The organism is Pseudomonas costantinii (assembly GCF_001870435.1).
Lineage (GTDB): Bacteria > Pseudomonadota > Gammaproteobacteria > Pseudomonadales > Pseudomonadaceae > Aquipseudomonas > Aquipseudomonas costantinii.
The window spans coordinates 1-57671 of record NZ_MDDR01000033.1 but is presented as its reverse complement, the minus strand read 5'-3'; the positions used below and the strand labels follow the sequence as shown (position 1 = coordinate 57671).

Here is a 57671-nt window from a genome sequence, read left to right as displayed (position 1 = left end):
CAACGGTTATGTAGTGATTTTTTTTGATCACTACATAAATCGTCGTGGGGACGGGAGAATGCAGAAAAACGTGACTTGGGCGTCATTTTTTGGAAATGCTAGTCGAGATGAAAAGTGCATTTGTGGCAAGCCCGCTCGCCACAATCGGTCTGCATTCCAGTGGTGAATTCAGCGTTATCCCAAGCGCTCGACTAGCAGGGGCAACAACTGCTCGCACGACGCCTCGATTTTCACCTGCAATAGCTCATCCCCCCGGGTCTTGCCCAGGTTGATGGCAATCACCGGCTTGCCTTGCTCGACCATCGCCTTGCACAGGCGAAACGCCGAATAGGCCATCAGCGATGAACCCACTACCAGCAGCCCTTCGGCCTGTTCCACCGCAGCCATCGCCTTGGCCGCTGTTGCCTGGGCAACGTTCTCGCCGAAAAACACCACATCGGGTTTCAGCCGTTGGCCGTTGCAATGGGGGCAGTGGGGGGTATGGAAGCGTTCTTCAAAGGCAGGGTCGAGCAAGGTGTCACCGTCGGGTGCTTGCACAGCATCGACACCTGCCAGGTAGGGGTTCTCATCTTCCATCACGCGTTGAATCAGATCGCGCTCGCTACGCTGCTGACAATCCAGACACAGCACTCGATGCAAGCTGCCATGCAGCTCGATCACATCATGGCTACCGGCCTGATCATGCAGGGTGTCGACGTTTTGCGTGATCAGCCCGCTGATGCGCTGGCGTTGTTGCAATGTCGCCAGCGCGATATGGGCCTTGTTCGGCTGCGCAATGCGCACCCGTGGCCAACCCAGCATCGCCCGTGCCCAATAACGGCGCCGCGCTTGCGGGGTGGCCAGGAACTCCTGGAACATCATCGGCGCCTTGCCTCGGCGTACGCCTTCGCTGTCGCGATAATCGGGAATCCCCGACGACGTGCTGATCCCCGCACCGGTCAACACCAGAAAGCGCCGTTCAGCCATGGCGTGGTGCAGGGTGTCGAGGTGGTCCTCTTGATGTTCCAGCGTGCTCGGCATGGGTTCCCCTATTCGCCGCGTATGTACTGCTCCAACTGTTTAATCAGGTCAGCCTGCTCGGCAATGGCCTCTTTCACAAGGTCGCCGATGGACAGCAGGCCGATCAGCTTGCCACCTTCAACCACGGGGAGGTGGCGCAGGTGACCATCCGTCATGATGTTCATGCACTTTTCGACACTCTGGTGGGTGTCGACGGTAATGACCGGCGAACTCATGATTTCGCTTACGGCAGTGGTCGCTGAAGAGCGCCCCTTGAGGATCAGTTTGCGCGCATAGTCACGTTCGCTGATCACCCCCACCACCTTGCCATCATCCACGACCGGCAAGGCGCCGACGTTTTTGGCTGCCATCTGGATCAATGCCTCCATCACTGTCTGGTGCGACTTGATGGTGTGGACGTCCTGGTTTTTCTGGTCCTTGGCTTTGAGCACTTGTGCAACGGTTTTCATGGCGGCCACTCCGGTGTTGTTGTTAGGTAGTCAAGGTCTCCTACAGAATCCTAGACGGCCCACGACGGGGCAAGGTCCAAAGCGGCGTTAATCCCGTCGAAAAACGTCATTCGCCGGATTTTTTCGACGTTTATCCGGGATTTGTCGGTTTTTTGGCGCGCTTGGGGCTGGCGGCAGCCTTGCGCGGGGTGCTCTTGCGTTTGTTTTTCCACGGTGTGGCGCCTCGGCCTGCCGGGCTGGCGGGGCCAGTGATGGTCATGCGCATGCCGTTGCAGCGCGCCACTTGTTTGCTCATCCAGGCCGCTTGTTTGGCGACGAACTCTTCGAGGCTCATTTCGCCGCTTTGCACCATGTCCAGCGCCTGTTCCCAGATCGCGGTGGTGCCAGGGTCGGCGATGGCGCGGGGCACTGCGTCGATCAGACTGAACGCCGCCGGGGTGGCCGATAAGGCTTTACCGTTTTTCACCAGGTAACCACGGTCCAACAACCCCTGGATAATGCCGGCGCGGGTGGCTTCAGTACCGATGCCGGTGGTGTCCTTGAGCTTTTGCTTGAGCAGCGGATCTTGCACCAGCTTGGCGACGTTTTTCATCGCCTTGATCAGGTCGCCTTCGGTAAAGGGCTTGGGCGGTTGGGTCCACAGGTCCTTGAGGTTGACCTTGGCCACCGCGTAATCCTGGCCTTGCACTAACGTTGGCAAGGCCTGCGGTGCAGGCGCTTCACGGCCCTTGGCCGGTGCCAGCGCTTCGGGCAAGGCGCGTTTCCAGCCTGGCTCGATGACGACTTTGCCCACTGCACGCAAGGCTTGCCCGGCGCAGTCGAAATCCGCCTGGGTGCGATCGTATTCATGGTTGGGCAGGAACTGCGCCAGGTAACGCGCGCGAATAAGCGTATAGACCGCGCGATGCTTGCCGGTGAGTTGGCTGGCATCCTTGCCTGCACCCGTCGGAATGATGCCATGGTGCGCGCTGACCTTGGCATCGTTCCACGCCCGCGAACGGCGCTGTGGATCGATGTGCGGCATCAGTTCGTTGACCGCCGCATCCGCACGGCCCAGCGCGGCGAGAATCTTCGGCGCGTCACTGTGCTGGCTCAGGGGCAGGTAACCGCAATCGCTGCGCGGGTAGGTGATGGCTTTGTGGGTTTCGTAGAGTGACTGGGCGATATCCAGGGTTTCCTGGGCGCCCAGGCCGAGCTTCTTCGAGCAGATTTCCTGCAAGGTGCCGAGGTCAAAGGGCAGGGGCGCCACCTCGCGCATGCGCTCGGTACGCAGCTTCACCAGCCGCGCGGTGGCGGCGTTGTTCATGGCGTCGGCCGCGTCGCGAGCCAGTTGCGGGTTGAGGCAGCGGCCCTGGTCGTCACAGGCGTCATCAACGGCGCGCCATTGGGCAGTGAAGGTCATGCGCTCGTGGCGCAGGTCTACATCGATGGCCCAGTAAGCCACCGGCACAAAGTCGGCGATGCTGCGGTCGCGGTCTACCACCAGTCGCAAGGTTGGCGTTTGCACCCGGCCCACCGGCAATACGCCTTGATACCCGGATTGGCGCCCAAGCAGGGTAAATAAACGGCTCATGTTCATGCCGATTAACCAGTCGGCCCGGGAGCGGCCCAGGGCCGAGTGATACAGGCTGAACGTTTCGGCACCTGGTTTGAGCGCCGCCAAGGCCTTGCGAATAGAAGCGTCATCCAGCGCCGACAGCCACAAGCGTTGGATCGGCCCGCGATAACGGCAATGCTCCACCAGCTCACGGGCGATCATCTCGCCCTCACGGTCGGCGTCGGTGGCGATCACCAACTCCTGGGCCTCTCCCAGCAAACGCTTGACCGCCTTGTACTGGCTGGCGGTCTTGGGCTTGACCAACATCTTCCATTTTTCCGGAACGATCGGCAGGTCTGCCAGCACCCAGCGCTTGTATTTGGCGTCGTAGGCGTCGGGCGGGGCGGTTTCCAGCAGGTGGCCGATACACCAGGTGACTGTGACGCCATTACCCAGCCAGCAACCGTCGCCTCGGCGACTGGCGCCGAGCACGGCCGCAATATCCTTGGCCTGGGAGGGTTTTTCACAGAGGTACAGCCGCATGGTCATCACATTCGTTACGCAGTTGAATGGAGAGCAGGATGGGCAAAAGAAGGGATTTGATCAACCATTATCTGGATGGATATACAGCAATTTGTATGTGCCCCCACCTGGCAAAGGTGGGGGCACCGCTGATCAGTTGTTATCGATATCCACATGCCGTGTTTCTTTGAGGCAGAACAACCCGACAATCAGGCTCACTCCGGTCACCACCACCGGGTACCACAGGCCATAGAAAATATCGCCGGTGTACACCACCAAAGCGAACGACACGGTCGGCAGGAACCCGCCAAACCAGCCGTTACCGATGTGGTAGGGCAGGGACATCGAGGTGTAGCGGATGCGCGTCGGGAACAGCTCCACCATCAGCGCCGCCAGCGGGCCGTAGCACATGGCTGCGATCAGGATCAGCGCCACGATCAGCACCACCACCATCACTTTGTTGACCTGGGCCACGTCCGCCGAAGTCGGATAGCCCGCCAGGGTCACCGCGCCACGCAACGCCGCTTCATCAAAGCCATCGATACGCACGTCACCCACGCTCACCTGCACCGGGCTGCCCGCAGGGGCGGCGGCGCTGCTGTAGGGCAGGCCTTGTTTGACCAGGAAGGTCTTGACCTTGTCGCAGGGGCTGTCAAAACGCGCCTTGCCCACCGGGTCGAACTGGAAGGTGCAAGTGGCCGGGTCGGCCAGCACGGTGATTGGTGCCTGGTGGCTGGCCTGGTCCATCGCCGGGTTGGTGTAGTGCGCCAGGCTTTTGAAGATCGGGAAGTACAGGACGGTCGCTAGCAGCAGGCCAAGCATCAGCACGGGTTTGCGCCCGACCTTGTCCGACAGCCAGCCGAAAAACACGAAGAACGGCGCGCCAATCACCACGCTGATGATCAGCAGTACGTTGGCCAGGGCTGGGTCCATTTTCAGGAATTGGGTGAGGAAGAACAGCACATAGAACTGCGCCGCGTAGAAGGTCACTGCTTGCCCGCCGTTGATGCTGAACAGCGCAATCAGCACCACCTTGAGGTTCTCCCATTTACCAAAGGAGTCACGGATTGGCGATTTGCTGGCCTTGCCTTCCTCTTTCATTTTCAGGAAAGCCGGCGACTCATGCAGGCTCAGGCGAATCCAGGTGGAAATGCCCAGCAGCACAATCGAGAACAGAAACGGAATACGCCAGCCCCACACTTCGAACTGGTCACCGGTGAAGTAACGACAGGCCAGCACCACCAGCAACGACAGCAGCAGGCCAAGGGTCGCGGTGGATTGAATCCAGCTGGTGTGAAAACCGCGCTTGCCGGCCGGCGCGTGCTCGGCCACGTAGGTGGCCGCGCCGCCGTATTCACCGCCCAGCGCCAGGCCTTGCAGCATGCGCAGCACGATCAGGATGACCGGCGCCGCAATACCGATGCTGGCGTAGGTCGGCAACAGCCCGACACAGAACGTCGCCACACCCATCAGAATGATGGTCACCAGGAAGGTATATTTGCGCCCGATCATGTCCCCCAGGCGCCCAAACACCAGGGCGCCGAACGGCCGCACCACAAAGCCGGCGGCAAAGGCCATCAAGGCAAAGATAAACGCCGTGGTGTCGTTGACCCCGGCAAAGAACTGCTTGCTGATCACCGCCGCCAGGGCGCCGTAGAGGAAAAAGTCATACCACTCGAACACCGTCCCGAGGGACGAGGCGAAGATGACTTTCTTTGAGTCGTTACTGGTGCTCGCGTCTATCGCCGAGCCCAGGGGTTGAGCATGTTCTGACATCGGGTATCCCTCACAGTGATTATTTATTGTTGTTCCACTGTCGGCGCCGGGTACGGCGCCGCTATTCAGATTGCATGAACCAGTTCTTTCTCCGGGGCGAGGCTCCTTGTGTTCGGCGAAAGGATCAATTGCGCAGCTTTCTCCGCGATCATCAGCGTCGGTGAGCAGGTGTTGCCGGACGTGATGCGCGGCATGATTGAGGCATCGGCGATGCGCAGGCCGGGTACGCCATGTACACGCAGTTGCGCGTCGACTACGGCGTCTTTGTCATCGCCCATGCGGCAGGTGCCCACCGGATGGAAGATCGTCGTGCCGATGCGCGCGGCGGCTTCGTGCAGTTGCTCTTCTGTTTGCAGCGAATCGCCGGGCAGGTATTCCACCGGTTTGAACGGGTTCAAAGCCGGTGCGGCAACAATCCGTCGGGTCAGGCGGATCGCATCGGCGGCCACCCGCAAGTCTTCCGGATGGCTGAGGTAGTTGGGCCGGATCAGCGGTGCATCTGCCGGGTTGGCCGAGCGAATATCGATACGGCCGCGGCTTTGCGGGCGCAGGTCGCAGACCGATGCGGTAAACGCCGGGAACGCGTGCAACGGCTCGCCAAAACGCTCAAGGGAAAGGGGCTGCACATGGTATTCAAGGTTGGCCGAGGTCTGTTCCGGGCCGGAGCGGGCAAACGCCCCGAGCTGGCTGGGCGCCATCGAGAGCGGGCCACTGCGGTTATACAAATACTGCAGGCCCATGCCCATCTTGCCCCACACCGAGCCTGCGATCTGGTTCAGGGTGCGCGCGTTTTCCAGTTTGTAGATCAGCCGCAGTTGCAGGTGATCCTGCAGGTTACCGCCGACGCCTGGCAGCTCATGCACCACGTCGATGCCCAACGGCTTGAGCACGTTGGAGGGGCCGATCCCCGAACGTTGCAGGATGCCCGGCGAGCCCACGGAACCGGCGCACAGCACGATTTCCCGGCGTGCTTTCCAACTCACCTGTTGGCCGTTCTGACGCCCGAGCACGGCTGATGCGCGACCGTTTTCCAGCAGCACGCGGTCGACTTCGACTTCGGTCAGCACGGTGAGATTGGCCCGCTGGCGGATCGGCTTGAGAAACGCCTTGGCTGCATTCCAGCGCACCCCGGCCTTCTGGTTGACCTGGAAGTAGCCGCAGCCTTCGTTATCGCCCTGATTAAAGTCGTTGATCGGCGCGATGCCACTTTGCGCCGCCGCGTCACGAAAGGCGTCCAGGATTGACCAATGCAGGCGTTGCTGCTCAACGCGCCACTCGCCGCCGTCACTGTGAAATTCCGAACCACCGGCAAAATGGTTTTCGCTCTGCTTGAACAGTGGCAGCACATCTTTCCAGGCCCAGCCCGGGTTGCCTTGCGCCGCCCAGCCGTCGTAATCCTGGGCCTGGCCACGCATGTAGATCATGCCGTTGATGGACGAGCAGCCGCCCAGCACCTTGCCGCGTGGGTAACTCAGGGCGCGGCCTTGCAGACCTTCCTGGGCTTCGGTCTTGAAACACCAGTCGGTACGCGGGTTACCAATGCAGAAGAGGTAGCCGACGGGGATGTGGATCCAAGGGTAGTTGTCGCGACCACCGGCTTCGAGCAGCAGCACGCGGTGGGCAGGGTTGGCGGACAGTCGATTGGCCAGCAGGCAGCCTGCGGGGCCGGCGCCTACTACCACGTAATCGTATTCAGCAGCTGCAAGGGGCATCTGAGGTCTCGCTTGTTTTTCTTATTGGTTCCATCCTAGTTGTTAGTTTTCGTCTTAAAAATGTTAGTTTTTACCCAGCTGCTGTGCGTTTTTAAACAGCGCGGCCCAGGCTCACGCAACGGAGGCGACATGTTCGACTGGAATGACCTGCGGTTTTTTCTCGAGTTGCAGCGCAGCGGCCGTCTGCTCACCGCCGCGCAACGTCTCAAAACCACCCACGCCACGGTCGCCCGGCACATCGAGGCCATCGAGAAAAGCCTCGGCACCGCGTTGTTTGTGCAGCATGCCCAAGGCTACGAACTGACCCCCTCCGGCGAAGCGCTGCTCAAACACGCCGAAGCCATGGAAAACGTCGCGCTGCTGGCCGAAGACGAACTGACCCATTCCGCCGCGCCCCTGGGCAAGATTCGCCTCGGTGTGGCCGAAGGTTTAGGCGTGATGTTCCTCGCCAGCCGCATGGGTGGGCTGTTCGAGCGTTATCCGGGATTGGAAGTGGAACTGGTGGCTGTGCCGCGTTTTGTGAGCATCCTCAACCGCGAAGCGGAAATCAGCATCCACCTCGAACGGCCCAGCGTCGACCAACTGGTTACGCGCAAACTCACCGACTATCGCCTGGCGCTCTACGCCAGTCGCGCCTACCTCGAGCGCAATCCGCCCATTGAGAAACGCGAAGACCTCGCGGCCCATGCGTGGATCGATTACGTGGATGACCTGCTGTTCAGCCAGGAACTGAAGTTCCTCAGTAGCTTTTGCCGTAATCCCAGGGTGGTGTTCCACAGCACCAGTGTGATTGCCCAGCACCAGGCGGCGCGTTCGGGGTTGGGGATCGCGGTGTTGCCGTGTTTCATGGCGGCGGGCGATCCGGACTTGGTGCCGTTGCTGCCGGGGGAGGGGATTCAGCGCAGTTATTGGATCAGCTCGCGAAGGGAGTTGCACAAGTCGGTGCGGCTGCGGGTGTTATGGGATTACGTGGTGGAGTTGTGCGCGCGGGAGCAGAGTTTGCTGCTAGGCGGACCCAACTGAAGAACCCGGATCAAACTGTGGGGCTTGCCTGCTCCCACAGTTTGACTGTGCTGCATCAGGACGGGTTTAGAGCTTCACCACCTGATGCACCTGCTCCGCACATGCCCGTGCGTCGTCAATCATTTTGCCAAATGCCTCACTGGCAATTTCATCATGGGTCAGCCAGCGCTTCTTCTGGCTCAGGCGGTAGTGATATTTCAACTCGCCGTCGCTGCGCTTGCCTTCCAGATCCAGGTCATACCACGGTGAACGCACCTGGCAACCGGGGATCGCTTTCTCCATCTGCCCGCCAGTCAACGTGATGGTGTAGTCGGTGGTCTCGGGATTGCCCAGGTACAGGTCGGCCTGTTGCCCATGGCGGCGGTAGTTGATGAAACCGTCCCATTGCTCCTTCAAGGATGGGTCGGTGTAGACGTAGTCATTCGCCAGTTTTTCCAGGGCGCGTTGGTCGTTCATTTGGGCGGTGACGGTGTAGCCGTCGTGCACGACAAAGGCGGTGGGTTGGCGGGTGATGTGGCAGTCACTGATTTCGTTGCCGAAGTTGGCGCAGATGTTCTGGTCGGTAGCGGTGGTGCCTTGTTGGCGGTCGGCAACGCTCAGACGCATCAGCGGCAGGCGGCTGAAGGTGATGCTGGCCTGGGTGGTGCCGTTGCCCTGTTTGTCGTAGTGCACCTGTTTGTCGAGGCGCAGAGTGGTTTCAGGGCGTTCCAGCGGGATGTGTTCTTCGCGTACTTGACCTTGAGCGTCATTGACCAGCACCCAGCGGTCCTGGATGTCGGGCATAACCTGGCCTGGGGCGAACACCGGGTTGGTCGGGTCGAGCCACCAGACCTGGCCGTTTACTTCGGCACGGACGATGGCATGGTTCGGCGCGTTGGTGCCGGGGATCAGCAGCGATTCGACCACGTCGCCACGGCTTACCCACGCCGTCTCGGCCTTGATGCCACTGGCCTTGAGCATGGCGGTCAGCAGGATCGCCAAGTCTTTGCAGTCGCCATAACCGTGTTGCTCGATTTCCGCGAGATTGAACGGCACGTAGCCACGCTCGCTGGCGCGCCAGTCGCCCAAGTAGCGATAGTGATCGTTGATGTGCTGCATCAGGGCGGCGACTTGTTCAGCCGGCGGCAAGCTGCGCGCGGCGACCACGGCCGCTGCACTTTGTGGCGGCAGGTTGGCCCCAAGGATCTGGTTGTAGCGCTGGGCGAAATCACCGAAATACGCCTGGCGCTCCAGAGCGCTGCCCACTTCAAGACGCGGGATGAGTAGCAGGGCGGCGATGGAGGATTCATTGATGTAATTGACGTAGGTCGGTTTTTTTTGCACCACGTCCAGGGTCTTGCCATTGGCCGATGGGGTCACCTTGAAACCGTCGAACAGTTCGCTGCGCCACTGGATCGGCCGCTCGGCGGTAAAACGCGCCTTGAAGCGGTCGCGGCGGGCAGGGCTGGGGCCGAACGAGAGGGCGTAGTGGAACTGGGTCATCAGCGGCTTGGCGGGGCGACGCTCGCGCACGGTGTAGCGAATCTGTGTGCCGACGCGCAGGTTCGGAAAGGCCAATGAGGTTTGTTTGTTGCGGCTGAAGCCCTGGTCCGGGTTGGGCGCTGTGCGAGTGTCGATTTGCGCTGCACCCAGGGCGACCGGCTTGGCGCCTGGCTGGGTGGATTGCGCGCTGATCACTTCGAAGGTGTCGCCTTCGGAGTAATCGAAGTCGATGCGCGAGAGCATTTCGCGGCCGTTTGGCTTAAGGATCGTGTAGTGGAAGGTGGTGGTGCAGTCGGTGCTGGCGTCGCGGTTGAAGTGGCAGTGCAACTCGGTGTCGCTGGCCAGCGGGGCTTCGGCCATGGGTTGCAACGCTGCAGAAACGGAATGGGTAACAAGCCCCAGACTGATGGCAATCAAAGGGCGGTGAAACGAAAAACGGTACATGGGCGCCTCGGGTGACACATTGAAACAACTACCCGACGGGTAGTGAGAAGGCGACGGATGATAATAGATCGCAACTGAGAAAGCCAGGATTGTTCGACAATCTATTTGTCTGAGAGGCCCGTGCTAGAGCCTTTTCTTTGATTTTTGTCAGGGTTTCAGCAGTTCGAACTCGGCACTGGCGAGCTTCTCACCGTTGATCAGTACATGCACTGCATGCTTGCCGGGGTAGTGCTTGCGCGTGGTCAGTTCGCGAATATGTTGCTCGCGGCGAATGCTGTGATGCTCGCCCACGCCGAGGGTAAATGCCTTGAGCTTGAATACCTTGGCCGCGCTGTGGCCGGCGCTTTTTACGTAGTCGATGGTGTAGTCCACCACCAGCTTTTGCGAGGTGGTGGCGGTGGATTCGAGACTGAACGAAAGGTTGATGCGCTCGCCCAGCGTGATCACCGCCGGAGTGACTTTCAGGTGGTGAATTTTCACCTCGGCTTTGGCGCCTGCGCCCATGATCGTCAGCGCGCGGGTGTTGCCTTGCTTGATCAGGCTGCGCAGGGCGTGGCGGGCAATCCAGGCGGTGTGCGGGTTATCCAGTGACCAGCCTTCGATCAGGCTGAGCACCCAGTCCGGATAATCCTTGGTGATGTCGTTGAGGTGGTTGGCCACCGATTTGCGCACATACAGGCTGCTGTCGGCCTTGAGATTATCCAGGATCGACGCGCACAGCTCGGGGTTGGCTTGCACTTCGGCCAGTCGAAACGACCACGGCAGGCGAGGGCGCGAGCCTTCGCTGGCGAGGCGGCGTACGTGTTCGTTGTCATCCAGCGACCACGCCTGCATCACCGCCAAGGTGCGCTTGAAGTCGTGCAGCAAGAAGTGGCGAATGGCGAATTCGGCGGAGCCAAACGTGGTGAAGTATTTGAGCGCGGCCATGGAGCGCTTGAAATCACCCAGGCCGTAACTCGCGACGTAGTGCGCCAGGAACAGACTGACAAAGGTACTGTTCAGGCGCGGGGCGAGGGCGTAAAGCAGCTTGAGGGTTTGCGGGTAATCCAGCGGAATCACTGCATGCAGGCTTTCACTGACGCGGGCCATGCGCTGCATCACCGACAACTCAGCCAGCCCGGCCTTGGCGTGCTTGAGGAAGCCCTTGGCGTCGAACGCCGGGTACACCGCCGTCATCTCGGTGGCGATATGGTGCAGGCGTTCGACGTTGAAGATTTCCTTGAGCGCCGGGGCGCTTTGCTCGGTCATTGGTGAGTCCATGGATGAGTTAGAGAAACCAGCGGTATTCCCGCGCATGGATCTCTTGCTGGAAGGCCAAGTGATCCTGGCGTTTGTTCTCGCAATACACGTCGACAAATTCGCCGCCCAGCTTATCGCGCAATACCGGCTGATGCTGCATGGCACGTACGGCGTCGAGCATTTCCAGGGGGAAGTCGGTGCCGCTGCTGCGGTCCTCGTTCAATGGCGTGATGGGTTCACGTTTTGCCTCAAGCCCGTGTTCAAGCCCCACCAATATCGCCGCCAGCACCAGGTACGGGTTGGCGTCGGCGCTGGCCAGGCGGTGTTCGATACGCAGGTTACGCGGGTCGGACTCGGGGATGCGCACGCAGGCGTCGCGGTCCTCAAAGCCCCAGCTGGCGCGGGTGGCGGCGTTGACCGTGCCACCCAGGCGGCGGAAGGCGTTGTGGTTGGGCGAGAAGATCGGCATGCAATGTGGCAGCAATTCCAGGCAACCGGCCACGGCATGGCGCAGCGGCTGCTGCTGATGGGCCGCCAGCAAATTATTGCCCGCACCGTCATACAGGCTGACATGCACATGCATGCCGCTGCCGGGAAATTGCAGATAAGGCTTGGCCATGAAACTGGCGCGGTAGCCGTGCTTGAGTGCCACGCCACGGGTGCTGCGGCAAAACAGGGCGGCCCAGTCGGCGGCGCGCAAACCGTCGTCCAAGTGGCCGAAATTGATCTCAAACTGGCCGGGGCCGATCTCGGCGGTGATCACCGTGATATCGATGCCCTGGTCCTTGGCCGTTTGCGCCATATCGTCCAGCACTTCGCTGAAGCGCGACAATCGCTCGATATGCAGGTTGGGCTGGTCATCGGCGTCATCGCTCAGCGGGTCGCGGGCGAATTGCGGAAGGCCGTTTTCGAGCTTTTTGTCGAACAGATAAAACTCCAGCTCAAAGGCTACCACCGGGTGAATACCCTTGTGGTGCAGGCGCTCCAGCACCTTGGCCAGCACTTCGCGGGGTTCGAATTCGATGGGTGCTTCAGTGCCGTCCGAGGTGATCAACATTTGGCCCAATGGCTGCGATTCCCAGCTCACCGGTTTGAGCGTGCCCGGTACCAAGCGGCGGTTGGCATCCGGGTCGCCGTCGTTGAAGCAATAGTCACCAATCTTGAATAGCCCGCCCTGGACCCCCAGCAGTACGGCGTTTTGCGGCAGCTTCAGCGGGCTGCCGTCGGCGACCTTTTCGAGCATCTCCACCGGGTAGCGCTTGCCGTAGAAATGCCCTGGGATATCCAGGGCAATCAGGTCAACGTAACGCACGTCGGGGTGGTTCTGGCGAAAGGTCCGTACTTCGGCCAGCAACGTTGTGGAATGGCTTTTCACGGGTGTTGCTCCTAGTTGTAAACCCACAGCACGCGGGCGGGCAGATCGGTCAGGTTGGCGTAGCGACAATGGGCGAAACTGGCCAGGTGGAAGCTGTCGCCCGGGCCTAGGGTGACCGAACCGGCCTCACCCTCCACCCATAGCGTCAACTCGCCTTCCAGCACAAAACCGGCCTGTTCGGCACGGTCGCTCATGGTTTGTTCACCGCTGTTGGCGCCCGGGGCTAACAGGCTGTCGAGCATCGAGAAGGCGCCGTTCATGCTGGGCGATACCAGGATGTCGGTGATGCCGTTGGCGTAATACACCGTGCGCCGCTCGTTGGGGCGGGTGACCCAGTCCACCGCCTTGGGTTTGGGCAGGCTGTAGAAGTAGGTGGTGGGCACGTCGAGGGCGTGGCTGATGGCGGTCAAATCCGCCACGGTCGGGCGCGACAGGCCGCGTTCGACCTGGGACAGGAAGCCCACCGACCGCTCGATCTTTTGCGCGAGTTGGGCGAGGGTGAGTTTCTTGTGTTTGCGCAGGTCGTGGATCAGGACGGCCAGGGCGTCGAGTTCTTCTTGTTGGTTCATGAAATTTATGTCGAATAATTTCATGAAAAATTACATGATTTATTTCATGTGGGCAATGGAGTTAATGGGCAGGGTATTGATCGTCGGTTGAATAATTACGCGTGCCTCCTCCAGCGGCACCCTTCTACAGATCACTCCCGTCAAGAAATGACCTGCCTTTTTTCATCGCCCTTGCGTTAAGGTAACCGGCCGTAAAGGCCGTGTTACCGTCAGAAAAAGAGAGCAGGATGCTTGCCACAATAAGAAACTACCCCCGCGCCGTTAACCTGTTGCTGTCCGCCACGTTGTTGCTCACGTTGGCCAAGGCGATCACCTTCCCGTACCTCGTTATTTACCTCACCAGCCACTTCGCCCTTGATATCAGCCAGGTCGGTCTGGTCATCGGCAGTTCGTTGATCGTCGGCTCGCTGCTCAGCGTCTATGGCGGTTTTCTGGTCGATCGCATCAACAGTTATCGCCTGCTGCTCGGCCTGAGTGTGGTGTTTGTACTGGGGTTTATCGGCACGGTACTCGCGCAGAATATCTGGGCGTTCTACAGCTGCCTGATCCTGATCAACCTCGCCTACGCGGTCATTGATATCGCGGTGAAGGCCGGGTTTGCCAGTCTGCTGCCGGAAGACGCGCGCAGCGAAGTGTTTTCCATCAAGTACACCCTGACCAATATTGGCTATGCGGTCGGGCCGTTTTTTGGGGCGATGATCGCCAAGCTGGATATCAGCTTGCCGTTTATTCTCTCGGCACTGTTGGGGGTGGGGTTTTTCCTGCTGTACTGGCGCTGGGGTGACCGCACGCTCACCACCGTGGATGCCACGCAAAAACCGGTGTCGTTTATCGCAGTAGGCCGCGTGCTGCTGCGGGACCATCGTCTGGTGTGCTTCACGATTGGCGGCCTGCTGAGTGCCGTCGTGTTCGGCCAGTTCACGGCGTACCTGTCCCAATACCTGGTGACCACCACGACCACCGAATACACCTACACCGTGATCAATGCCGTGCTCACCACCAACGCCGTGCTGGTGATTGCCTTGCAGTACGTGATTGGCCGGCGCATTTCCCACCGATACTTGAGCCAGTGGCTAATCTTCGGCCTGGGCATGTTCATGCTGGGGGTGATCGGTTTTGCCCTGGCGAGCAATGTGTGGTGGTGGATGCTGGCGATGGCGATTTTCACCGTGGGTGAAATCGTAGTGTTCCCAGCCGAGTACATGTTTATCGACCGGATTGCCCCGGACCACCTGCGAGGTATGTATTACGGGGCGCAGAACCTGTCCAACCTGGGCGCTGCCCTGGGGCCGGTGCTGTGTGGGCTTGTGTTGGCCAGCCTGCCGGCGCACTACATGTTCTACATGCTCGGGGCGTTTATTGTGGGCGGCGGGGTGTTCTATTTCATTGGGGCATCGATAAAGGCAAATCATCCAGCGTGAGCTTGCCCACGTTGTTGCTTTGCAGTTCGTAGCGCAGCTCTTCCACCATAGTTGCTACTTCTTGCGGGGTCTGCAGCCGGTTGGTGCTGATCCCGGTGACCACTAGGTCAACCCGACCGGTCTCGGCATCAAACACCTTGAGGGTCAGGGACGCATCCCGGCACAGGGTGAATTCGCAGGTCAGCGGCGACAGGCCTTCTTCGATGCAATTTCGCAGTTGAGAGAGGGTAAACATGCTGGTTCCTTCAGGGCATCAGTTCGATGCCTTGAAGGTTATTGATTGCACCGCTTCGCAATAAGGCGAATTCGCACTATCCGCACTAGTGCATTTGCACTGCTACGGCTTGTTTTTGAGGCGCAGCTCACCGGCAAACAGCCCGCGCTCACGGGCCCAAACGATGGCTGCGCTGCGGCTGTGCACCCCCAACTTGGAGTACACCGTGGCCACATGGTTACGCACGGTGTTGGGCGCCAGTTTCAAGCGCGAGGCGATCTCCTTATCGGCCAGGCCTTCGCAGATCAAACCCAACACATCGCGCTCGCGGGCCGTGAGGTCGGTGAAAGCCACGTTCGGCAGGTTGGGGCTGTTGACGCTTTTGGCGTTGGCCAGTTTCTCGATCAGGGTCTGGCTGAACCAGGACGCGTCCTGCATCACTTCCTCGATGGCCGCCACCAGTTCCAGCTCCGAGCGTTTGCGTTCGGTGATGTTCATCATCACCAGCAGGTAGCAGGGCACGTCCTGGATGATCACGGTGTCGGCGGATACCACGCAGTCGATCACCTCATTGCCTTTCTTGCGCACCTTGAGGTCCTGGCCGTCGAGATTGCCGGTTTTTTCCAGGTTGGCGAACAACTGTGCGCCTGCCTGGCGGCTGTCGATGAAGTCGATGTCTTCGATGGATTTGCCGATCAGTTCTTCGCTGATGTAACCGGTGATGCTCATGAACGCTTCGTTGATATCCACCACCTGCCGGTTGGCGGCGCTGCACACCAGGGTCGGCACCGGCGTCAGGCGGAAGGATTTGACGAAGCGCTCTTCACTCTGGCGCAGGGCAATTTCCGCCTTGCGCCGAGGTTCCAGGTCCATGAACGAAAACAACATGCAGTCTTCCTCGTTCATGTCCAACGGCTGGCCAGCGACGATCACCAGTTTGCTGCCGCCTTCGGGCAGTTTCAGTTCGGCCTGCATCTGCGGGATGGTTGCGCCTTCGCCCAGACGCTGGATGGCCAGGTCTTTGCGCTCGGCCTGTTCCAGCACGTCTAATTCATACACCGAACGGCCGATGACCTGGTCGCGGTTGTAGCCGGTCATCTCCAGAAAGCCCTGGTTGACCTTGATGTAACGCAGGTCACTGAGACGGCAGATCACCGCGGGCGCCGGATTGGCATTGAAGGTTTTTTCGAAGCGCTGCTCGGCGCTGGCCCATTCGGTGGCATCGCTGAGGATCAGCACCAGTAACTCAGGCTCGCCACGGGCGTCGGTGATCACCAGGCTGCGCAAACGGTGGACCCAGGTCTGGGCCTCGTCGGTCGTCGGGGTGACTTCCACCACCACATCGCTGAACTCTTCGCCCGCCGCGATGCGGGCGAGGGGGTAGTTCTCGAGCAACACAGGATGGTTATTGCGATAGCGCAGGGCGAAACGGTCGGCGTATTCCCGGGTATTGGCCCCCAGCGCCTTGACCGTCTCCACGCCATGCATGGTCAGCGCGGCTTCGTTGGCCCAGAGGATGGTTTGGTCGACCTCGGACAAGATCACTCCGTCGGACAGCCCGGAGATGATCTGTTGCAGTTGGCGGCGGGTAGTTTCTTTGGCGAGGACGTCCTGGCTCATGGTTTCTCCGGGGTTTGGGCGCATGGGAGTTACGACACCCGGGCTTCAGGATAGTGCAGAGCCATTCCTCGGCGCGGGGTGCGAATGCACCAGATCAACTGGTGCATTTGAGCGGGGACGGCCTGCGAGTGGCTCGCCAGACTGACACGGTCAAATACTCTCAAAGGATCGATCATGACCACTGTCTATGAAACCCACCGTTCGCTGTTTCGCGTGTCCTGGAGTTCTGTCCTGGCCGGTAGTGCAATTGCCCTGGTGACTTACCTGGTGCTCAGCGTGCTGGGTACTGCCATCGGTGCCAGCGCCGTTGACCCGATGAAAGCGGGTAACCCGCTCAGCGGTTTCGGCACAGGCGCGGGGATCTGGTTGTTTGTCTCAACCCTGGTGGCGATCGGCGTCGGTGCTTTTGTCGCCGGGCGTACCGCGCCGGATCGCGGCGGCTTGCACGGCGTGCTGACCTGGACCCTCACCACCTTGCTCACCACTTGGTTGCTGGCGGGGCTGGCTGCCAGTGTGGTGGGCACGGCGGGCAACGTTGTCGGCAAAGGACTGTCTGCCGCCGGTAGCGGCATTGCCGCCGCAGCGCCGGGTATCAGCGACAGCGTCAAGCAGCAGTTGAACGAGCAGGGCATCCAGTTGGATTGGAACAGCCTGCAAGGCCAGCTCGACACGTTGCTCAAGCAGAGCGGCAAGCCTGAACTGGACCCGACCAGCGTCGAGCAAAAGGCTGACCAGGCTGCCGTCGATGGCAAACAATCGGCCACGGATGCAGCGACCAACCCGGCTCAGGCTGGCGATCAGTTGAAGCAGTGGTTTGAGCGGGTAAAAGCCTCCGGCGAACCGGCATTGAACGCGGCGGACAAAGACGCGCTGGTTAACATCGTTGCGGCTCGTACCGGCAAGAGCAAGGCTGAGGCCACGCAAATCGTCGACAACTACGCCCAGGCTTATCAGCAAGCCATGCAAAAAGTCGATGAGCTGAAACAGCAGGCTGAACAAAAGGCCCGTGAAGCCGGTGAAGTTGCGGCCAAGCAACTGTCTCGCGCGGCGTGGGGCACCCTGGCGATGTTGCTGTTGGGCGCGGCCTTGAGCTTCTTCGTCGGTCGCATGGCGTTGACGACGCGTCGTGTGCCGTTGGCTTAATCGCACTTGCGGCAAGGACGCCGCCGTGATGAACGCGTAAAATGCCGGCTTTTTACGCGTATCACACAAAGGTGCACTTTGAGCGCAGGCAAAGCCGTCGGACTGTTATTACTCACCTCTATGCTGGCGGCGTGCGGCACCTCGCCGCCACGCACGCCCAATGATATTTGCGGCATCTTTCGCGAAAAGGATGACTGGTACGACGCCGCCAAAGTCACGCAAAAGCGTTGGGGCGTGCCGATCCAAGTGCCGTTCGCCATCATGTACCAGGAGTCCGGTTTTCGTCAGGACGCCAAGACCCCGCGTAAATACCTGTTATGGATCATCCCCTGGGGCCGCGTCTCCACCGCATCCGGCTACGCCCAGGCCAAGGATGAAGTGTGGAACGACTACCGCAAAAGCACCGGCCGCAGCGGCGCCAGCCGCCAGGACTTCGACGACGCCATCGACTTTGTCGGCTGGTACATGGACAAGACCTACACCATCAACGGCGTGTACAAATACGACGCCTACGGCCAATACCTGAACTACCACGAAGGTTGGGGCGGCTACCGCCAGCGCACCTACGCCAGCAAAGCCTGGCTGCCGCCGGTGGCCAGCAAAGTGCAGGCGCGCTCGCAGATGTATGCGGCGCAATATGCCGGGTGTAAGAATGATTTGGGGCGGGGGTTCTGGAGTCGGTTTTGGCATTGGTTGTGACTGTGCGGCAAGCAGCCAAGTCCCCTGCTGCGATGTGCTTGGCGCGGCTGCCTGCCCTCCAACGACCGGTCGACCATCACACTTGCCAAACCCACCCAATTCTGGGAAAACCCCAGCCTTTGCGCCTACAACGAGAACACCCATGAGCAGCGACGAACTCCAGGTCACCGACATCCGCCCCGGCACCGGCAAAGCCGTGGTCAAAGGCGCGCTGATCACCACCCAATACACCGGCACTTTGGAAGACGGCACGGTGTTCGATTCGTCCTGGGAGCGGGGCAAGCCGTTCCAGTGTGTGATCGGCACCGGGCGGGTGATCAAGGGGTGGGACCAGGGTTTGATGGGTATGCAAGTAGGCGGCGTGCGCACGCTGTTTGTGCCGGCGCACCTGGCGTATGGCGAGCGTTCGATGGGCGCGCATATCAAGCCCAACAGCAATTTGCGCTTTGAGATTGAGTTGTTGGAAGTGCTGACACGGGACGATTGAGGGCAGGTGAACATGGACGTTGAATGGCAGGGGTTACCTGGCTGCTCGATTGAGGGCATTCAGGTGGGCGAACTGCACGTTGGCGATGAAGCCGAATTGCAGCGGTTTTTCGAACAGGCGCCGGATTATTTCATTGCGGTCAACGGCGAGCCCGCTACGTCGAGCGAAGCGCGGGAAGAGTTGCAGGGCTATTTGCCCGAAGGTTGGAGCTGCAGCCGCATGTACTGGCTGGGCTATCGCGATGCCGAGGGGCAACTGGTTGCAGTGGTCAATATCGCAGCTGACTTGTTGGCAGCCGGGATTTGGCATATCGGGCTGTTGCTGGTGCATACACGCTTGCATGGCACCGGGCTTGCGCAGCGATTGCATGTGGACCTAGAGGCATGGGCGGCTGAGAAAGGCGCCCAATGGCTACGGCTGACGGTGGTCGTGGGTAACACCAAGGCCGAGCGCTTCTGGCCCAAGCTTGGGTATGTGCAAGTGCGTACGCGGGAGGGGATCACGATGGGACGCCAGGTGAACACGGTGTCGATTCAGGTCAAGGCGCTGGCGGGTGGGCAGGTTGATGAGTACCTGGCACTGGTGGAGAGAGATCGGCCAGGCGCGCGCTAGCCGCGAATGTACGCTGCCGCCTCACTGTGGGAACTGCGGTGATTTCAAGAAATTGCTTCCTGAACTTACCCTGAAGAATCTTCCTAATCCATGCGGGTAAATTTTCTTACGGTTTACTCGCACATCATCGGAGCGTAAGCTTCGCGCGTTTTCATCAATAGCGGAGACCCTCAGTGGGTACTTGTTCGAGTGACAGTAGTCGGCCGGTTTCGGTAACCGGCACATACTTGGCAAGGTAACGCGCATTCTTCCGATGCCGTTGTCTCGCCTCAAAAAGCGAGAAGCGGCATCCCGGCAGCGGCCAGTCCTGGCACCTGCCCGAATCCCTCTCATCGACGCTGACCAGCACCTGACTTACTTCAGGATGCTACGGACGCGCCTGCCTTTTACGGTGGGCGGGCCAAGCTGACTGTGCCTTTTAAACCGGCGCGGTGCAGACGGTCGTACCTGCACGAAGGTTTCCTCGCGCAGGAGTTACATCATGAAACTCACTCTGTTGAAAGAGTTCTTCGCCGGCTTCCTGCGGACCCGGCATATCGCTCGGCACTTCCGCCGCCTGGCGATGCTCGAGACCGTGACCGACGCCAGCGTCAGCCGCGAAGTTCCGCCGACCCTGGCGCAAACCCTGGTGGTCGCAGCCAACAGCAGTGCAGTGCAATTGTTGGGCAAGTTGGGCAGTCATTCCGAAGGGTTGAGCACTCAGGACTCCGACGCCTTACGCGTGCAGTTCGGCCTCAACGAAGTCGAACACGAGCAGCCGCTGCGGTGGTGGGTACATCTGTGGCACTGCTACAAAAATCCGTTCAACTTGCTGTTGACCTTGCTCGCGTTGATCTCCTTGTTGACCGACGACATGAAGGCCGCCACGGTGATTTTTTCCATGGTGGTGCTGTCGACGCTGCTGCGCTTTTGGCAGGAAGCCAAGTCGAACAAGGCGGCGGACGCCTTGAAAGCTATGGTCAGCAACACCGCGACGGTGCTGCGTCGGGATCAGGCCAAGCGTCTTGAACTGCCGATCAAGCAACTGGTGCCGGGCGACCTGATCGTACTGTCGGCGGGTGACATGATTCCCGCAGACTGTCGTGTGCTCAGTGCCAAGGACTTGTTCGTCAGCCAGGCGGCGATGACCGGTGAGTCGATGCCGGTGGAGAAGTTCGCCCAGCAGCAGGACAGCCATACCCGCAACCCACTGGATCTGGAAAATATCCTGTTCATGGGCACTAACGTGGTGTCCGGTGCGGCGACGGCGATAATCCTGGCCACCGGCAACAGCACCTATTTCGGCGCGCTGGCGCAACGCGTGACTGCCACCGACCGTGCGACCACTTCGTTCCAGCATGGCGTCAACAAAGTCAGCTGGCTGCTGATCCGTTTTATGTTTGTGATGGCGCCGTTGGTGCTGTTCATCAATGGTTTCACCAAGGGCGACTGGACCGAAGCGCTGCTGTTCGCGCTGTCGATTGCGGTGGGCCTGACCCCGGAAATGCTGCCGATGATTGTCACCTCGACCCTGGCCAAGGGCGCGGTGTTCCTGTCGCGCAAGAAGGTCATCGTCAAGCGTCTGGACGCGATCCAGAACTTCGGCGCCATGGACGTGCTGTGCACCGACAAGACCGGCACCCTGACCCAGGACAAGATTTTCCTGGCACGACATGTGGACGTGTGGGGCGCAGAGTCTGATGACGTGCTGGAAATGGCCTACCTCAACAGCTACTACCAGACCGGCCTGAAAAACCTGCTGGATGTGGCGGTGCTTGAGCACGTGGAAATCTATCGCGAGCTGAAGGTCGGCACTGCGTTCCAGAAGGTCGACGAGATTCCGTTCGACTTCAACCGCCGTCGCATGTCGGTGGTGGTGGCCGAGCAGGACCAGCCGCACCTGTTGATCTGCAAAGGCGCGGTGGAAGAGATTTTGTCGGTGTGCAATACCGTGCGCCATGGTGAGGTCAACGAAGCGCTGACCGATGATCTGCTGGCGCGTATCCGCCAGGTCACTGCGGCGTTCAACGAAGAAGGCCTGCGGGTGGTGGCGGTGGCGGCCCAACCCATGCCGGCCGGCCGTGACACTTACAGCCTGGCGGACGAAAAAAACCTCACGCTGATCGGCTACGTCGCGTTCCTCGACCCGCCCAAGGAAAGCACCGCCCCTGCACTCAAGGCCCTGAAAGCCCACGGCGTGGCGGTAAAGGTACTGACCGGCGACAACGAACGGGTGACCGCCAAGATCTGCCGCGAAGTGGGCCTGGAGCAACAGGGCTTGCTGATGGGCAACGATATTGAAGACATGACTGACGCCGAGCTGGCAGAGGCAGTGGAAACCACCAATGTGTTCGCCAAGCTGACGCCATCGCACAAGGAGCGCATCGTGCGCCTGCTCAAGGCTAACGGGCATGTGGTGGGCTTTATGGGCGATGGCATTAATGACGCGCCGGCGCTGCGCACGGCGGATATCGGTATTTCGGTGGACAGTGCGGTGGACATCGCCAAGGAAGCGGCCGACATCATTCTGCTGGAAAAGAGCCTGATGATTCTGGAGGAGGGCGTGCTGGAAGGCCGACGCACCTTCGCCAATATGCTCAAGTACATCAAGATGACCGCCAGCTCCAATTTCGGCAACGTGTTCTCGGTGCTGGTGGCGAGTGCGTTTATCCCGTTCCTGCCGATGCTGCCGATGCACCTGCTGGTGCAAAACCTGCTGTATGACATTTCGCAGATCGCGATTCCGTTCGATAACGTCGACGATGAAATGCTCGCCAAGCCGCAACGCTGGCAGCCGGGTGATGTGGGGCGGTTCATGCTGTTTTTCGGGCCGATCAGCTCGATCTTTGACATCACCACGTTCGCACTCATGTGGTATGTGTTTGATGCCAATACGCCTGACCACCAGACCCTGTTTCAGTCGGGCTGGTTCGTGGTGGGGCTGCTGACCCAGACGCTGATCGTACACATGATCCGCACCCCGAAAGTCCCATTCCTGCAAAGCCGCGCGGCGATGCCGTTGATGGTGATGACGGGCGTGATCATGGCCGTGGGGATTTTCCTGCCGATGGGGCCGCTGGCGCACTACTTCAAATTGCAGGCGCTGCCGTCGCTGTACTTTGTATTTTTGCCGGTGATTCTGCTGGCGTACATGGCGCTTACCCAAGCGGTGAAGGGCTTCTATATCCGTAAGTTTGGCTGGCAATGAACAGGGAAGACTCCTTATGCAAGCAATCAACAACATCAACCTCACCACCCTGGTCGATACCTTGGTCAGCCTCACCGCGGCGTTTATCCTCGGTGGTTTGATCGGCTTCGAACGTCAATACCGTCAACGCACGGCGGGCTTGCGCACCAACGTGCTGGTGGCCGTGGGCGCGGCGATTTTTGTCGACATGGCCAACCGCCTGGGCGGCGCGGAAGGCGCGGTACGGGTGGTCGCGTACGTGGTCTCGGGCATCGGCTTTTTGGGGGCCGGTGTGATCATGCGTGAAGAAGGCAACGTGCGCGGGCTTAACACTGCCGCCACCCTCTGGGCTTCGGCGGCGGTGGGAGCCTGTGCCGGCGCCGACCTGATCCTCGAAGCGCTATTGGGCACCCTGTTTGTGCTGGCGGCCAACACCTTGCTGCGGCCGATCGTCAATAACATCAACCGTCAGCCGTTGGATGTGGTGTCGGCAGAGGTCACCAACATTCTCTATGTCATCGCGCGGCGTAGTCAGCAACAGGCGGTGATGGTGTTGCTGGAAGCCGAGCTGGCGCGCTGTAACTACCCGGCCAGTGACGTCGACGTGCGGCCGTTCGGCAGCGAAGAAGTGGAAATCGAGGCTACCCTGGCTGCGACTTCCGTAGACGGCGATGAGCTGGATGCGCTGGTGACACGTATTTCCACCTCGACCCTGGTGGTGCAGGCTTTCTGGAGCCCGAGTACCACTGACTAGCCTGCTCACGCAAAGCGTGGTCAAGCGCCCGATTGACTACGTTTTGCTAGGATAAGTCCTACACAATATCGGGATTATCCCTTCGGTTGAAACGTCATTTCGTTGCTAAGGTTGCGCGCTTCCAGCTAGCCGGCGGCAAAGGTTTGGCTGTACGTGTTTGACATGTTTTTCAATCGAAGGGACCAGGCACAGCCTGACTATAGTCCTGAGTGGGGCAGTGCCGCTCGTCGGAACTGTCATTTCTCACAGGTACCTGTGTCCCATGTGATGTGCAAGGGTATCTGTCCTCTCAGGGGAGTTTTATGAGTAAAGAGTTATCTGCGTTAATAGTCGATGATCACTCGTTTATCCGAGCTACCGTACGGCATTTGCTGAAGCTGGAAGGCTTCACTGATATCGATGAAGCGGCGAATGGTGCCGATGCTGTGCAGAAAGCTAGAGAGGGTCGTCCGGCCTTGATCATTCTTGACCTTGCAATCCCGAAGCTGGGCGGGCTGGAGGTCATCAGCCGAGTCAACGCTTTGGGCCTGCCGTGTAAGGTTTTGGTATTGACGGGGGCACTTCCGGAGGTTTTTTCCGCACGCTGTATGCGTGCGGGTGCCAAGGGGTTTGTGACCAAGACGGCGGAGTTGGACGAGCTGCAAAAGGCGATCAAGGCTGTCATGTCCAACTACAGTTGCTTTCCCAGCTTGCCAAGCAGTTCGGTGCGCCGTGATGACTTGCAGGTCACGGAACTTCAGTTGACGGAGTCGCTTTCGGATCGTGAGATAGAGGTGTTGCGGATGCTGGCCCTGGGGCGGAGCAATAACGAAATTGCAGAGCTGATGTTACTGAGTCACAAGACCATCAGCACCTATAAGACGCGGCTCAAAGAGAAGCTGAACATTGTTTCCGTGGTGCATTTGGCCAAGTTCGCCCAGCGTAATGGTCTGATCTGATTCGAAATGACCACAGCTCAGATTCGACGGCTCATCATTACCCTGCTGATGGGCTTGCTCCCGATGGTGGCGACGGCCCTTGATGAGCCCCACACCCTACGTTTGTTGGGGCACTCCAGCATTAATGGCAAAACCGCAGTGCTGGAGGAGGCTGACTGGCACTGGCTGCGTGAGCGACGCACGTTGCGGCTGGGGTTTTCCCTTCCTGATTACGCCCCCTTCGAACAGACCAATAACAATGGCGAAATTGAAGGTATAACGCCCGATTATGCGCGAATGATTGCGCAGGCGTTGAACATCGACATCGAAGTTTGGCGCTACGATACCCGTGATGAGGTGATTGAGGCGCTAAAGAGCGGCGCAATTGACTTCCTGGGGTCGGCCAACGGTTTTGAAGCGGACGACCCGCAATTAATCCTGTCCCGATCCTACGCCAATGATCAACCGGTCCTGGTAACCCGCACAGGCGACACCCAGGCATTGAGTGTCGATCTGGCAGGTAAACGCGTGGCGATGCTGTATCACTACATGCCACCCAAGGTCGTTGAGGCCTTCTACCCCGATGCCCATCTGGTGCTGTTTGCCTCTATTTTCGAAGCCATCGGCGCCGTGGCATTTGGCCGCGCCGATGTCTATCTCGGAGACGCTATCACCGCCAACTATCAGATCAACCGCAATCACCTCAACAATGTGCGGATAGCCGATTTTTCCACATTGGAGGCCAATCCCTTCGCCTTCGCATTTTCTCGGGATAACACTCGGCTACGGCGCATCGTCAATAATGCGTTAAAGGTTATTCCAGCTAATGAACAGATGGAGATACTGCGCCGTTGGAGTGGAGGTAATCTCGGCTTTCTCGGTGCCGAGCGGTTGCACTTGAGTGCGGGCGAGCAGCGTTGGCTGGAGAAACACCCTCGGGTCAAGGTTGCGGCATCCGACCAGATGCTGCCTTTGTCATCCTTTAATGCACAAGGGCAACAAGAAGGTCTGAGTGCCGACGTCTTGTCGCGCATCAGCCTGCGTACTGGATTGAAGTTCGACCTTGTTCCGGCAGGATCGATGCCTCAGCAGATTGACGCGGTCAGTGCGGGCAGGGCGGATATGATGGCCGTGGTGACCCCCAGCATCGAGGGCTCCGACCAGGTGCGCTTTACCCGACCGTATCTGAGCACTCCGTTTGTGCTGGTCACCCGTGTCGACGATCCCGGTACGATGACGTTGGAGGACATGGTGGGTAAGCGCCTTGCGGTGAACAGCGGCAGTGCGTTGCGTGAGGTGATCAATCGTGACTACCCTGGAATCAACTTTGTAGAGGCTAACAACCCTGTGCAAGTCATGGCGTTGGTAGCCAATGGCGACGCTGATGGGGCCGTCAATTCGTTGATCAATGCGCGTTACCTGATCGCTCTTCAGTACCGTGATCGTCTACGAGTGAGCAGCACCGTCGGTTCTGAACCCGCACGCATGACGTTCGGGGTCAACCGTGGTCAGTTGGAGTTGTATTCGATACTGGACAAGGCGTTGCTGAGTATTCCACCCCAGGAAATGGATGAGTTGATCAGCCCATGGCGCACTGATGTGGTCACCGAAGACCATTGGCTACGCCATCGCAGTGCAATTATTCAAGGGTTTGGCTTAGCGGCACTATTGCTGCTGATTACCCTGGCTTGGGCTATTTACCTGCGCAGGCTGATACGCAAACGTGCCGAGGCCGAACGGGCCTTGAGCGACCAGATGAGTTTTATGAGCGCATTGATCAACGGTACGCCCCATCCGATTTACGTGCGTAATCGCCAGGGGCGGCTGATGGCCTGCAACAGCGCTTACCTGGATGTGTTTGGCTTTAAACTTGAGGACGTGATTGGCAAGACAGTGGTAGAAACCGATACCGGCAACACCCCGCAGGCCCGGTCCTTCCATAATGATTACATGCAGCTGATGGCCAGTGATGAGCCGCTGATTCATGACCGGGTACTCAAGGTGCCCAGCGGCAAGGTATATATCATTTACCACTGGGCACTGCCGTACCGTAATGGCAATGAAACGGTCGTGGGCCTGATTGGTGGCTGGGTGGACGTGAGCGAACGCCAGCAGTTATTGGGGCAATTGCAGGAAGCCAAGGAGGAAGCCGACGCCGCCAACCGCGCCAAGACTACGTTTCTGGCGACCATGAGTCACGAAATCCGCACGCCTATGAATGCGGTGATCGGCATGATTGAACTGGCCCTTGCAAATGCCGAACAGGGGCGCCCCGATCGCGATGCCTTGGAGGTTGCTTCGGTGGCGTCCCACGGCATGCTGGAGTTGATTGGCGATATTCTTGATATTGCCCGGATCGAGTCCGGCCACCTGTCCCTGGCCCTTGAATCGGCCAACCTGTATGAGCTGCTGATGTCGGTGGCGCGGGTGTTTGAGGGGTTGGCGCGAGCCAAGGGCCTGGTGCTGCAGGTAGAACTTGATCCGCAGTTTGATTGCCCGGTGTTGATTGACCCGTTGCGGCTCAAACAGGTGGTTTCCAACTTGCTGAGCAATGCCATCAAGTTCACAACCAGAGGTCAGGTGCGGTTGATCGGGGAGGGGGCATCAGACACAGGGCAGCTGAACATCAAGTTAAGGGTGGAAGACACCGGCGTGGGCATTAGCGCTGAAGACCAGCAGCGCCTGTTCAACCCGTTTATTCAGGGCAGTAATACCGAGCAGTCGGCGCGTAGCGGGTCGGGGTTAGGGTTGGTGATCAGCCGCAATCTGTGTGAAATGATGGGAGGCAATCTGCATTTGAGCAGCGTGCTCGGGCAGGGGACGCGGGTAGATGTGACGTTGACCCTGGCCAAGGTGGCTGCGTTGCCGGTCGAGGTTTCATTACCGGTCTCATCTGTTCAGCCGTCCCGTGTATTGGAGATCCTGGTGGTGGATGACTACCCGGCCAACCGCTTGCTGCTGGCCCGGCAATTGAGCTTTCTGGGGCACCGTATCACCACTGCCGAAGAGGGTGTCCAGGGGCTTGAACTCTGGAAAACCGGGTATCCTGATGTGGTGATCACCGATTGCAACATGCCCCTCAAGGATGGCTATGCCTTGGCGCGTGATATCCGGGCGCAAGAGCGTGAAAGAGGTTTGGTACCGTGCTTGCTACTGGGGTTTACCGCCAATGCGCAGCCGGAAGAAACCGAACGCTGTCGACAAGCGGGCATGGATGGCTGCCTGTTCAAACCTGCCGGGCTTGATGACTTGCGGTCGGCCTTGGCTTCGCTCACGGCCAGTTTCGCTGTATCTGAAGTTGAGGTGGCGTTTGATTTGAGTGCGCTAATTGCGCTGACCGGGGACGATCATGCCGCGCTCAAGGAGCTTTTGATACCCCTGCTCGACAGTCTGGAAGCTGATCGTGCGCTTCTTTCGTCGCTGCAACATCAGGTCAATTTTTACGCGCTGTATGACCTCGCCCACCGAGCCAAAGGCGGGGCGCGAATGGTCAAGGCCGAGGCGCTGATAGCCTGTTGCGAAATACTGGAGGGTGTCTGTCAAGGGCAGGAGCGCAATGCCTTGGGCATGGCGGTTGAAGCGCTAGGCAAGGCGATTGACGACCTGCATTCCGGACTGAGTGTTTATTGCAATCAGCCTTGATTGTGGTTGATGGCCATTCGGCGGATTTGGGAGAGTTCCTACATGAAGGGGGAACAAGCCTGATTTTGTCTTCGGGGTATGTCTGGAGAATGGGCCACGCTCACTGACGAGCACAGCCTGCCCAGGGATTTGCCATGCCGAATAAAGCACTGACCATCCTGATTGCCGATGAACAGCACCTTCAGCGTTTGTACATCGAAAAAATGCTCAACCAGTTGGGGTATCACCGGATTGTGCCGGTGCAAACGTTCGAAGAAGTGCAGATTCTCACCGCCATCCCGGCCGAGCCATTTGATGTGCTGATCATCAATGCGGGGCTGTCAGCCGATGCCAGCGGGTTGCTGCCCCAAGTGCGCCATGTGCTGGTATACGACCACCTGGACCTGGGCGCACCTGCCGGTGCAATGCCGACGGTGCTGGTGCGTTTGCCCGGCGTACCGGACAACGTCAACCTCGAACATTTCATGGACATCATCGACCCACCCGAGGCCTCCCGTGGCCTGCGGGTGTTACCGTGGCTGCGGGAGTTATCCCGCACGCCTATGGCCGGGGGTTAGTCCCATTTCGGCGCGATGCCCTTGGGGCTGGTCAAGCGATGGCCGCGTTCCAGGCTGGCAATCTGCGCCATGTCGGCAGCGCTCAAGGTCAGTTGCAGGGCATTGAGGTTGCTCTCCAGGTTGGCGCGTTTGGTCGACGAGGGGATTACCGCATAGCCCAGTTGCATGGCCCAGGCCAGCGTGACTTGTGCCGGGGTGGCCTGGTGGCGTTCGGCGATCTGCAGGATCACCGGGTCTTTCAATACTTCACCGTAGGCCAGTGTCATGTACGAGGTGATCTGGATGCCGTTGGCGGTGGCGAAATCCACGACTTTCTGGTTTTGCAGGTAAGGGTGCAGTTCGATCTGGTTGGTCGCAATGTTCTCCGCGCCCACCGCTGCAATGGCCTGCTTCATCAGGGCGAGGGTGAAGTTGGAGATGCCGATCTGACGTGTCAGCCCCAGGCGCTTGGCTTCCAGTAACTGCCCCATGAACTCGGCGACAGGTACTTGATCTTCCGGCGATGGCCAGTGGATCAGCGTCAGGTCCAGGTAGTCGGTCTGCAGTTTGCGCAGGCTTTCACGCAGGCTTGGAATCAACTGACCTTCGGCGAAGTTGGCGATCCAGATTTTGCTGGTGATGAACAGCTCATCGCGCGGCACACCGCTGTCGGCAATGGCCTGGCCGACGTCGGCTTCGTTCTCATAGATCTGCGCGGTGTCTATGACGCGGTAACCCAGTTCCAGGCCAGTGCTCACGGAGTCGATCACCACCTGGCCTTGCAGGCGAAAGGTGCCGAGGCCGAAGGCGGGGATGTTTTGGGTAGGGATAGACATCAGTAACTCCGGAAGGGGATGAACAATGGCGTTGAGTATCCACCCGTCGTTCTTTCGGAAAAACCGTCGAACCCGAAAAGGACTTTTTACCGCAAGTCACGAATGGCGCAGTCAGCGGCTTAAAACGTCGGCGGCGTAATCACCCAAATCACCACCGTTTCCACTTTGCCCGGGTTGCCATACCGATGCGGTTCACTGCTGGCAAAGCTGAAACTATCGCCTTCATCCAGTAGAAAATGCCGCTCACCTACCCACAACTCAAACTGGCCACGCAACACGTATCCCGCTTCTTCGCCTTCATGGCTATAGCTTTGCTGGCTGTAGGTGCCGGGCGGAAAGCTGGATTGCAGCATTTCCAGTTGGTGGTTGGGCAGTGGTGTCAGCAGTTGATCGACGATGCCGTCTTCATAGCGGATGCTTTGGCGATTACCCTTGCGCACGATGTAGCCTTCATCCTCGGGCGCAGGGACGCTCTCGCTGGCGAAGAACCACTGGAGAGTTACCCCCAGGCTGCGGGCGATATTGAACAGTGCCGGAATCGACGGGTACGCCAGGTTTCGCTCCAACTGGCTGAGATAGCCGGCGGTCAACTCACTCATCTGCGCCAGGTCAGTCAGGGTCATGCCGCGCGCTTTACGCAAACCGCGGATACGCGTGCCGAGAAACAGTTGCTGGGGTTGGTCTGTCAAAGATTCCACGCTACCTTGAGTCCTTCGTAAATCGCCTCTTCGGCGGTGCGCGGGGCCAGGCAGTCGCCGATGCGATCAAAAGGCACCAGCCCCTGCAACTCCGCGCCCAGAGTGTCTACCGGCTGGTGCCCTTGGCACAACACCAGGCTGTCGACATTTTCCAGCAATATCGGCTCGCCACTGGCGGTGTGTTGCAGGTAGACCGCGGTGTCATCGCAGCCGTAGAGGCGGGCATAGGGAATGATCGGGATGCCCAGCCGGTGCAGCTCGCCGGCCAGTTGGTCGCGCACATACATCGGCAGGTTTTCACCACAGTGGGTGCCGTTGACCGCCAACTGAACTGGGTGACCCGCACGCACCAACCGTTCGGCAATGCCTGGACCGATCCAGTCGCAACGCCAGTCGACGACGACCACTGAACGCCCAAGCGTGACTTGATCACGCAACACCTGCCAGGCGTCCACCACTTGCAGCTCACCGCCTCGTTCGAAAGCTGGCCAGTAGGGCTCGGCGCCGGTGGCGATGATGACGTGATCCGGTTGCGCCTGTTCCACGAGGGCACGGTCGACTCGGGTGTTGCACACCACACGAACCCCAGCCAGTTCCATCTCGCGCTGCAGGTTGGTACTGGCGCCGCCGAACTCGCTGCGCCGTGGCAGCAATTGCGCCAACAACACTTGCCCACCCAATTGCCCGCTGGCCTCGTACAGCGTCACCTGATGCCCACGTTGCGCGGCCACAGCCGCGGCTTTCATACCGGCCGGGCCACCGCCGACCACCATGATTCGCCGCCGCTTTAATGCCGATTGCACGTGGCCGAAGGTCAATTCGCGACCGGTCTCGGGATGCTGAATGCAGGAGATCGGCAACCCCTTATGAAAATGCCCGATGCACGCCTGGTTGCAGGCAATGCACGCCCGTACATCTTCGGCGCGGCCACCAAGGGTTTTGGCGGGCATCAGCGGGTCGCAAATCAGGGCGCGGGTCATGCCGCACACGTCGGCCTGGCCCCTTTCCAGGATAAGCTCGGCCTCCTGAGGCTGGTTTATCCGACCCGTGACAAATAGCGGAATCGACAGGCTGGCCTTGAACGTAGCCGCCTCATCCGCGAGGTACGCCGCCGCGATCGCCATGGGCGGCACGATATGGATCGCGCCCCCCAAAGACGCTGATGTACCGGCGACTATGTGCACATAGTCCAGCTGTGTTTGCAGGTTTTTTACGGCTTCCAGGGACTCGCTTTCGGTGAGACCCTCGGCATCGCGCTCATCGGCAGAAATGCGCAGGCCGATGATGAAGTGTTCATCGGTTGCGACCCTGACCGCCGCGATGATTTCCCTTAGAAAACGCAGGCGCTGCTCAAGCTCGCCGTTATACCCATCGGTACGCCGATTGACCCGCGGATTGAGAAACTGCGCCGGCAGATACCCATGGCTGGCAACCACTTCCACCCCGTCAATCCCGGCCTGATGCAGGCGTCTGGCCGCCCCCGCGTAACCCGTAACGATCTCATCGATCATCGCTTGATCAAGCGCCCGAGGCATCACCCGAAACCGCTCGTTCGGTACTCCCGAAGCCGAGTACGCCACCGCCAGCAAACCGTCTGCCGACTCCATGATTTCCCGCCCCGGATGAAAGATCTGTGACAGCACCACGGTGCCGTGGGCATGGCAGGTTTCAGCCAATTCGCGGTAGCCGTCGATGCAGGCATCGTCGGTGGCCATCAGCACATGGGAGGTGTACCGCGCGCTGTCATGCACCCCGGCAACCTGCAGCACAATCAGCCCCACACCGCCTTCAGCCCGCGCACGGTGATAGGCGATCAACTGTGGGTTGACCCGGTTGTCGGTGGGCATCGAGGTGTCATGCCCGCTGGACATGATGCGGTTTTTCAGGCGTTTTCCCCGCAGTTGCAGGGGCTCGAACAGATGGGGGAAGGCAGGGTGCGGCATGGTGCGGATACTCCAGGCGCTGTTATTGTTATTTTTCTATAGGAGGCGAGCGCCAGTAAAAAATCAACTTGTTTTTTTACTGGTGCCTGGATTAGCGTCGCCTTCACCGACCCGTGCCTGGAGAGTAAAAATGACTCGCTCCACTGAACAGCAACTGCGTGAAGAGCTTGCGGCGTGCTATCGATTGATTGCCCATTTCCGCATGAGTGACCTGATTTTTACCCATATCTCGGTGCGCATTCCTGGGCCGGAACATCACTTCCTGATCAATCCCTACGGGCTGATGTTCGATGAAATCACTGCTTCCAGTCTGGTCAAAATCGGCCTGGATGGGCGTGCGGTAGAAGCTTCGCCTTATGCGGTTAACCCGGCGGGTTTTGTCATCCACAGTGCGATCCACGGTGCGCGTGAAGATGCCCAGTGCGTGCTGCACACCCACACCCGTGCGGGGTGCGCGGTCGCGGCGCTGGAGTGCGGCCTGTTGCCGGTCAACCAGATCTCGATGGAGTTCTACGGCAAGGTTGCTTACCACGATTACGAAGGCGTGGCCCTGGACATGGATGAGCAGCGCCGGTTGGTGAGCGACCTGGGCGACAAGCCTGTGCTGATGCTGCGCAACCACGGATTACTGACGGTGGGTGAGACGGTCAGCCAGGCGTTCCTGCGCATGTATTACCTGGAAAAAGCTTGCGACATCCAGATCGCCGCCCAGGCCTGCGGCAAACTGGTGTTGCCGTCTGCTGAGGTCTGCACCTACACCGAACAACAATTCAACAACCCTGGCCGACCGTTGGAGGAGGGCGAGTTGGTTGACCTGGATGCCATGCAGTTGGCATGGGCGGCATTGCTGCGGATGCTGGATCGAGTGTCGCCGGGTTACCGCGACTGATGTAGAGTCGGGCTGCCGACTCAATCGCAGGAAATCGCCGTATGACCCAGGAATCCCGTTTTTCTCGGATGGAACCGGAATTGCGTAAGGCCAATCTGGTCAAGGCGACACTCACCTGCCTCAAGCGTGACGGCTTTCAGGGTGCGTCGATTCGCAAGATCAGCGCCGAGGCCGGGGTGTCGGTAGGGCTGATCAGTCATCACTATTCGGGCAAGGATGAACTGGTGGCCGAGGCTTATCGCTCGATCACCGGTCAGGTCATGCGCCTGTTGCGCGAGACCATGGCCAAGGCACCTCCGGATCCTCGGGAGCGGTTGTCGGCGTTGTTCCGTGGCTCGTTTTCTGCCGAATTGCTCGACCCGCAACTGCTGGACGCCTGGCTGGTGTTCTGGGGTGCGGTCAAGACCGCGCCCGCAATCAACCTGGCCCACGAGCACTCCTATGGCGAGTACCGCACCATCATGCGCTCGGCTCTGACGGACATGGCCAAGGAGGAGGGCTGGAAGCAGTTCGACGCTGACCTTGCGGCCATTGGCTTGAGCGCCTTGCTTGACGGGCTGTGGTTGGAGTCGGGGCTCAACCCCGGCACCTTCACGCCGGAACAGGGCATTCAGATTTGCGAAGCCTGGGTCGATGGCCTGCAGGGCGGCGGTCGCCAGCGTTACCTGCTCAAACCCTGAGCCTTTTCTCGCCGCCTGAGCGCAATGTTCAGGTCGGCATTCCCTTCTGAAAATATTTGCAGTTTGCCGATTGCCTCCTTGCTGAACACTCGTTTAGTATCTCGCCATGTCGCACCCCTCAAGCCAATTAAAATAATTCGAGGAAGCCATGACTACCGATTCGCCCGTGCTCACTCAAGTGCAAGCAGGCGTTGCCTGGATCACCCTTAACCGTGGTCCGCAACGCAATGCACTGGACATCCCGACCCTCAAGCATTTGCATACGTTGCTCGACGCTTTCAACGTCGATCCCGCCGTGCGCGTGGTGGTGTTGACCGGCAGTGGTCGCAGCTTTTGCTCGGGTGCCGACCTTGCCGAATGGGCCGATGCTGAAGCGCGCGGCGCCTTGGAAACTTATGGCTGGACCGAAACCGCCCACGCCTTGATGACCCGCCTGCACACACTCGACAAACCCACGATTGCCGCAATCAACGGCACCGCCGTCGGCGCCGGCATGGACCTGACCTTGTGTTGCGACCTGCGAATCGCCGCCCAATCAGCGCGCTTCAAGGCCGGTTACACCAGCATGGCCTACTCGCCGGACGCCGGTGCCAGTTGGCACTTGCCGCGTTTGATCGGCAGTGAGCAAGCCAAGCGTTTGCTGTTCCTCGACGAGTTGTGGAGTGCCGACCGAGCATTGGCTGCCGGGCTTGTCGGCGAAGTGATCAGCGACGAGCAACTGCACGCCCATACCCATGAGTTGGCCGCGCGTCTGGCCAATGGCCCGACCTTCGCCTTCGCCCAGACCAAAACCCTGATCCGTGAAGGCGCCGCGCGCAGCCTGCCCGAACAACTGCAGGCCGAGCTGGCCGCTGGGCTGTTGTGTGGACGCAGTGCCGACGGTGCTGAAGCGTTGCGCGCGGCCATGGAAAAACGCCTTCCGAACTTCTGCGGCAAATAACAAAAAAACCTCCGAACAGGTAGCGCCATGAATTTCCAACTCAGCCAAGAACAAGACATGTTGGTGGACGCGGTACGCAGTTTTGTTGCCAAGGAATTGTTGCCTCACGAGGAGGCGGTGGACCGCGCGGATGAGGTCTCGCCGCAGCTTGCTGCGCAGATTCGTGACAAGGCGATCGCCGCCGGTTTCTATGCCTTCAACATGCCGGAAGAGGTCGGTGGCGGCGGCCTGGATTACCTGTCCCAGGCGCTGATCGAGCGGGAGTTGTCCAAGGTCTCGTGGGCGTTGCATGTGTTTGTCGCACGGCCGTCAAAAATCCTGATGGCCTGCACTGGGGCGCAGATTGAGGACTACTTGTTGCCCTGTATCCAGGGCCGGAAAATCGACTGTTTTGCCCTGACCGAACCGGGCGCCGGTTCCGACGCAAACGCGATCAAGACCCGCGCTGTGCGCAGCGGCGATGACTTCGTGATCAACGGCAGCAAGCACTTTATCAGCCATGCCGGGCACGCTGATTTCGCCATCGTGTTTGCCGTCACCGACACCTATGAACACAACGGCCGGCAGCGCAATGCGGTGACCTCGTTTCTGGTCGACCGTGGCACCCCGGGCATGACCATCCGCCGCGGTCCCAAGTGCGTGAGTAACCGTGGTTATCACACGTATGAAATGTTCTTCGATGACTGTCGCGTACCCGCGTCCAAGGTCCTCGGCGAAGTCGGCAAGGGCTGGGACGTCGCCAACGCCTGGCTCACCGCCGGCCGCGTAATGGTCGCCGCCAACTGCGTCGGCCAGGCCCAGCGTGCGTTGGATGTGTCGCTGCAATGGGCGGCGGATCGCAAGCAATTCGGCCAACCCATCGGCACCTATCAAGGCGTGAGCTTCAAGCTGGCCGACATGGCCACGCAGATTCGCGCCGCCGAGCTATTGACCCTGCACACCGCCTGGAAGATGGACCAGGGCAGCATGACCGACGGCGAGGCGGGCATGGCCAAGCTGTTTGCCAGTGAAACCTTGGGCAAAGTTGCCGATGAGGCCGTACAGATTTTCGGTGGCATGGGCCTGATGGACGAAGGACCGGTAGAGCGCATCTGGCGCAACGCGCGGATCGAACGGATCTGGGAAGGCACTTCGGAAATCCAGCGCCACATCATCGCCCGTGAATTGCTACGGCCGCTGTTGCGCTGATCAGCGCGGAGAACGCTTATGTCCCAGGCTATTCGCGACAACCTCAAGCGCCTGCTGGCGCCCCGGCACTTGGCTTTTGTCGGCGGACGCAGCATGGCCCGCGCCCTCAAGCGCTGCGCCGAGGGTGGTTATGACGGACAAATGTGGCTGGTCAACCCGCAACATGACAGCCTCGACGGCATCCCCTGTGTACGCTGCGTCGCCGATTTGCCGTGCGGGCCGGATGCAGTATTTATCGCCACCAACCGCGAGCTGACGTTGATCTGCGTGGCAGAACTGGCTGCTATCGGCAGCGGCGGCGCGATTTGCTATGCCTCGGGGTTCGCTGAAACCGGCGCCAGCGGTGCAGCCTTGCAACAGCAATTGCTAAAAGCAGCGGGGGATATGGCCTTGCTCGGCCCCAACTGCTACGGCTTGCTGGACTACCTGCACAGCTCGGCGCTGTGGCCGGTGGCCCATGGCGGCAAGGCGGTAGAGAAGGGCGTGGCAGTGCTGACCCAGAGCGGCAACTTCGCCTACAACCTGTCGATGAGCGACCGTTCGCTGCCGGTGGCCTACATGGCTTCGGTCGGCAACCAGGCGCAACTGGGGGTTGCCGAGTTGATGGATGTGTTGCTCGATGAGCCGCGCGTCACCGCCATCGGTTTGCACTTGGAAGGTTTGAAGAATGTGCCGGGTTTTGCCCGCGCGGCGCACAAGGCGCTGGAGAAGGGCATCCCGATCATCGCGTTGAAAACCGGCGTCTCGCAAATCGGCGCCGAGTTGGCCTTGAGTCACACCAGTTCGTTGTCCGGCTCAGATGCGTTGTACGACAGTCTGTTTGCAAGGTTGGGTGTGATTCGCGTCAGCGGGCCGGTGAGTTTCGTTGAAACGTTGAAGGCTGCCGCCTGTGGCAATCTTCCGGCGGGTAAAAGCCTGATTGCCCTGGCCTGCTCAGGCGGTGATGCCGGGCTGATTGCCGACTACGCCGAGCGCAACCACCTCGGCTTGCCCAAACTCGATGAAGACCAACGCGGCGAACTGGCGCAGGTGTTGCCTAGCTACGCCAACCTGGTCAACCCGCTGGACTTCACCACTGCCATCTGGGGCGACCGAGAAGCGCTCAATGCCATGCTCGACACCGCTCTGCGCACCGACGCCGATGCCGCCATGCTGGTGCTGGATTACCCTGCGCCCTTTACCGGTGAGCGCAAGGAGTGCGACTTGTTGCTGGAGTTGTTCTGCGACGCGCTGACCCGGCATGGCAAGACCGGTTTCGTGACCTCAGCCTTCCCCGAATTACTGCCGGCCCACGCCCGTGAGCGTTTGCATGCTCAGGGCATTGCCGCGCTGCAAGGTGTGGAAGATGCGCTGGCGGCTTGGGGGCGGATTGCCGACTATCAAAACAATCGTCGTGTATTGCTGGAACGGGGTGAGTCGATCCTCGCGCCGTTGTGTCCGCAAGCGCTGGATGGTCAAGGCGTGGCCCTGGATGAATGGGCGTCCAAACAGTCGTTGCGTGCCTTTGGCTTAACAACCCCAGCCGGTGTGCTGAGCACGCCGGAACGAGCGATTGCCGATGCAGAAGCCTTGGGTTATCCACTGGTGCTCAAGGCCGTCAGCGCCGATTTACCGCATAAAACCGAAGCCGGTGCGGTGGCGCTGAACCTGAAAAACGGCGTCGCCCTGACCACCGCACTTGAGCAAATGCGTGAGCACATCGCCGCGTATGCGCCAGGCGTCGTCTTTGATCAATTGCTGCTGGAGTCCATGGCTACACCACCCTTGGCCGAGTTGATCGTGGGCATCAAACGCGAGAACGATTTCGGCCTGGCCCTGGTGATTGGCGCTGGCGGCATTCTGGTGGAACTGCTCAAGGACAGTCGCAGCCTGTTGCTGCCCACCACCGATGCTGCCATCCGCAACGCCTTGCTCAGCCTGCGCAGCGCCGCCTTGCTGCAAGGTTTTCGTGGGCGCGAGGTGGCGGATATGGACGCGCTGGTGGCGGCCATCCGCGCGGTGGCCGATTACGCCTGCGCCAACGCCGGACAGTTGTTGGAACTGGATGTGAACCCATTGTTGGTCAATGCCCGAGGCGCCACGGCGGTCGATGCATTGATTCGTCTAGGAGATGAGCATGCAAGATAAAACGATGACCGGCGGCCAGGCCCTGGTGCGACTGCTGGCCAACTACGGCGTCGACACGGTGTTCGGCATTCCGGGCGTGCACACCCTGGAGCTGTATCGCGGCCTGCCCGGCAGCGGCATTCGCCATGTGCTGACCCGTCACGAACAGGGCGCCGGCTTTATGGCCGACGGTTATGCGCGGGTCAGTGGCAAGCCGGGAGTGTGCTTTGTAATCACCGGCCCCGGCGTAACCAATGCCGCAACCGCTATCGGCCAAGCCTACGCCGACTCGATCCCGATGCTGGTGATCTCCAGCGTCAACAGCACTGCCAGCCTTGGCAAGGGCTGGGGCATCTTGCATGAGACCCAGGACCAGCGCGCGATTACCGCACCCATCACCGCGTTTTCGGCGGTGGCATTAAGTGCCGAGGATTTGCCTGAGTTGATCGCCCGTGCCTACGCGGTATTCGACAGCGAGCGGCCACGGCCAGTGCATATTTCGGTACCGCTGGATGTGTTGGCGGCGCCGATCAAGCGGGACTGGAGCCATGACGTGGTGCGGCGCCCAGGGCGTGGCCTGCCATCGGCCGACGTGTTGGACCAGGCCGCGGCCAAACTCTCGGCCGCCAAACGCCCCATGATCATCGCCGGTGGCGGTGCGCTGGCCGCGGGCGAAGCGTTACAGCGCTTGAGTACGCAGTTGGCGGCACCGTTTTTCACCAGTGTGGCGGGTAAGGGTTTGTTGCCGATCAATGACCCGCTGAATGCCGGTTCAACCCTCTGCGTCGAACCCGGCTGGCAACTGATCAGCGAAGCGGATGTGGTGCTGGCGGTGGGCACGGAGATGGCCGACACCGATTACTGGCGCGAGCGTTTGCCCCTCAACGGCGAACTGCTGCGGGTGGATATCGACCCGCGTAAATTCAATGATTTTTACCCGTGTGCGGTGGCGCTGCACGGCGATGCCAATCAGACGGTTGTGGCCTTGTTGGAGCGTCTGTCGTGCGCACCGCGTAACGCTGAATCGGCGATCCAGAAAGTTACGGCATTGCTTCAGTCGATTGAGTTGGGGCACGGCCCATTGCAGTCAATCCACCAAGCCATTCTCGACCGCATCGAGGCTGAACTGCCGGCCAACGCCTTTATCAGCAGCGACATGACCCAACTGGCCTACACCGGCAACTACGCCTACCAAAGTCGTGCCCCTCGCAGCTGGCTGCACCCCACCGGTTACGGCACCTTGGGTTACGGCCTGCCCGCGGGCATCGGCGCTAAGTTCGGCGCGCCGCTGCGGCCGGGGTTGGTGCTGGTGGGCGATGGCGGTTTTCTCTACACCGCACAGGAACTGGCGACCGCCGTCGAAGAGCTGGACAGCCCGCTGGTGGTGCTGCTGTGGAACAACGACGCCCTCGGCCAGATCCGCGACGACATGCTGAGCCTGGATATCGAACCCATCGGCGTGCTGCCACGCAACCCGGACTTCGGCCTGTTCGCCCGGGCGTTCGGCTGCACGGTCAACCAACCGCAGAACCTGGATGAATTGCAGACGGACTTGCGCAACGGCTTCAAACGCAATGGCGTGACCTTGATCGAGTTGAAGCATGCCTGTGCCTGTTGACCTTTAGAGGAGCAAGACCATGAGCGAAAACAACAACAAAATGACTCAAGCGATGCACCGACGGGACTTCCTCAAACACAGCGCCGTGGCCGGTGCGGTGGCGGCAGCGTTTTCCATGGGCTTGCCGTTGCACGCCTTCGCCGAAGAAACGACGCCCAAACCCGGCGGCGTGCTGCGCCTGGGCCTGGCCGGTGGCAGCACCACCGATTCACGCGATCCGGGTTCCTGGGTCGATACCTTTACCTTTGTCGGGTTCTCGGCGGTGTACAACACGCTGACGGAAATTGCCGTCGATGGCAGCGCTATTCCCGAGCTCGCCGAACGCTTTGAATCTACGCCGGATGCGCGGGTCTGGACCTTCACGTTGCGCCAGGGCGTGACCTTCCACAACGGCAAGAGCCTCACCGCCGATGACGTGGTGGCTTCGATTAACCACCACCTGAGCAAAGACTCCACCTCGGCGGCCAAGACCGTGTTGGGTGATGTCGCCAGCGTCAGCGCCAAAGGCAGTGACGCGGTGGTGTTCGAGCTTCACTCAGGCAACGCCGACTTTGCCTATGTGGTCGCCGATTACCACTTGGTGATCATGCCGTCCAAGGACGGCGCGGCTGATTGGCAGGCTGGCGTGGGCACCAGCGGCTATCGCCTGAAAGGTTTCGAGCCTGGTGTGCGCATGGACCTGGAGCGTAACCCTGATTACTGGAAGCCCGGCCGCGCGCATTTCGCCAGCGCCGAGCTGCTGGCCATTGCCGACGGCGCTGCACGGGTCAATGCGCTGGTCACCGGGCAAGTGGATGTGATCAACAAGGTTGATCTGAAAACCGTGGCGTTGCTCAAGCGCAACCCAGGTCTTGTGATCGAGGAAACGAAGGGCGCCCAGCATTACACCTTCCCGATGCTGTGCGACAGCAACGAGTTCAAGAACAACGATATTCGTATGGCGATGAAGCACGCTATCAACCGCGAAACCTTGCTGGCTTCGGTGCTGCATGGTTACGGTCTGGTGGGCAACGATCACCCGATCCAGCCCGGCAGTCGCTTTATCAACGCCGCTCTTGAGCAGCGCGTCTACGATCCGGACAAGTCGCGCTTTTACCTGCGCAAAGCTGGGGTGGAGTCGCTCAAGGTTCGCTTGCAAGCGTCCGACGCTGCCTACACCGGCGCGGTGGATGCCTCGGTGCTGTTTAAGGAGCAGGCGCGCCAGGCGGGTATCGATATCGATGTGGTGCGCGAACCGGCGGATGGGTACTTCTCCAATGTATGGATGAAGCAGCCGTTCACCACCTCGTTCTGGTACAGCAGCCTGACCGCCGACCGCATGTTCAGCATTGGCTATGCAAAGGGTGCGGCGTGGAACGAAACCCACTGGGACAACCCGCGCTTCAACCAACTGCTGACCGCCGCCCGAGGCGAGATGAACGCGCCGTTGCGCCAGGAAATGTACAACGAAATGCAGGCCCTGTGCCGGGATGACGGCGGGGCGATTGTGCCGCTGTTCGCCAGCTCCGTGGCCGCGCGTTCGAACCGGGTCAACCACGGGCCGCTGACCGCGCCTTATGGCGAGTTGGATGGCTTGCGGTTGATCGAACGGTGGTGGCAGGCATAGAGATCGTTCAGATGATGAAGATCAAAAATGTGGGAGGTTTCTGGAACATGTCCGGTCAGGAGATATACGTCCATGAATAGCCTGTTAAAACTGGTCCTCCAACGCCTGGCCCTCGGCGTGCTGTCGCTGTTCGCCGTGTCGGTCATCATCTTCCTCGCCGTGGGCATGCTGCCGGGCGATATTGCCCAGGCCATGCTCGGCCAGTCCGCTACGCCGGAAACCGTGGCGGCGTTTCGCGCGCAGTTGGGTTTGGATCTGCCGCCGCTGACCCGCTTTGCGCAATGGCTGTTGCGCCTGCTGCACGGCGATCTGGGCGCTTCGTTGGCGAACCAGCGGCCGATTGCCGAGCTGATCGGGGCGCGGTTGGGCAACACGCTGAGGCTGGCCGCATTGGCTGCATTGGTTTCGGTACCCACGGCACTGGTGCTCGGGATGCTGGCGGCGCTGTATCGCAACAGTTGGTTTGACCGCTTGCTCAACACCTCGGCACTGAGCGCGGTGTCATTCCCGGAGTTTTTTGTCGCCTACCTGCTGATTCTGGTGTTTTCGGTGAAACTGGCGTGGTTCCCCAGTCTGTCCAACCTGGCGCCGGATGCTTCCTTCGGCACGATCCTAGAACGTTCGGTACTGCCGGTCGCCACCCTGAGCCTGGTGGTGATCGCGCAGATGATGCGCATGACCCGCGCGTCCCTGATCAACCTGCTGGCCAGCCCCTATATCGAAATGGCCCGACTCAAGGGTATCAGCCAGTCACGGATCATCTGGCGCCACGCACTGCCCAACGCACTGGCGCCGATCGTCAACGTGGTGGCGCTGAACCTGGCGTACTTGGTGGTAGGCGTGGTGGTGGTTGAAGTGGTGTTTGTGTACCCAGGCCTGGGTCAGTTGCTGGTGGACTCGGTGTCCAAGCGCGACATCCCGGTGGTACAGGCGTGCAGCCTGATCTTTGCCGCCACTTACATCCTGCTCAATACCGGGGCTGACGTGTTGTCGATCGCCAGCAACCCACGCCTGATGCATCCGAAGGGGTAGACCATGAACCTGTTGACCCAATTGGCCCGGGCGCCGTTGAGCGCCAAGTTCGGCCTGCTGATCATTGTGTTGTACATCGCGGTAGCGCTGTTTGCGCCGTTGCTGGCGCCCTATGGCGAAACCCAGGTGGTGGGTGACGGTTTCGCGCCCTGGAGCGGCCAGTTTTTGTTGGGCACCGATAATTTGGGGCGCGATATGTTCAGCCGTCTGGTGTACGGCGCGCGCAATACCTTGGGCATTGCCTTCCTGACCACCACATTGGCGTTTCTGCTCGGTGGCTTGAGCGGGCTGGTCGCGGCGATCAAGGGCGGCTGGATTGACCAGGGTTTGTCGCGGGTGGTGGATATTCTGATGGCGATCCCGCAGCTGATTTTTGCTTTGCTGATCCTCAGCGTGGTGGGCACCAACGCGACGTCACTGGTGCTGGTGATTGCGCTGCTCGATTCGACACGGGTGTTTCGCCTGTCCCGCGCGGTGGCGATGACTGTGGTGGTGCAGGACTTCGTCGAAGCTGCACGCCTGCGCGGCGAAGGCCTGTGGTGGCTGGTCACCCGCGAGGTGCTACCCAACGCCGCCGCACCGTTGATTGCCGAATTCGGCCTGCGCTTCTGTTTTGTATTCCTGTTTATCAGCGCGCTGTCGTTCCTCGGCCTGGGCATTCAACCGCCGACGGCCGACTGGGGCAGCATGGTGCGCGACAACGCGGTGCTGATCACCTTCGGCGATATCAGCCCGCTGCTACCGGCCCTGGCGGTGGCGTTGATCACCGTCAGCGTGAACTTTGTCGTCGACTGGATGCTGCATAAATCCAGCGGCCTGAAGGAGTGTTGAGGATGGACACGCCATTGCTGGAAATCCGCAACCTGCAGATCGAAGGGCACTATGAAGACGCCTGGCATCCGCTGATCAAAGGCATCGACCTGACCTTGCAGCGTGGCGAGGTGTTGGGGCTGATTGGCGAGTCGGGAGCGGGCAAATCCACGCTCGGTTTAGCGGCGATGGGCTATGCGCGGGACGGTTGCCGTATCGTCGGCGGTTCGGTGTGTTTTGACGGTATTGAGTTGCTGCAAGCCAAACCTGAAGCGCTGCGCAAGTTACGTGGTCTGCGCATTGCTTATGTAGCGCAAAGTGCGGCTGCGTCCTTCAACCCGGCGCACCGCCTGATCGACCAGCATGTAGAAAGCGCGGTGATCAACGGCGGCATCAGCCGTGCCCAGGCCGAGCGCGAAGCGGTGGAGTTGTATCGCGTACTGCGCCTGCCAGACCCGGAAACCATCGGTGAGCGCTATCCCCACCAAGTGTCGGGCGGCCAGTTGCAGCGGGTGATGACTGCCATGGCCATGGCCTGTCATCCGGACCTGATCATCTTCGACGAGCCTACCACCGCCCTCGACGTCACGACCCAGATTGAAGTGCTGGCGGCGATCCGCGACGCGGTAAAAACCTTCGGCAGCGCCGCGCTGTATATCAGTCACGACCTGGCGGTGGTCGCGCAAATGGCCGACCGCATCATGGTGCTGCGCCATGGCAAGTTGGTGGAAGAGGCGGACACCCGCAGCATGCTCAGCCAGCCGCAGCAGGACTACACCAAATCCCTGTGGGCGGTACGCAGTTTCCGCACTGAGCCCAAGGCCTGTCCGGCCCAGGAGACACCGCTGCTGGAGGTGCGCCAGGTGTGCGCCAGTTATGGGCATCAACCGGTGCTACATGAGGTGTCGATGAAGTTGTATCGCGGCCAGACCCTGGCGGTGATCGGCGAGTCCGGCAGTGGCAAAAGCTCCACCGCGCGTCTGATCACCGGGTTGCTGCCAGCCACGGCGGGGCAGGTGCTGTATGACGGCGAGGCGTTGTCGGTGGATTTTCGGCGGCGCAGCAAGGAACAACTGCGGCGTATCCAGATGATCTACCAGATCCCCGACACGGCGCTGAACCCGCGCCAGCGCATCGTCGATATCATCGGTCGGCCGCTGACGTTTTACCTGGGTCTCAAGGGCAAGGCGATGCGCGCGCGTGTCGCCCAATTGCTGGAGATGATTGAGCTGGACCCGGCGGTTTTCATGGAGCGTCAGCCGCGAGAGTTGTCCGGCGGGCAAAAACAGCGAATTTGCATCGCCCGTGCCTTGGCGGCCGACCCACAACTGATCATTTGCGACGAAGTTACCTCGGCGCTCGACCAACTGGTCGCCGAGGGTGTACTGAAGTTGCTCAACCGTATCCAGCAGCAATTGGGCGTGGCCTACCTGTTTATCACCCATGACGTCGCCACCGTGCGCGCTATTGCCGATGAGGTGGTGGTGATGCAGCGCGGACGGGTGGTGGACCAAGGCAGCCGCAGCGCGATTTTTACTCCGCCGTTCCAGGACTACACCGGCTTGTTGTTTTCGTCGGAGCCGGAAATGGACCCTGACTGGCTCGATCATTTGCTGGCCCAACGGGCGGCGCACACCGTTTGAGGAAATGACATGAAGGTTTTGATTGTTCACGCCCATCCTGAGCCACAGTCGTTTACTGCGGCCTTACGCGACCAGGCGGTTGCCACGCTGGAGGGGCAAGGCCACGAAGTGCAGGTGAGTGATTTGTATGCCATGCAGTGGAATCCGGTGGCGTCGGCGGCGGATTTTGCCACGCGGGAGAATCCCGACTACTTGGTCTACGCCTTGGAGCAACGCCTGGGCGTTAAGAAACAGTCAATCGCGGCAGATATCCAGAGTGAGTTGAACAAGTTGCTGTGGGCCGATCTGCTGATCCTTAACTTCCCGATCTTCTGGTTCTCGGCGCCTGCGATGCTTAAGGGCTGGATCGACCGGGTACTCGTGTCGGGTGTGTGTTACGGCGGCAAGCGTTTTTACGATCAGGGTGGGTTGGCGGGTAAGCGAGCGCTGGTCACGGTGACCCTGGGCGGGCGCGAGCATATGTTTGGTGAGGGCGCGATTCATGGGCCGTTGGAGGATATGCTGCGGCCGATTCTGCGCGGCACGCTGGCGTATGTCGGGTATGAGGTGTTGGCGCCCTTTGTGGCGTGGCATGTGCCGTATATCAGTGCTGAGGCGCGGCAGGATTTTTTGGTGGGTTATCAACAACGGCTGCAAGGGCTGGTGGATGAGCAGCCCTTGGTGTTCCCGAAACTTGAGCAGTTTGATGAGGCGCTATACCCCTTGTCTTGAATCCAATGAAGTTCGAATGTGGGAGCAGGCAAGCCAGCTCCCACATTTTGATCCTCACATGCCAGATGGCTCAGTGCTGTTCCCGCAAACGCTCGGCCGCACTGCGCAACAGTTGCTCGGTACCGTCCCAACCCAGGCAACCATCGGTCACCGACACGCCGTATTTCATCGACGGGCTCAGCGGCTGGCAGCCTTCGAACAGATGACTTTCTAGCATCATGCCGATCAGCGAGGTGTCGCCTTGCAGGCGCTGTTCCAGCACATCGTTGAATACCGCCGGTTGACGCAATGGGTCTTTGCCGCTGTTGGCATGGCTGCAATCGACCATGATTCGCGCCGCCACCTTGGACTTGGCCAGGTCCTGCTTCACCTGGGCCACACTCTGTGCATCGTAGTTCGGTCCACGGTGACCGCCGCGTAATACCAGGTGAGTGTCGGGGTTGCCCGGGGTCTGGATGATCGCCGGATGGCCCTGGCTGTCGACGCCGAAGTGGCGGTGCGGGTGGGACGCCGAACGCATTGCGTCACAGGCAATCGCGACGCCGCCGTCAGTGCCATTTTTGAAGCCGACAGGCATGCCCAGGCCGCTGGCCATTTCGCGGTGGATTTGCGATTCAGTGGTGCGCGCGCCAATCGCCACCCAACTGAGCAGGTCATCGAAGTAGCCGGCGGCTATCGGTTGCAGCAACTCGGTAGCCACCGGCAGGCCCAGGCGCAGCATTTCGCGCATCAGTTCTCGCGACAGGGTGAGGCCTGCGGCCATGTCATCACTGCCATCCAGGTGCGGGTCGTAGGCCAAGCCTTTCCAGCCGATGGTGGTGCGTGGTTTTTCGACGTAGGCGCGGATCACCAGCAGCATCTGGTCGCTGACTTCAAGCGCCAGTTTCTTCAGGTTGCGTGCGTACTCCATGGCCGATTCCGGGTCGTGGATTGAGCACGGGCCGACAATCACCAGCAAACGCGAGTCTTCACCATTGAGAATGGCACGTACGGCTTGGCGATGGGCGTGAATCTGTTCGTTGAGGAACGGGCTGAGGGGCAGCTTGTGCTTGAGCTCGAGCGAGCTGGGCAGGCGTTGGGTCAGGGCTTCATTGGCGCTGTTCAGGGCAGAGATAGGCAGAGCGGCAGTGGCGGAGTTCATATTCTAGGCTTCCTGGGCAAGCGGCGGGCTATTCCCGCGCGCTCGGCCCTACTGGGGTGTTCGACAATTGGCCGTATCGGCTACGTGTGTTGGCTTGCCACCAATAGGTGACCGATCGGAGGCGGCAGGCTGTCCCGAGCGGAGCTTGCTAAATCGCCATGCAGTGCAAGTGTCGTAACGGTAATAAGTGGCGTAGTTCATGTCGTGATTCCTTTAAGTGTTCTTGTTTAAGCAAAATTTTATGAGGGCCTGAAAAAACAAAACCCCCGGTCGGGGAGCCGACCGGGGGTTAGATTTCTCTGGTAGGCGACCCCTTGAGCAGTGGGCGCCGATTTCAGGTATCAGGCGCGCCAGTGGCTAAACCAATACCCAAAATAAAAGCTGGCAGGTGCGCTCAAACCGTTCACGCGGGTAGCCGATACCGAGCGCGAGGCGCTGGCAGCAGGGCAAACCTGAGTGTGGGTGAGTTGCAACATGGTATGTCTCCAAATGATGGGAGGAGCTTACTAGAGGCGTAAGGGTGGATTCAATCAGTAATTTCTATTGCCTGGGGGTACTTACCGCTATCGGCCGAGATATGCTGGTAACACTTTGATAATGATTGCTTGGACGCGACCATGACTGATTTGACCCTTGCTGCGGCTCAATCCATTTCCATCGCAGGCGATGTACCGGCCAATATCGAGCGGCACCTGGCGTTTATGCGCTCGGCAGCTGAGCATGGCGTGCAATTGCTGGTGTTTCCGGAGCTGTCGTTGACCGGGTATGAGCCCTCGTTGGCGGCCGGGTTGGCCATTGTTCCAGAGGACCCTGTGCTGGCGCCGCTGCGTGAGATGGCGCAGGAGCTGCGGTTGACGGCAGTGGTGGGGATGCCGATCCGGCTGGCACCCGAAGCGGGTGTGTTGATTGGCGCGCTGGTGTTGGGGGCGGACGGCTCCCTGGCGGTCTACACCAAGCAGCACCTGCACCCAGGCGAAGAGGTGGCGTTTGTCGCGGGGCAGGGCGGTGCGGCACTCGACTGGGGGGATGACCGCATTGCGCTGGCGGTCTGTGCGGACTTTTCCCACGCCAGCCATCCGCGTCAGGCGGCGCAAGCAGGCGCCAATGTGTACGCGGCCGGTGTACTGATCAGCGACGGTGGTTACGCGACGGACAGCGCGCTGCTCCAGGGATATGCCGCCGAACATGGTCTGTTGGTATTGATGGCTAATCATGGCGGCCCATCGGGTGGCTGGACGTGTGCTGGCCGCAGTGCCATCTGGGCAGATGATGGCAGTTTACTTGCCTCCGCCCCCGGCGTTGGCGATGTGCTGGTGGTTGCCCGTCGCGATGGTGGGCACTGGGCTGGCCAAGTGGTAGCCCTCTAAACATGGCGTTTCACCTGCGCGCGGCGACGGAACAGGATCGGCTGTTTGCGCGAACGCTGACGCATGAGGCCATGAGCCGCTACTATCTGCAGTACGGCTTGGTGTGGTCGGACAATGGCTTCGACGTCGCCTGGGCGGGGCGCGAGAACTGGCTGATTTGTAACGGTGATGCCGTGATGGGCTTTATCAGCCTGAGTAGTGACCGCCGTGCGCTCTATATTCGCGAATTACACCTGCTCGAAAACTACCGCAAGCAGGGCGCTGGCAGTTGGGTGCTGGAGCAGATGGTGCTCAAGGCGCAGACGCAGGGCCTTTTGCGCTTGACCGTGTTCAAAAACAATCCGGCGAAAAGGCTGTATCAGCGTCAGGGCCTGAGCGTTGTAGGGGAGGAGGATTGTTTCTGGCGCATGGAGCGTGAATGTCGGGCAGCCGCTGCGGAGTAAAGCAGGCAGGGCTTTCGTGTGAACGCATCGACCTGCGCATCGGCGAAATATTCAGTGACATAGAATGGGGAACTCAAGCCGGTACTCCAACAAAGCTGACCTTTTGCTCAGCATAATCTGCGATCCTGCTGGTCAGCAGAGCCGAACACCGCACGTAAACTCCATATATATGACACTTGCAGCTAGGTCTGCACCTTGGTTTTTTGCTAAGGTGTTCAGCAACCTATAAGACCATATCGCGAGGTGTCTGCTTGATTAGGGTGCTAGTGGTCGATGACCATGATCTCGTTCGTACAGGCATTACACGAATGCTGGCTGACATCGATGGCCTGCAGGTAGTCGGCCAGGCTGAGTCAGGGGAGGAGTCCCTGATCAAGGCTCGGGAGTTGAAACCTGATGTGGTGTTGATGGATGTCAAGATGCCTGGGATCGGCGGTCTTGGCGCCACTACTAAATTGTTGCGCAGCCATCCGGACATCAAAGTCGTGGTGGTGACCGTGTGCGAGGAAGACCCGTTTCCTACGCGCCTGCTACAGGCGGGGGCCGCTGGTTACCTGACCAAGGGCGCGGGCCTGGCGGAAATGGTGCAAGCCATTCGCCTGGTATTTGCCGGCCAGCGTTATATCAGCCCGCAGATTGCCCAGCAGTTGGCCATTAAATCCTTCCAGCCCACCAGCGACTCACCGTTTGATGCGCTGTCGGAGCGGGAAATCCAGATCGCCTTGATGATTGTCGGCTGCCAGAAGGTGCAGGCGATCTCCGACAAGCTGTGTCTATCGCCCAAAACCGTCAATACTTACCGCTATCGCATTTTCGAGAAGCTCACGATCAGCAGTGATGTTGAATTGACCCTGCTCGCGGTGCGCCACGGCATGGTGGACGCCAGCGCCTGACATGACCACACCGTTTGATGCGAGTGCCTTTCTCTCAACCTGCAGTGGCCGCCCCGGCGTGTACCGCATGTTCGACAGCGAGGCGCGCCTGCTTTATGTCGGCAAAGCCAAGAACCTGAAGAATCGTCTGGCGAGCTACTTTCGCAAGACCGGTCTGGCGCCGAAAACCGCCGCCCTGGTCGCACGTATCGCCCAGGTTGAAACCACCATCACCGCCAATGAAACTGAAGCGTTGCTGCTTGAGCAAACGCTGATCAAGGAGTGGCGGCCACCTTACAACATCCTACTGCGTGACGATAAATCCTACCCTTACGTGTATTTATCTGACGGCGACTTCCCGCGATTGAGCATTCACCGCGGTGCGAAGAAGCAGAAGGGCAAGTATTTCGGTCCTTATCCCAGCGCGGGTGCGATCCGCGAAAGTTTGAGCCTGCTGCAAAAGACTTTTTTTGTGCGCCAGTGCGAAGACAGTTTCTACAAGAACCGTACTCGGCCGTGCCTGCAATACCAGATCAAACGCTGCAAAGCACCCTGTGTGGGGTTGGTGGAGCTCGCGGAGTACGCCGAGGACGTGCGCCATTCGGTGATGTTCCTCGAGGGCCGCAGCAATGCGCTCACCGACGAACTTTCCGGTGCCATGGAACAGGCTGCCAGTACCCTGGATTTTGAGCGCGCCGCTGAGCTGCGCGATCAGATCTCTCTGCTGCGGCGTGTCCAGGACCAGCAGAGCATGGAGGGCGGCACTGGCGACGTCGATGTGATCGCGGCCTTTGTCAACCCGGGCGGTGCCTGCGTGCACCTGATCAGCGTGCGCGGCGGACGGGTTTTGGGCAGCAAGAATTTCTTCCCGCAGACCGGGATCGATGAGGAAGTGGCCGAAGTCATGGCTGCCTTCCTTGGCCAGTACTACGTCAGCAGCCCCGAGCGCGATCTGCCGTCGGAGCTGATCGTCAACGTGGTACATGAAGACTTTCCCGCGCTGATTGAAGCCATTCATGAACTACGTGGTCGTGAACTGGATATCAGCCACCGCGTACGCGGCACCCGCGCCCGCTGGCAGCAATTGGCCGTGACCAACGCTGAACAGGCCTTGGGTGCGCGTCTGGCGAATCGACAGCATGTCGCCGCGCGCTTCGACGCGCTGGCCGAAGTACTCAATCTGGACGAACCGCCCCAGCGCCTGGAGTGCTATGACATCAGCCACTCCAGCGGCGAGGCCACGGTGGCATCTTGCGTGGTGTTCGGGCCGGAAGGGCCGATAAAATCCGATTATCGGCGCTACAACATCGAAGGCGTTACCGCCGGCGACGACTACGCGGCCATGCACCAGGCGCTCACGCGACGTTTCAGCAAGCTTAAGGAGGGGGAGGGCAAGCTGCCCGACATCCTCTTGGTGGACGGTGGCAAGGGGCAACTCTCCATGGCCCGTGACGTGCTCAACGAACTGGCTGTACCCGATCTGATCCTGCTCGGCGTGGCCAAGGGCGCTACGCGTAAGGCCGGTTTCGAGACCTTGTACTTGAATGATGCCGCCCATGAGTTCACCTTGAAGGGCGACTCACCCGCGCTGCACCTGATTCAACAGATTCGTGACGAAGCTCACCGTTTTGCCATTACTGGCCACCGGGCCCGGCGTGGCAAAACCCGGCGAACCTCAACCCTGGAAGGGGTGGCGGGGGTAGGTCCGACCCGCCGTCGCGACCTGCTTAAACATTTTGGTGGCTTGCAAGAGCTATCCCGTGCCAGCATTGACGAAATAGCCAAAGCACCCGGTATCAGTAAAAAGCTCGCTGAGTTGATTTATGCGAATCTGCATAGCGAATAGAATGCCTTTCCACCTCGTAGCCAGTTGTGCCGATGAATATCCCTAATCTGATCACCGTTCTACGCGTCCTGCTCATTCCGATTTTCATTTTGTTGTTCTATTTGCCGTACGAATGGAGCTATGCCGCGTCCAGTTCGGTATTCGCGTTTGCCGCTGCAACCGACTGGCTCGACGGCTACCTCGCGCGCCGCCTGGAACAGAGCACACCCTTCGGTGCGTTCCTGGACCCTGTGGCCGACAAGCTCATGGTGGCTGTTGCCTTGGTCCTGCTGGTTCAGGAACACGGTAACCTGTGGCTGACCTTGCCGGCCGCGGTGATCATCGGCCGCGAGATCGTCGTCTCAGCCCTGCGCGAATGGATGGCCGAAATCGGCGCCCGTGCCCATGTCGCCGTATCCAATATGGGTAAATGGAAAACCGCCGCACAAATGCTTGCACTGGTGATTTTGCTGGCTAACCCGTCGGACTTCTCCTTTTGGGTTCTCATTGGCTACGCCTTGCTGCTGATTGCCGCCGGCCTGACCTTGTGGTCCATGCTCCAGTATTTACGCGCTGCCTGGCCTCATCTGCGCACCACGGTTGAAAAGAAATAAAACTTTTTTGAATCAAGGGGTTGACGGGTTCTGATAATTCTATAGAATGCGCACCACCAAGACGCGGGAATAGCTCAGTTGGTAGAGCACGACCTTGCCAAGGTCGGGGTCGCGAGTTCGAGTCTCGTTTCCCGCTCCAAATACAAAGAAAAAGCCACTCAGTTGAGTGGCTTTTTTTTTGCTCGTGTTTTGGCCGGAGTGTTCGGCAGGCTTCTTTTTGAGCTCGGCCATTGACGGCTGAATGTGGTTGCGAGCTTGCACCTGGGGTGTGTCTGGTTTGGGCTTTTTGATTAAGCGGTCGTAACCCTGTCGGCATTTTCTGGGCGCAAAAAGTCAGGCGTCATCTTTATATTGCTTGGCGTTGCTGGCGGCCGGCTCCAGGGGAGTGGTGTCCGGCGACAAGTTCTGCCTGGTGCGTCAGTGATTGAAGTTGCTTGTCTCGTCCGCACCCGATGACCGTGTGCAGTTCGTTCGCGACGATATGGTGCAGGTGCTGGAGAGCTCTGCAAGTCAGGGGTCGCAGTTAACGGTGGGGTTTCAAGCCGGTCGTGCATATAGCTGGGTAGATGTTGCTGCCAATGTAAAGCTGGCGGCTTTGAGCTGCTGATTGTGTTCACCGCAATCGGTGGAGTCGTTTAATCGGCACCCACTAACTTAAGGGGGGGGTAGTGGCGATGTGTTCTGGGGTCTCTGTTGTCCTGATGTTTTGTGCGGGTCTTGGAGGTTTTATATTTTGTAGTGGCGGCCTAGGTTCTTTGGCGGGGAAAGATTTTTCATATAGGGGTTGACCGGGTGATTTAGTCCTGTATTATTCGCCTCCCGCTAACGAGAGATCGGAAGCGCAAGTGGTTGAAGTTGTTGAAGAAATCTTCGAAAGCTTCTGAAAATAATCACTTGACAGCAAATGAGGCTGCTGTAGAATGCGCGCCTCGGTTGAGACGAAAGATCTTAACCAACCGCTCTTTAACAACTGAATCAAGCAATTCGTGTGGGTGCTTGTGGAGTCAGACTGATAGTCAACAAGATTATCAGCATCACAAGTTACTCCGCGAGAAATCAAAGATGTAACCAACGATTGCTGAGCCAAGTTTAGGGTTTCTTAAAAACCCAAAGATGTTTGAACTGAAGAGTTTGATCATGGCTCAGATTGAACGCTGGCGGCAGGCCTAACACATGCAAGTCGAGCGGTAGAGAGAAGCTTGCTTCTCTTGAGAGCGGCGGACGGGTGAGTAATGCCTAGGAATCTGCCTGGTAGTGGGGGATAACGTTCGGAAACGGACGCTAATACCGCATACGTCCTACGGGAGAAAGCAGGGGACCTTCGGGCCTTGCGCTATCAGATGAGCCTAGGTCGGATTAGCTAGTTGGTGAGGTAATGGCTCACCAAGGCGACGATCCGTAACTGGTCTGAGAGGATGATCAGTCACACTGGAACTGAGACACGGTCCAGACTCCTACGGGAGGCAGCAGTGGGGAATATTGGACAATGGGCGAAAGCCTGATCCAGCCATGCCGCGTGTGTGAAGAAGGTCTTCGGATTGTAAAGCACTTTAAGTTGGGAGGAAGGGCAGTTGCCTAATACGTAACTGTTTTGACGTTACCGACAGAATAAGCACCGGCTAACTCTGTGCCAGCAGCCGCGGTAATACAGAGGGTGCAAGCGTTAATCGGAATTACTGGGCGTAAAGCGCGCGTAGGTGGTTTGTTAAGTTGGATGTGAAATCCCCGGGCTCAACCTGGGAACTGCATTCAAAACTGACTGACTAGAGTATGGTAGAGGGTGGTGGAATTTCCTGTGTAGCGGTGAAATGCGTAGATATAGGAAGGAACACCAGTGGCGAAGGCGACCACCTGGACTAATACTGACACTGAGGTGCGAAAGCGTGGGGAGCAAACAGGATTAGATACCCTGGTAGTCCACGCCGTAAACGATGTCAACTAGCCGTTGGAAGCCTTGAGCTTTTAGTGGCGCAGCTAACGCATTAAGTTGACCGCCTGGGGAGTACGGCCGCAAGGTTAAAACTCAAATGAATTGACGGGGGCCCGCACAAGCGGTGGAGCATGTGGTTTAATTCGAAGCAACGCGAAGAACCTTACCAGGCCTTGACATCCAATGAACTTTCTAGAGATAGATTGGTGCCTTCGGGAACATTGAGACAGGTGCTGCATGGCTGTCGTCAGCTCGTGTCGTGAGATGTTGGGTTAAGTCCCGTAACGAGCGCAACCCTTGTCCTTAGTTACCAGCACGTAATGGTGGGCACTCTAAGGAGACTGCCGGTGACAAACCGGAGGAAGGTGGGGATGACGTCAAGTCATCATGGCCCTTACGGCCTGGGCTACACACGTGCTACAATGGTCGGTACAGAGGGTTGCCAAACCGCGAGGTGGAGCTAATCCCATAAAACCGATCGTAGTCCGGATCGCAGTCTGCAACTCGACTGCGTGAAGTCGGAATCGCTAGTAATCGCGAATCAGAATGTCGCGGTGAATACGTTCCCGGGCCTTGTACACACCGCCCGTCACACCATGGGAGTGGGTTGCACCAGAAGTAGCTAGTCTAACCTTCGGGAGGACGGTTACCACGGTGTGATTCATGACTGGGGTGAAGTCGTAACAAGGTAGCCGTAGGGGAACCTGCGGCTGGATCACCTCCTTAATCGACGACATCAGCTGCTCCATAAGTTCCCACACGAATTGCTTGATTCATTGAAGAAGACGATAAGAAGCAGCCCGAAATTGGGTCTGTAGCTCAGTTGGTTAGAGCGCACCCCTGATAAGGGTGAGGTCGGCAGTTCGAATCTGCCCAGACCCACCAATTTTGTGTGGGAAACGCCTGTAGAAATACGGGGCCATAGCTCAGCTGGGAGAGCGCCTGCCTTGCACGCAGGAGGTCAACGGTTCGATCCCGTTTGGCTCCACCACTACTGCTTCTACGTTATGAAAGCTTAGAAATGAGCATTCCATCAGGTTGATGGTGAATGTTGATTTCTAGTCTTTGATTAGATCGTTCTTTAAAAATTTGGGTATGTGATAGAAAGATAGACTGAACGTTACTTTCACTGGTAACGGATCAGGCTAAGGTAAAATTTGTGAGTTACTCAGTTTTGAGTATTATCGAATTTTCGGCGAATGTTGTCTTCACAGTATAACCAGATTGCTTGGGGTTATATGGTCAAGTGAAGAAGCGCATACGGTGGATGCCTTGGCAGTCAGAGGCGATGAAAGACGTGGTAGCCTGCGAAAAGCTTCGGGGAGTCGGCAAACAGACTTTGATCCGGAGATGTCTGAATGGGGGAACCCAGCCATCATAAGATGGTTATCTTACGCTGAATACATAGGCGTAAGAGGCGAACCAGGGGAACTGAAACATCTAAGTACCCTGAGGAAAAGAAATCAACCGAGATTCCCTTAGTAGTGGCGAGCGAACGGGGACTAGCCCTTAAGTGGCTTTGAGATTAGCGGAACGCTCTGGAAAGTGCGGCCATAGTGGGTGATAGCCCTGTACGCGAAAATCTCTTAGTCATGAAATCGAGTAGGACGGAGCACGAGAAACTTTGTCTGAATATGGGGGGACCATCCTCCAAGGCTAAATACTACTGACTGACCGATAGTGAACTAGTACCGTGAGGGAAAGGCGAAAAGAACCCCGGAGAGGGGAGTGAAATAGATCCTGAAACCGTATGCGTACAAGCAGTGGGAGCCCACTTTGTTGGGTGACTGCGTACCTTTTGTATAATGGGTCAGCGACTTATTTTCAGTGGCGAGCTTAACCGAATAGGGGAGGCGTAGCGAAAGCGAGTCTTAATAGGGCGTCTAGTCGCTGGGAATAGACCCGAAACCGGGCGATCTATCCATGGGCAGGTTGAAGGTTGGGTAACACTAACTGGAGGACCGAACCGACTACCGTTGAAAAGTTAGCGGATGACCTGTGGATCGGAGTGAAAGGCTAATCAAGCTCGGAGATAGCTGGTTCTCCTCGAAAGCTATTTAGGTAGCGCCTCATGTATCACTGTAGGGGGTAGAGCACTGTTTCGGCTAGGGGGTCATCCCGACTTACCAAACCGATGCAAACTCCGAATACCTACAAGTGCCGAGCATGGGAGACACACGGCGGGTGCTAACGTCCGTCGTGAAAAGGGAAACAACCCAGACCGTCAGCTAAGGTCCCAAAGTTATGGTTAAGTGGGAAACGATGTGGGAAGGCTTAGACAGCTAGGAGGTTGGCTTAGAAGCAGCCACCCTTTAAAGAAAGCGTAATAGCTCACTAGTCGAGTCGGCCTGCGCGGAAGATGTAACGGGGCTCAAACCATACACCGAAGCTACGGGTATCACGTAAGTGATGCGGTAGAGGAGCGTTCTGTAAGCCTGTGAAGGTGAGTTGAGAAGCTTGCTGGAGGTATCAGAAGTGCGAATGCTGACATGAGTAACGACAATGGGTGTGAAAAACACCCACGCCGAAAGACCAAGGTTTCCTGCGCAACGTTAATCGACGCAGGGTTAGTCGGTCCCTAAGGCGAGGCTGAAAAGCGTAGTCGATGGAAAACAGGTTAATATTCCTGTACTTCTGGTTATTGCGATGGAGGGACGGAGAAGGCTAGGCCAGCTTGGCGTTGGTTGTCCAAGTTTAAGGTGGTAGGCTGGAATCTTAGGTAAATCCGGGATTCTAAGGCCGAGAGCTGATGACGAGCTAACTTTTAGTTAGCGAAGTGGTTGATGCCATGCTTCCAAGAAAAGCTTCTAAGCTTCAGGTAACCAGGAACCGTACCCCAAACCGACACAGGTGGTTGGGTAGAGAATACCAAGGCGCTTGAGAGAACTCGGGTGAAGGAACTAGGCAAAATGGCACCGTAACTTCGGGAGAAGGTGCGCCGGTGAGGGTGAAGGACTTGCTCCGTAAGCTCATGCCGGTCGAAGATACCAGGCCGCTGCGACTGTTTATTAAAAACACAGCACTCTGCAAACACGAAAGTGGACGTATAGGGTGTGACGCCTGCCCGGTGCCGGAAGGTTAATTGATGGGGTTAGCTAACGCGAAGCTCTTGATCGAAGCCCCGGTAAACGGCGGCCGTAACTATAACGGTCCTAAGGTAGCGAAATTCCTTGTCGGGTAAGTTCCGACCTGCACGAATGGCGTAACGATGGCGGCGCTGTCTCCACCCGAGACTCAGTGAAATTGAAATCGCTGTGAAGATGCAGTGTATCCGCGGCTAGACGGAAAGACCCCGTGAACCTTTACTATAGCTTTGCACTGGACTTTGAATTTGCTTGTGTAGGATAGGTGGGAGGCTTTGAAGCGTGGACGCCAGTCTGCGTGGAGCCAACCTTGAAATACCACCCTGGCAACTTTGAGGTTCTAACTCAGGTCCGTTATCCGGATCGAGGACAGTGTATGGTGGGTAGTTTGACTGGGGCGGTCTCCTCCTAAAGAGTAACGGAGGAGTACGAAGGTGCGCTCAGACCGGTCGGAAATCGGTCGTAGAGTATAAAGGCAAAAGCGCGCTTGACTGCGAGACAGACACGTCGAGCAGGTACGAAAGTAGGTCTTAGTGATCCGGTGGTTCTGTATGGAAGGGCCATCGCTCAACGGATAAAAGGTACTCCGGGGATAACAGGCTGATACCGCCCAAGAGTTCATATCGACGGCGGTGTTTGGCACCTCGATGTCGGCTCATCACATCCTGGGGCTGAAGCCGGTCCCAAGGGTATGGCTGTTCGCCATTTAAAGTGGTACGCGAGCTGGGTTTAGAACGTCGTGAGACAGTTCGGTCCCTATCTGCCGTGGACGTTTGAGATTTGAGAGGGGCTGCTCCTAGTACGAGAGGACCGGAGTGGACGAACCTCTGGTGTTCCGGTTGTCACGCCAGTGGCATTGCCGGGTAGCTATGTTCGGAATAGATAACCGCTGAAAGCATCTAAGCGGGAAACTAGCCTCAAGATGAGATCTCACTGGAACCTTGAGTTCCCTGAAGGGCCGTCGAAGACTACGACGTTGATAGGTTGGGTGTGTAAGCGCTGTGAGGCGTTGAGCTAACCAATACTAATTGCCCGTGAGGCTTGACCATATAACACCCAAGCAATTTGCGTCGGCTCTTTAATACAGAGCAGCAGATTGCGGTGTGTGAAGACGATAGAACCGAAAGTTCGAATCTCACAAAACACCGAAAGCTGTCACATACCCAATTTGCTGAAGCGAGGCATTCTTGTCACGACTCAGTACCCGAATTTCTTGACGACCATAGAGCATTGGAACCACCTGATCCCATCCCGAACTCAGTAGTGAAACGATGCATCGCCGATGGTAGTGTGGGGTTTCCCCATGTGAGAGTAGGTCATCGTCAAGATTAAATTCC

At 58.9% G+C, this 57671-nt stretch carries 42 protein-coding genes, 3 tRNA genes and 3 rRNA genes; 33 read left to right on the top strand and 15 right to left on the bottom strand.

Translation table 11 applies throughout. The annotated features are described in order from the left end of the window. Window positions 1–174: 174 nt before the first annotated feature. The 5 genes from BFL40_RS15375 to BFL40_RS15355 form a co-directional block, all read right to left on the bottom strand. Window positions 175–1020: an NAD-dependent protein deacetylase gene (locus BFL40_RS15375; RefSeq protein WP_071484803.1), complete on the bottom strand. Its 846-nt coding sequence runs from the start codon at window positions 1018–1020 to the stop codon at window positions 175–177. An 8-nt stretch (window positions 1021–1028) separates the two neighbouring features. Further along, window positions 1029–1469: a CBS domain-containing protein gene (locus BFL40_RS15370; protein ID WP_071484802.1), complete on the bottom strand. Its 441-nt coding sequence runs from the start codon at window positions 1467–1469 to the stop codon at window positions 1029–1031. A 130-nt stretch (window positions 1470–1599) separates the two neighbouring features. Beyond that, window positions 1600–3549, bottom strand: coding sequence for a DNA topoisomerase III (locus BFL40_RS15365; protein WP_071484813.1), 1950 nt, complete (start codon window positions 3547–3549; stop codon window positions 1600–1602). Window positions 3550–3681: 132 nt separating this feature from the next. Then, window positions 3682–5304, bottom strand: a complete 1623-nt coding sequence (locus BFL40_RS15360) for an MFS transporter (RefSeq protein WP_071484801.1) — start codon at window positions 5302–5304, stop codon at window positions 3682–3684. Between the two features lie 65 nt (window positions 5305–5369). Further along, window positions 5370–7016 (bottom strand): GMC family oxidoreductase, encoded by a 1647-nt coding sequence (locus BFL40_RS15355; protein ID WP_071484800.1) that lies wholly within the window; start codon window positions 7014–7016, stop codon window positions 5370–5372. A gap of 129 nt (window positions 7017–7145) precedes the next feature. Between BFL40_RS15355 and BFL40_RS15350 the strand changes: the two genes are divergently transcribed. Beyond that, window positions 7146–8039, top strand: coding sequence for a LysR family transcriptional regulator (locus tag BFL40_RS15350; RefSeq protein ID WP_071484799.1), 894 nt, complete (start codon window positions 7146–7148; stop codon window positions 8037–8039). 66 nt (window positions 8040–8105) lie between these two features. Here BFL40_RS15350 and BFL40_RS15345 read toward each other — a convergent pair whose 3' ends face one another. The 4 genes from BFL40_RS15345 to BFL40_RS15330 form a co-directional block, all read right to left on the bottom strand. After that, the gene (locus BFL40_RS15345) at window positions 8106–9965 is read right to left on the bottom strand and encodes a DUF3857 domain-containing transglutaminase family protein (protein ID WP_071484798.1); all 1860 of its coding nucleotides are present in this window, start codon (window positions 9963–9965) and stop codon (window positions 8106–8108) included. A 147-nt stretch (window positions 9966–10112) separates the two neighbouring features. Next, window positions 10113–11213 (bottom strand): DNA alkylation repair protein, encoded by a 1101-nt coding sequence (locus tag BFL40_RS15340; RefSeq protein ID WP_071484797.1) that lies wholly within the window; start codon window positions 11211–11213, stop codon window positions 10113–10115. Window positions 11214–11232: 19 nt separating this feature from the next. Then, complete coding sequence (locus BFL40_RS15335; protein ID WP_071484796.1) at window positions 11233–12579, bottom strand: glutamine synthetase family protein; 1347 nt, start codon at window positions 12577–12579, stop codon at window positions 11233–11235. A gap of 11 nt (window positions 12580–12590) precedes the next feature. Beyond that, window positions 12591–13148: a helix-turn-helix domain-containing protein gene (locus BFL40_RS15330; RefSeq protein ID WP_071484795.1), complete on the bottom strand. Its 558-nt coding sequence runs from the start codon at window positions 13146–13148 to the stop codon at window positions 12591–12593. 227 nt (window positions 13149–13375) lie between these two features. On the opposite strand from BFL40_RS15330, the gene BFL40_RS15325 reads away from it, so the two are divergent. Continuing rightward, window positions 13376–14569, top strand: coding sequence for an MFS transporter (locus BFL40_RS15325; protein ID WP_071484794.1), 1194 nt, complete (start codon window positions 13376–13378; stop codon window positions 14567–14569). Here BFL40_RS15325 and BFL40_RS15320 read toward each other — a convergent pair. Next, window positions 14532–14804: a DUF1652 domain-containing protein gene (locus tag BFL40_RS15320; protein WP_071484793.1), complete on the bottom strand. Its 273-nt coding sequence runs from the start codon at window positions 14802–14804 to the stop codon at window positions 14532–14534. The two genes, BFL40_RS15325 and BFL40_RS15320, sit on opposite strands and share 38 nt — an antisense overlap. Before the next feature lie 102 nt (window positions 14805–14906). Next, window positions 14907–16403: a PAS domain S-box protein gene (locus BFL40_RS15315; RefSeq protein ID WP_071484792.1), complete on the bottom strand. Its 1497-nt coding sequence runs from the start codon at window positions 16401–16403 to the stop codon at window positions 14907–14909. Window positions 16404–16577: 174 nt separating this feature from the next. On the opposite strand from BFL40_RS15315, the gene BFL40_RS15310 reads away from it, so the two are divergent. The 9 genes from BFL40_RS15310 (at window position 16578) to BFL40_RS15270 (ending at window position 28380) form a co-directional block, all read left to right on the top strand. Next, window positions 16578–17546, top strand: a complete 969-nt coding sequence (locus tag BFL40_RS15310; protein WP_071484791.1) for a hypothetical protein — start codon at window positions 16578–16580, stop codon at window positions 17544–17546. A gap of 78 nt (window positions 17547–17624) precedes the next feature. Continuing rightward, the gene (locus BFL40_RS15305; RefSeq protein ID WP_071484790.1) at window positions 17625–18245 is read left to right on the top strand and encodes a transglycosylase SLT domain-containing protein; all 621 of its coding nucleotides are present in this window, start codon (window positions 17625–17627) and stop codon (window positions 18243–18245) included. 142 nt (window positions 18246–18387) lie between these two features. Next, window positions 18388–18732, top strand: coding sequence for an FKBP-type peptidyl-prolyl cis-trans isomerase (locus BFL40_RS15300; RefSeq protein ID WP_071484789.1), 345 nt, complete (start codon window positions 18388–18390; stop codon window positions 18730–18732). 12 nt (window positions 18733–18744) lie between these two features. Then, the gene (locus tag BFL40_RS15295; protein WP_071484788.1) at window positions 18745–19344 is read left to right on the top strand and encodes a GNAT family N-acetyltransferase; all 600 of its coding nucleotides are present in this window, start codon (window positions 18745–18747) and stop codon (window positions 19342–19344) included. Between the two features lie 481 nt (window positions 19345–19825). Then, complete coding sequence (mgtA, locus tag BFL40_RS15290) at window positions 19826–22531, top strand: magnesium-translocating P-type ATPase (protein ID WP_071484787.1); 2706 nt, start codon at window positions 19826–19828, stop codon at window positions 22529–22531. A 16-nt stretch (window positions 22532–22547) separates the two neighbouring features. Next, entirely contained in the window at window positions 22548–23264 is a 717-nt protein-coding gene (locus BFL40_RS15285) for an MgtC/SapB family protein (RefSeq protein ID WP_071484786.1), read from the top strand. 302 nt (window positions 23265–23566) lie between these two features. Further along, on the top strand, window positions 23567–24202 hold the full coding sequence (locus BFL40_RS15280) for a response regulator transcription factor (RefSeq protein ID WP_071484785.1): 636 nt from the start codon (window positions 23567–23569) through the stop codon (window positions 24200–24202). A 6-nt stretch (window positions 24203–24208) separates the two neighbouring features. Next, the gene (locus BFL40_RS15275) at window positions 24209–27823 is read left to right on the top strand and encodes a transporter substrate-binding domain-containing protein (protein WP_071484784.1); all 3615 of its coding nucleotides are present in this window, start codon (window positions 24209–24211) and stop codon (window positions 27821–27823) included. A gap of 134 nt (window positions 27824–27957) precedes the next feature. Continuing rightward, entirely contained in the window at window positions 27958–28380 is a 423-nt protein-coding gene (locus BFL40_RS15270) for an ANTAR domain-containing protein (RefSeq protein WP_071484783.1), read from the top strand. Here BFL40_RS15270 and dkgB read toward each other — a convergent pair. From dkgB to BFL40_RS15255, 3 genes are all read right to left on the bottom strand, one after another. Continuing rightward, the gene (gene dkgB, locus BFL40_RS15265) at window positions 28377–29195 is read right to left on the bottom strand and encodes a 2,5-didehydrogluconate reductase DkgB (protein WP_071484782.1); all 819 of its coding nucleotides are present in this window, start codon (window positions 29193–29195) and stop codon (window positions 28377–28379) included. The genes BFL40_RS15270 and dkgB overlap by 4 nt on opposite strands. 119 nt (window positions 29196–29314) lie before the next feature. Beyond that, window positions 29315–29884 carry a cupin domain-containing protein gene (locus tag BFL40_RS15260; RefSeq protein ID WP_174555615.1) on the bottom strand — a complete coding sequence of 190 codons (570 nt, stop codon included), beginning with the start codon at window positions 29882–29884 and terminating at the stop codon, window positions 29315–29317. Beyond that, window positions 29881–31836 carry an oxidoreductase gene (locus BFL40_RS15255; RefSeq protein WP_071484780.1) on the bottom strand — a complete coding sequence of 652 codons (1956 nt, stop codon included), beginning with the start codon at window positions 31834–31836 and terminating at the stop codon, window positions 29881–29883. Before BFL40_RS15255 ends, BFL40_RS15260 begins: the two co-directional genes overlap by 4 nt. Before the next feature lie 130 nt (window positions 31837–31966). Here BFL40_RS15255 and BFL40_RS15250 point away from each other — a divergent pair, with 130 nt between their 5' ends. From BFL40_RS15250 to BFL40_RS15200, 11 genes are all read left to right on the top strand, one after another. Then, on the top strand, window positions 31967–32725 hold the full coding sequence (locus tag BFL40_RS15250; protein WP_071484779.1) for a class II aldolase/adducin family protein: 759 nt from the start codon (window positions 31967–31969) through the stop codon (window positions 32723–32725). A 41-nt stretch (window positions 32726–32766) separates the two neighbouring features. Next, window positions 32767–33405, top strand: a complete 639-nt coding sequence (locus tag BFL40_RS15245; RefSeq protein ID WP_071484778.1) for a TetR family transcriptional regulator C-terminal domain-containing protein — start codon at window positions 32767–32769, stop codon at window positions 33403–33405. Between the two features lie 148 nt (window positions 33406–33553). Beyond that, window positions 33554–34345, top strand: coding sequence for an enoyl-CoA hydratase/isomerase family protein (locus tag BFL40_RS15240; RefSeq protein ID WP_071484777.1), 792 nt, complete (start codon window positions 33554–33556; stop codon window positions 34343–34345). Window positions 34346–34372: 27 nt separating this feature from the next. Beyond that, window positions 34373–35533, top strand: coding sequence for an acyl-CoA dehydrogenase family protein (locus BFL40_RS15235; protein ID WP_071484776.1), 1161 nt, complete (start codon window positions 34373–34375; stop codon window positions 35531–35533). 18 nt (window positions 35534–35551) lie between these two features. Further along, window positions 35552–37660, top strand: coding sequence for an acetate--CoA ligase family protein (locus BFL40_RS15230; RefSeq protein ID WP_071484775.1), 2109 nt, complete (start codon window positions 35552–35554; stop codon window positions 37658–37660). Beyond that, on the top strand, window positions 37650–39257 hold the full coding sequence (locus BFL40_RS15225; RefSeq protein WP_071484774.1) for a 5-guanidino-2-oxopentanoate decarboxylase: 1608 nt from the start codon (window positions 37650–37652) through the stop codon (window positions 39255–39257). The genes BFL40_RS15230 and BFL40_RS15225 overlap by 11 nt, the downstream gene beginning before the upstream one ends. Before the next feature lie 19 nt (window positions 39258–39276). Next, window positions 39277–40863, top strand: coding sequence for an ABC transporter substrate-binding protein (locus tag BFL40_RS15220; protein WP_071484773.1), 1587 nt, complete (start codon window positions 39277–39279; stop codon window positions 40861–40863). Window positions 40864–40935: 72 nt separating this feature from the next. After that, the gene (locus BFL40_RS33760; protein WP_071484772.1) at window positions 40936–41895 is read left to right on the top strand and encodes an ABC transporter permease; all 960 of its coding nucleotides are present in this window, start codon (window positions 40936–40938) and stop codon (window positions 41893–41895) included. Between the two features lie 3 nt (window positions 41896–41898). Continuing rightward, window positions 41899–42726, top strand: a complete 828-nt coding sequence (locus BFL40_RS33755) for an ABC transporter permease (protein ID WP_071484771.1) — start codon at window positions 41899–41901, stop codon at window positions 42724–42726. A 2-nt stretch (window positions 42727–42728) separates the two neighbouring features. Next, window positions 42729–44348, top strand: a complete 1620-nt coding sequence (locus BFL40_RS15205; protein ID WP_071484770.1) for an ABC transporter ATP-binding protein — start codon at window positions 42729–42731, stop codon at window positions 44346–44348. A 9-nt stretch (window positions 44349–44357) separates the two neighbouring features. Beyond that, window positions 44358–45059: an NAD(P)H-dependent oxidoreductase gene (locus BFL40_RS15200; protein ID WP_071484769.1), complete on the top strand. Its 702-nt coding sequence runs from the start codon at window positions 44358–44360 to the stop codon at window positions 45057–45059. Window positions 45060–45129: 70 nt separating this feature from the next. On the opposite strand, the gene BFL40_RS15195 is transcribed toward BFL40_RS15200, so the two are convergent. Beyond that, on the bottom strand, window positions 45130–46200 hold the full coding sequence (locus BFL40_RS15195; protein WP_071484768.1) for a 3-deoxy-7-phosphoheptulonate synthase: 1071 nt from the start codon (window positions 46198–46200) through the stop codon (window positions 45130–45132). A gap of 617 nt (window positions 46201–46817) precedes the next feature. On the opposite strand from BFL40_RS15195, the gene BFL40_RS15190 reads away from it, so the two are divergent. The 11 genes from BFL40_RS15190 to rrf all read left to right on the top strand — a co-directional run bounded on the left by BFL40_RS15190 (window position 46818) and on the right by rrf (window position 57662). Next, window positions 46818–47567 carry a carbon-nitrogen hydrolase family protein gene (locus BFL40_RS15190; RefSeq protein ID WP_071484767.1) on the top strand — a complete coding sequence of 250 codons (750 nt, stop codon included), beginning with the start codon at window positions 46818–46820 and terminating at the stop codon, window positions 47565–47567. 2 nt (window positions 47568–47569) lie between these two features. Beyond that, window positions 47570–48010, top strand: a complete 441-nt coding sequence (locus tag BFL40_RS15185) for a GNAT family N-acetyltransferase (RefSeq protein WP_071484766.1) — start codon at window positions 47570–47572, stop codon at window positions 48008–48010. A gap of 251 nt (window positions 48011–48261) precedes the next feature. Continuing rightward, window positions 48262–48903 carry a response regulator transcription factor GacA gene (gene gacA, locus BFL40_RS15180; protein ID WP_074851724.1) on the top strand — a complete coding sequence of 214 codons (642 nt, stop codon included), beginning with the start codon at window positions 48262–48264 and terminating at the stop codon, window positions 48901–48903. A 1-nt stretch (window position 48904) separates the two neighbouring features. After that, window positions 48905–50728, top strand: coding sequence for an excinuclease ABC subunit UvrC (uvrC, locus tag BFL40_RS15175; protein WP_071484764.1), 1824 nt, complete (start codon window positions 48905–48907; stop codon window positions 50726–50728). Between the two features lie 32 nt (window positions 50729–50760). Beyond that, window positions 50761–51321 (top strand): CDP-diacylglycerol--glycerol-3-phosphate 3-phosphatidyltransferase, encoded by a 561-nt coding sequence (pgsA, locus tag BFL40_RS15170; protein WP_071484763.1) that lies wholly within the window; start codon window positions 50761–50763, stop codon window positions 51319–51321. A 63-nt stretch (window positions 51322–51384) separates the two neighbouring features. After that, window positions 51385–51460: transfer RNA gene (locus BFL40_RS15165), tRNA-Gly, on the top strand. Between the two features lie 980 nt (window positions 51461–52440). Further along, window positions 52441–53977: ribosomal RNA gene (locus BFL40_RS15160) — 16S ribosomal RNA — on the top strand. Window positions 53978–54059: 82 nt separating this feature from the next. Then, window positions 54060–54136: transfer RNA gene (locus BFL40_RS15155), tRNA-Ile, on the top strand. Window positions 54137–54166: 30 nt separating this feature from the next. Continuing rightward, a tRNA-Ala gene (locus BFL40_RS15150) sits at window positions 54167–54242 on the top strand. Window positions 54243–54491: 249 nt separating this feature from the next. After that, a 23S ribosomal RNA gene (locus BFL40_RS15145) occupies window positions 54492–57383 on the top strand. 163 nt (window positions 57384–57546) lie between these two features. Then, window positions 57547–57662, top strand: a 5S ribosomal RNA gene (gene rrf, locus BFL40_RS15140). Together the 16S, 23S and 5S rRNA genes with 2 tRNA genes alongside form the textbook arrangement of a ribosomal RNA operon. Window positions 57663–57671: the final 9 nt, after the last annotated feature.

Bases quoted from the DNA above. Each gene is read 5' to 3' on its own strand.
- BFL40_RS15375 (WP_071484803.1), bottom strand. From the start codon at position 1,020: ATGCCGAGCACGCTGGAACATCAAGAGGACCACCTCGACACCCTGCAC.
- BFL40_RS15370 (WP_071484802.1), bottom strand. From the start codon at position 1,469: ATGAAAACCGTTGCACAAGTGCTCAAAGCCAAGGACCAGAAAAACCAG.
- BFL40_RS15365 (WP_071484813.1), bottom strand. From the start codon at position 3,549: ATGCGGCTGTACCTCTGTGAAAAACCCTCCCAGGCCAAGGATATTGCG.
- BFL40_RS15360 (WP_071484801.1), bottom strand. From the start codon at position 5,304: ATGTCAGAACATGCTCAACCCCTGGGCTCGGCGATAGACGCGAGCACC.
- BFL40_RS15355 (WP_071484800.1), bottom strand. From the start codon at position 7,016: ATGCCCCTTGCAGCTGCTGAATACGATTACGTGGTAGTAGGCGCCGGC.
- BFL40_RS15350 (WP_071484799.1), top strand. From the start codon at position 7,146: ATGTTCGACTGGAATGACCTGCGGTTTTTTCTCGAGTTGCAGCGCAGC.
- BFL40_RS15345 (WP_071484798.1), bottom strand. From the start codon at position 9,965: ATGTACCGTTTTTCGTTTCACCGCCCTTTGATTGCCATCAGTCTGGGG.
- BFL40_RS15340 (WP_071484797.1), bottom strand. From the start codon at position 11,213: ATGACCGAGCAAAGCGCCCCGGCGCTCAAGGAAATCTTCAACGTCGAA.
- BFL40_RS15330 (WP_071484795.1), bottom strand. From the start codon at position 13,148: ATGAACCAACAAGAAGAACTCGACGCCCTGGCCGTCCTGATCCACGAC.
- BFL40_RS15325 (WP_071484794.1), top strand. From the start codon at position 13,376: ATGCTTGCCACAATAAGAAACTACCCCCGCGCCGTTAACCTGTTGCTG.
- BFL40_RS15320 (WP_071484793.1), bottom strand. From the start codon at position 14,804: ATGTTTACCCTCTCTCAACTGCGAAATTGCATCGAAGAAGGCCTGTCG.
- BFL40_RS15315 (WP_071484792.1), bottom strand. From the start codon at position 16,403: ATGAGCCAGGACGTCCTCGCCAAAGAAACTACCCGCCGCCAACTGCAA.
- BFL40_RS15310 (WP_071484791.1), top strand. From the start codon at position 16,578: ATGACCACTGTCTATGAAACCCACCGTTCGCTGTTTCGCGTGTCCTGG.
- BFL40_RS15300 (WP_071484789.1), top strand. From the start codon at position 18,388: ATGAGCAGCGACGAACTCCAGGTCACCGACATCCGCCCCGGCACCGGC.
- BFL40_RS15295 (WP_071484788.1), top strand. From the start codon at position 18,745: ATGGACGTTGAATGGCAGGGGTTACCTGGCTGCTCGATTGAGGGCATT.
- mgtA (WP_071484787.1), top strand. From the start codon at position 19,826: ATGAAACTCACTCTGTTGAAAGAGTTCTTCGCCGGCTTCCTGCGGACC.
- BFL40_RS15285 (WP_071484786.1), top strand. From the start codon at position 22,548: ATGCAAGCAATCAACAACATCAACCTCACCACCCTGGTCGATACCTTG.
- BFL40_RS15280 (WP_071484785.1), top strand. From the start codon at position 23,567: ATGAGTAAAGAGTTATCTGCGTTAATAGTCGATGATCACTCGTTTATC.
- BFL40_RS15275 (WP_071484784.1), top strand. From the start codon at position 24,209: ATGACCACAGCTCAGATTCGACGGCTCATCATTACCCTGCTGATGGGC.
- BFL40_RS15270 (WP_071484783.1), top strand. From the start codon at position 27,958: ATGCCGAATAAAGCACTGACCATCCTGATTGCCGATGAACAGCACCTT.
- dkgB (WP_071484782.1), bottom strand. From the start codon at position 29,195: ATGTCTATCCCTACCCAAAACATCCCCGCCTTCGGCCTCGGCACCTTT.
- BFL40_RS15255 (WP_071484780.1), bottom strand. From the start codon at position 31,836: ATGCCGCACCCTGCCTTCCCCCATCTGTTCGAGCCCCTGCAACTGCGG.
- BFL40_RS15250 (WP_071484779.1), top strand. From the start codon at position 31,967: ATGACTCGCTCCACTGAACAGCAACTGCGTGAAGAGCTTGCGGCGTGC.
- BFL40_RS15245 (WP_071484778.1), top strand. From the start codon at position 32,767: ATGACCCAGGAATCCCGTTTTTCTCGGATGGAACCGGAATTGCGTAAG.
- BFL40_RS15240 (WP_071484777.1), top strand. From the start codon at position 33,554: ATGACTACCGATTCGCCCGTGCTCACTCAAGTGCAAGCAGGCGTTGCC.
- BFL40_RS15235 (WP_071484776.1), top strand. From the start codon at position 34,373: ATGAATTTCCAACTCAGCCAAGAACAAGACATGTTGGTGGACGCGGTA.
- BFL40_RS15230 (WP_071484775.1), top strand. From the start codon at position 35,552: ATGTCCCAGGCTATTCGCGACAACCTCAAGCGCCTGCTGGCGCCCCGG.
- BFL40_RS15225 (WP_071484774.1), top strand. From the start codon at position 37,650: ATGCAAGATAAAACGATGACCGGCGGCCAGGCCCTGGTGCGACTGCTG.
- BFL40_RS15220 (WP_071484773.1), top strand. From the start codon at position 39,277: ATGAGCGAAAACAACAACAAAATGACTCAAGCGATGCACCGACGGGAC.
- BFL40_RS33760 (WP_071484772.1), top strand. From the start codon at position 40,936: ATGAATAGCCTGTTAAAACTGGTCCTCCAACGCCTGGCCCTCGGCGTG.
- BFL40_RS33755 (WP_071484771.1), top strand. From the start codon at position 41,899: ATGAACCTGTTGACCCAATTGGCCCGGGCGCCGTTGAGCGCCAAGTTC.
- BFL40_RS15205 (WP_071484770.1), top strand. From the start codon at position 42,729: ATGGACACGCCATTGCTGGAAATCCGCAACCTGCAGATCGAAGGGCAC.
- BFL40_RS15200 (WP_071484769.1), top strand. From the start codon at position 44,358: ATGAAGGTTTTGATTGTTCACGCCCATCCTGAGCCACAGTCGTTTACT.
- BFL40_RS15195 (WP_071484768.1), bottom strand. From the start codon at position 46,200: ATGAACTCCGCCACTGCCGCTCTGCCTATCTCTGCCCTGAACAGCGCC.
- BFL40_RS15190 (WP_071484767.1), top strand. From the start codon at position 46,818: ATGACTGATTTGACCCTTGCTGCGGCTCAATCCATTTCCATCGCAGGC.
- BFL40_RS15185 (WP_071484766.1), top strand. From the start codon at position 47,570: ATGGCGTTTCACCTGCGCGCGGCGACGGAACAGGATCGGCTGTTTGCG.
- uvrC (WP_071484764.1), top strand. From the start codon at position 48,905: ATGACCACACCGTTTGATGCGAGTGCCTTTCTCTCAACCTGCAGTGGC.
- pgsA (WP_071484763.1), top strand. From the start codon at position 50,761: ATGAATATCCCTAATCTGATCACCGTTCTACGCGTCCTGCTCATTCCG.